Source organism: Streptomyces ferrugineus (assembly GCF_015160855.1).
Classification (GTDB): Bacteria; Actinomycetota; Actinomycetes; order Streptomycetales; family Streptomycetaceae; genus Streptomyces; species Streptomyces ferrugineus.
Window position 1 is genome coordinate 283,731 of the sequence record NZ_CP063373.1, and the last position, 56,618, is coordinate 340,348.

53 protein-coding genes and 1 tRNA gene (2 of these 54 cut by a window edge) are annotated in these 56,618 nt (G+C 70.1%); 22 read left to right on the plus strand and 32 right to left on the minus strand.

The features are described 5' to 3' along the window. Together IM697_RS01295 and IM697_RS01300 are read right to left on the minus strand one after the other, a co-directional pair. On the minus strand, window positions 1–449 hold the 5' portion of the coding sequence (locus IM697_RS01295; RefSeq protein ID WP_194043873.1) for a GNAT family N-acetyltransferase. The gene continues 4 nt to the left of window position 1, outside the view; 449 of the gene's 453 nt are visible here — the first part of the coding sequence; its start codon is at window positions 447–449; the stop codon falls past the left edge of the window. A 9-nt stretch (window positions 450–458) separates the two neighbouring features. Next, window positions 459–917 (minus strand): MarR family winged helix-turn-helix transcriptional regulator, encoded by a 459-nt coding sequence (locus IM697_RS01300; protein WP_194043875.1) that lies wholly within the window; start codon window positions 915–917, stop codon window positions 459–461. Window positions 918–1,058: 141 nt separating this feature from the next. Between IM697_RS01300 and IM697_RS01305 the strand changes: the two genes are divergently transcribed. Together IM697_RS01305 and IM697_RS01310 are read left to right on the plus strand one after the other, a co-directional pair. After that, window positions 1,059–2,270, plus strand: coding sequence for an MFS transporter (locus IM697_RS01305; RefSeq protein WP_194043877.1), 1,212 nt, complete (start codon window positions 1,059–1,061; stop codon window positions 2,268–2,270). Between the two features lie 109 nt (window positions 2,271–2,379). Then, a complete protein-coding gene (locus tag IM697_RS01310; protein WP_194043879.1) occupies window positions 2,380–2,802 on the plus strand; it encodes a GlcG/HbpS family heme-binding protein in 423 nt (140 codons plus the stop codon). An 85-nt stretch (window positions 2,803–2,887) separates the two neighbouring features. Here IM697_RS01310 and IM697_RS01315 read toward each other — a convergent pair whose 3' ends face one another. Then, window positions 2,888–3,751 carry a GNAT family N-acetyltransferase gene (locus IM697_RS01315; protein ID WP_194043880.1) on the minus strand — a complete coding sequence of 288 codons (864 nt, stop codon included), beginning with the start codon at window positions 3,749–3,751 and terminating at the stop codon, window positions 2,888–2,890. Between the two features lie 218 nt (window positions 3,752–3,969). On the opposite strand from IM697_RS01315, the gene IM697_RS01320 reads away from it, so the two are divergent. After that, the gene (locus IM697_RS01320) at window positions 3,970–4,602 is read left to right on the plus strand and encodes an HAD family hydrolase (protein WP_194043881.1); all 633 of its coding nucleotides are present in this window, start codon (window positions 3,970–3,972) and stop codon (window positions 4,600–4,602) included. A 416-nt stretch (window positions 4,603–5,018) separates the two neighbouring features. After that, entirely contained in the window at window positions 5,019–6,695 is a 1,677-nt protein-coding gene (locus tag IM697_RS01325; protein WP_194043882.1) for a globin domain-containing protein, read from the plus strand. Between the two features lie 9 nt (window positions 6,696–6,704). Here the strand turns inward: IM697_RS01325 and IM697_RS01330 are convergent, their stop codons facing one another. From IM697_RS01330 to IM697_RS01350, 5 genes are all read right to left on the minus strand, one after another. Continuing rightward, window positions 6,705–7,187, minus strand: coding sequence for an NUDIX domain-containing protein (locus IM697_RS01330; protein WP_194043883.1), 483 nt, complete (start codon window positions 7,185–7,187; stop codon window positions 6,705–6,707). A 133-nt stretch (window positions 7,188–7,320) separates the two neighbouring features. After that, entirely contained in the window at window positions 7,321–8,226 is a 906-nt protein-coding gene (locus IM697_RS01335) for a LysR family transcriptional regulator (RefSeq protein ID WP_194043884.1), read from the minus strand. 232 nt (window positions 8,227–8,458) lie between these two features. Next, window positions 8,459–9,607: a cystathionine gamma-lyase gene (locus tag IM697_RS01340; RefSeq protein ID WP_194043885.1), complete on the minus strand. Its 1,149-nt coding sequence runs from the start codon at window positions 9,605–9,607 to the stop codon at window positions 8,459–8,461. Further along, complete coding sequence (locus tag IM697_RS01345) at window positions 9,604–10,095, minus strand: low molecular weight protein-tyrosine-phosphatase (RefSeq protein ID WP_194043887.1); 492 nt, start codon at window positions 10,093–10,095, stop codon at window positions 9,604–9,606. The genes IM697_RS01340 and IM697_RS01345 overlap by 4 nt, the downstream gene beginning before the upstream one ends. Before the next feature lie 7 nt (window positions 10,096–10,102). Beyond that, window positions 10,103–10,480 carry a phage holin family protein gene (locus IM697_RS01350; RefSeq protein WP_194043889.1) on the minus strand — a complete coding sequence of 126 codons (378 nt, stop codon included), beginning with the start codon at window positions 10,478–10,480 and terminating at the stop codon, window positions 10,103–10,105. Window positions 10,481–10,540: 60 nt separating this feature from the next. Here IM697_RS01350 and IM697_RS01355 point away from each other — a divergent pair, with 60 nt between their 5' ends. The 4 genes from IM697_RS01355 (at window position 10,541) to IM697_RS01370 (ending at window position 12,823) form a co-directional block, all read left to right on the plus strand. Next, window positions 10,541–10,858, plus strand: a complete 318-nt coding sequence (locus IM697_RS01355; RefSeq protein ID WP_194043891.1) for a cupin domain-containing protein — start codon at window positions 10,541–10,543, stop codon at window positions 10,856–10,858. A 161-nt stretch (window positions 10,859–11,019) separates the two neighbouring features. Further along, complete coding sequence (locus IM697_RS01360; protein ID WP_079661208.1) at window positions 11,020–11,232, plus strand: DUF5326 family protein; 213 nt, start codon at window positions 11,020–11,022, stop codon at window positions 11,230–11,232. Between the two features lie 342 nt (window positions 11,233–11,574). Next, a complete protein-coding gene (locus IM697_RS01365) occupies window positions 11,575–12,288 on the plus strand; it encodes an IclR family transcriptional regulator (protein ID WP_194049538.1) in 714 nt (237 codons plus the stop codon). A gap of 97 nt (window positions 12,289–12,385) precedes the next feature. Further along, window positions 12,386–12,823 (plus strand): SsgA family sporulation/cell division regulator, encoded by a 438-nt coding sequence (locus tag IM697_RS01370; protein ID WP_062707976.1) that lies wholly within the window; start codon window positions 12,386–12,388, stop codon window positions 12,821–12,823. 276 nt (window positions 12,824–13,099) lie between these two features. On the opposite strand, the gene IM697_RS01375 is transcribed toward IM697_RS01370, so the two are convergent. Beyond that, the gene (locus tag IM697_RS01375; protein WP_194043893.1) at window positions 13,100–14,632 is read right to left on the minus strand and encodes a YibE/F family protein; all 1,533 of its coding nucleotides are present in this window, start codon (window positions 14,630–14,632) and stop codon (window positions 13,100–13,102) included. Between the two features lie 547 nt (window positions 14,633–15,179). Between IM697_RS01375 and thiC the strand changes: the two genes are divergently transcribed. Further along, window positions 15,180–16,982, plus strand: a complete 1,803-nt coding sequence (gene thiC / locus IM697_RS01380; RefSeq protein WP_228044456.1) for a phosphomethylpyrimidine synthase ThiC — start codon at window positions 15,180–15,182, stop codon at window positions 16,980–16,982. 146 nt (window positions 16,983–17,128) lie between these two features. Here the strand turns inward: thiC and IM697_RS01385 are convergent, their stop codons facing one another. The 3 genes from IM697_RS01385 to IM697_RS01395 form a co-directional block, all read right to left on the minus strand. Next, complete coding sequence (locus IM697_RS01385; RefSeq protein WP_194043895.1) at window positions 17,129–17,998, minus strand: hypothetical protein; 870 nt, start codon at window positions 17,996–17,998, stop codon at window positions 17,129–17,131. Between the two features lie 193 nt (window positions 17,999–18,191). After that, a complete protein-coding gene (locus IM697_RS01390; RefSeq protein ID WP_194043897.1) occupies window positions 18,192–19,268 on the minus strand; it encodes a metallophosphoesterase in 1,077 nt (358 codons plus the stop codon). A 242-nt stretch (window positions 19,269–19,510) separates the two neighbouring features. After that, complete coding sequence (locus tag IM697_RS01395) at window positions 19,511–20,623, minus strand: LacI family DNA-binding transcriptional regulator (protein WP_194043899.1); 1,113 nt, start codon at window positions 20,621–20,623, stop codon at window positions 19,511–19,513. Between the two features lie 452 nt (window positions 20,624–21,075). Here IM697_RS01395 and hisC point away from each other — a divergent pair, with 452 nt between their 5' ends. Further along, a complete protein-coding gene (gene hisC / locus IM697_RS01400) occupies window positions 21,076–22,155 on the plus strand; it encodes a histidinol-phosphate transaminase (protein ID WP_194043901.1) in 1,080 nt (359 codons plus the stop codon). Window positions 22,156–22,201: 46 nt separating this feature from the next. Here the strand turns inward: hisC and IM697_RS01405 are convergent, their stop codons facing one another. Next, window positions 22,202–22,576: a cyclophilin-like fold protein gene (locus IM697_RS01405; protein ID WP_194043903.1), complete on the minus strand. Its 375-nt coding sequence runs from the start codon at window positions 22,574–22,576 to the stop codon at window positions 22,202–22,204. 250 nt (window positions 22,577–22,826) lie between these two features. Here IM697_RS01405 and IM697_RS01410 point away from each other — a divergent pair, with 250 nt between their 5' ends. The 4 genes from IM697_RS01410 to IM697_RS01425 all read left to right on the plus strand — a co-directional run bounded on the left by IM697_RS01410 (window position 22,827) and on the right by IM697_RS01425 (window position 30,148). After that, window positions 22,827–24,335 (plus strand): cytochrome ubiquinol oxidase subunit I, encoded by a 1,509-nt coding sequence (locus IM697_RS01410; protein WP_194043905.1) that lies wholly within the window; start codon window positions 22,827–22,829, stop codon window positions 24,333–24,335. Between the two features lie 20 nt (window positions 24,336–24,355). Continuing rightward, complete coding sequence (gene cydB / locus IM697_RS01415; RefSeq protein WP_194043907.1) at window positions 24,356–25,375, plus strand: cytochrome d ubiquinol oxidase subunit II; 1,020 nt, start codon at window positions 24,356–24,358, stop codon at window positions 25,373–25,375. Between the two features lie 72 nt (window positions 25,376–25,447). Continuing rightward, window positions 25,448–28,939 (plus strand): thiol reductant ABC exporter subunit CydD, encoded by a 3,492-nt coding sequence (cydD, locus tag IM697_RS01420; RefSeq protein WP_194043917.1) that lies wholly within the window; start codon window positions 25,448–25,450, stop codon window positions 28,937–28,939. Window positions 28,940–29,083: 144 nt separating this feature from the next. Further along, complete coding sequence (locus IM697_RS01425) at window positions 29,084–30,148, plus strand: M23 family metallopeptidase (protein ID WP_194043920.1); 1,065 nt, start codon at window positions 29,084–29,086, stop codon at window positions 30,146–30,148. Between the two features lie 15 nt (window positions 30,149–30,163). Here the strand turns inward: IM697_RS01425 and IM697_RS01430 are convergent, their stop codons facing one another. From IM697_RS01430 to IM697_RS01460, 7 genes are all read right to left on the minus strand, one after another. After that, complete coding sequence (locus IM697_RS01430; RefSeq protein WP_194043922.1) at window positions 30,164–31,051, minus strand: Cof-type HAD-IIB family hydrolase; 888 nt, start codon at window positions 31,049–31,051, stop codon at window positions 30,164–30,166. Window positions 31,052–31,179: 128 nt separating this feature from the next. Next, on the minus strand, window positions 31,180–32,082 hold the full coding sequence (locus IM697_RS01435) for an LLM class flavin-dependent oxidoreductase (protein WP_194043924.1): 903 nt from the start codon (window positions 32,080–32,082) through the stop codon (window positions 31,180–31,182). A 41-nt stretch (window positions 32,083–32,123) separates the two neighbouring features. Then, window positions 32,124–32,570: a hypothetical protein gene (locus IM697_RS01440; protein ID WP_228044457.1), complete on the minus strand. Its 447-nt coding sequence runs from the start codon at window positions 32,568–32,570 to the stop codon at window positions 32,124–32,126. A 115-nt stretch (window positions 32,571–32,685) separates the two neighbouring features. After that, window positions 32,686–33,234: an RNA 2'-phosphotransferase gene (locus IM697_RS01445; protein ID WP_194043928.1), complete on the minus strand. Its 549-nt coding sequence runs from the start codon at window positions 33,232–33,234 to the stop codon at window positions 32,686–32,688. 121 nt (window positions 33,235–33,355) lie between these two features. Next, window positions 33,356–34,309: a MerR family transcriptional regulator gene (locus IM697_RS01450; protein ID WP_194043930.1), complete on the minus strand. Its 954-nt coding sequence runs from the start codon at window positions 34,307–34,309 to the stop codon at window positions 33,356–33,358. Window positions 34,310–34,367: 58 nt separating this feature from the next. Then, window positions 34,368–36,125 (minus strand): SDR family oxidoreductase, encoded by a 1,758-nt coding sequence (locus tag IM697_RS01455; RefSeq protein WP_194043932.1) that lies wholly within the window; start codon window positions 36,123–36,125, stop codon window positions 34,368–34,370. Between the two features lie 2 nt (window positions 36,126–36,127). Next, on the minus strand, window positions 36,128–36,970 hold the full coding sequence (locus tag IM697_RS01460) for a M24 family metallopeptidase (protein WP_194043934.1): 843 nt from the start codon (window positions 36,968–36,970) through the stop codon (window positions 36,128–36,130). Between the two features lie 223 nt (window positions 36,971–37,193). Here IM697_RS01460 and IM697_RS01465 point away from each other — a divergent pair, with 223 nt between their 5' ends. The 6 genes from IM697_RS01465 (at window position 37,194) to IM697_RS01490 (ending at window position 41,460) form a co-directional block, all read left to right on the plus strand. Beyond that, the gene (locus IM697_RS01465; protein WP_194049540.1) at window positions 37,194–38,183 is read left to right on the plus strand and encodes an ABC transporter ATP-binding protein; all 990 of its coding nucleotides are present in this window, start codon (window positions 37,194–37,196) and stop codon (window positions 38,181–38,183) included. Further along, window positions 38,173–39,090: an ABC transporter permease subunit gene (locus IM697_RS01470; protein ID WP_194043935.1), complete on the plus strand. Its 918-nt coding sequence runs from the start codon at window positions 38,173–38,175 to the stop codon at window positions 39,088–39,090. Before IM697_RS01465 ends, IM697_RS01470 begins: the two co-directional genes overlap by 11 nt. After that, on the plus strand, window positions 39,087–39,998 hold the full coding sequence (locus IM697_RS01475) for an ABC transporter ATP-binding protein (protein WP_194043937.1): 912 nt from the start codon (window positions 39,087–39,089) through the stop codon (window positions 39,996–39,998). The genes IM697_RS01470 and IM697_RS01475 overlap by 4 nt, the downstream gene beginning before the upstream one ends. Window positions 39,999–40,008: 10 nt before the next feature. Next, the gene (locus IM697_RS01480) at window positions 40,009–40,728 is read left to right on the plus strand and encodes an ABC transporter permease subunit (protein WP_194043939.1); all 720 of its coding nucleotides are present in this window, start codon (window positions 40,009–40,011) and stop codon (window positions 40,726–40,728) included. Window positions 40,729–40,878: 150 nt separating this feature from the next. Further along, window positions 40,879–41,082, plus strand: a complete 204-nt coding sequence (locus tag IM697_RS01485) for an SGM_3592 family protein (RefSeq protein ID WP_190071078.1) — start codon at window positions 40,879–40,881, stop codon at window positions 41,080–41,082. Window positions 41,083–41,358: 276 nt separating this feature from the next. Further along, window positions 41,359–41,460: transfer RNA gene (locus IM697_RS01490), tRNA-OTHER, on the plus strand. A 208-nt stretch (window positions 41,461–41,668) separates the two neighbouring features. Here the strand turns inward: IM697_RS01490 and IM697_RS01495 are convergent. From IM697_RS01495 to IM697_RS01535, 9 genes are all read right to left on the minus strand, one after another. Then, window positions 41,669–42,487, minus strand: a complete 819-nt coding sequence (locus IM697_RS01495) for an HAD family hydrolase (RefSeq protein WP_194043941.1) — start codon at window positions 42,485–42,487, stop codon at window positions 41,669–41,671. Then, window positions 42,484–43,761, minus strand: coding sequence for a serine--tRNA ligase (gene serS, locus IM697_RS01500; RefSeq protein WP_194043943.1), 1,278 nt, complete (start codon window positions 43,759–43,761; stop codon window positions 42,484–42,486). Before serS ends, IM697_RS01495 begins: the two co-directional genes overlap by 4 nt. A 532-nt stretch (window positions 43,762–44,293) precedes the next feature. Beyond that, window positions 44,294–45,220, minus strand: coding sequence for a prephenate dehydratase (pheA, locus tag IM697_RS01505; protein WP_194043944.1), 927 nt, complete (start codon window positions 45,218–45,220; stop codon window positions 44,294–44,296). A gap of 117 nt (window positions 45,221–45,337) precedes the next feature. Then, on the minus strand, window positions 45,338–46,681 hold the full coding sequence (gene efeB, locus IM697_RS01510; protein ID WP_194043946.1) for an iron uptake transporter deferrochelatase/peroxidase subunit: 1,344 nt from the start codon (window positions 46,679–46,681) through the stop codon (window positions 45,338–45,340). Between the two features lie 7 nt (window positions 46,682–46,688). Continuing rightward, window positions 46,689–48,671: a copper resistance CopC/CopD family protein gene (locus tag IM697_RS01515; protein WP_194043948.1), complete on the minus strand. Its 1,983-nt coding sequence runs from the start codon at window positions 48,669–48,671 to the stop codon at window positions 46,689–46,691. 13 nt (window positions 48,672–48,684) lie between these two features. Beyond that, window positions 48,685–49,131, minus strand: a complete 447-nt coding sequence (locus IM697_RS01520; protein WP_194043951.1) for a copper chaperone PCu(A)C — start codon at window positions 49,129–49,131, stop codon at window positions 48,685–48,687. Beyond that, the gene (locus tag IM697_RS01525; protein WP_194043953.1) at window positions 49,128–49,781 is read right to left on the minus strand and encodes an SCO family protein; all 654 of its coding nucleotides are present in this window, start codon (window positions 49,779–49,781) and stop codon (window positions 49,128–49,130) included. Before IM697_RS01525 ends, IM697_RS01520 begins: the two co-directional genes overlap by 4 nt. 96 nt (window positions 49,782–49,877) lie before the next feature. Then, window positions 49,878–50,615, minus strand: coding sequence for a YcnI family copper-binding membrane protein (locus tag IM697_RS01530; protein ID WP_194043955.1), 738 nt, complete (start codon window positions 50,613–50,615; stop codon window positions 49,878–49,880). 185 nt (window positions 50,616–50,800) lie between these two features. After that, complete coding sequence (locus IM697_RS01535) at window positions 50,801–51,670, minus strand: hypothetical protein (RefSeq protein WP_194043957.1); 870 nt, start codon at window positions 51,668–51,670, stop codon at window positions 50,801–50,803. Between the two features lie 223 nt (window positions 51,671–51,893). Between IM697_RS01535 and IM697_RS01540 the strand changes: the two genes are divergently transcribed. Then, entirely contained in the window at window positions 51,894–52,343 is a 450-nt protein-coding gene (locus IM697_RS01540; protein ID WP_194043959.1) for an ATP-binding protein, read from the plus strand. Window positions 52,344–52,396: 53 nt separating this feature from the next. Here the strand turns inward: IM697_RS01540 and IM697_RS01545 are convergent, their stop codons facing one another. Beyond that, window positions 52,397–53,494, minus strand: a complete 1,098-nt coding sequence (locus tag IM697_RS01545; protein ID WP_194043961.1) for a serine hydrolase domain-containing protein — start codon at window positions 53,492–53,494, stop codon at window positions 52,397–52,399. Window positions 53,495–53,705: 211 nt separating this feature from the next. Between IM697_RS01545 and IM697_RS01550 the strand changes: the two genes are divergently transcribed. Next, window positions 53,706–54,566 (plus strand): triphosphoribosyl-dephospho-CoA synthase, encoded by an 861-nt coding sequence (locus IM697_RS01550; protein WP_194043963.1) that lies wholly within the window; start codon window positions 53,706–53,708, stop codon window positions 54,564–54,566. Here IM697_RS01550 and IM697_RS01555 read toward each other — a convergent pair. After that, window positions 54,541–55,782, minus strand: coding sequence for an MFS transporter (locus IM697_RS01555; protein ID WP_194043965.1), 1,242 nt, complete (start codon window positions 55,780–55,782; stop codon window positions 54,541–54,543). The two genes, IM697_RS01550 and IM697_RS01555, sit on opposite strands and share 26 nt — an antisense overlap. Window positions 55,783–55,884: 102 nt before the next feature. Beyond that, on the minus strand, window positions 55,885–56,618 hold the 3' portion of the coding sequence (pdxR, locus tag IM697_RS01560) for a MocR-like pyridoxine biosynthesis transcription factor PdxR (RefSeq protein ID WP_194043967.1). Its footprint extends 613 nt past the window's final position; only the last 734 of its 1,347 coding nucleotides appear in the window; its start codon lies off the right edge, out of view; the stop codon is at window positions 55,885–55,887.

Here is a 56,618-nt window from a genome sequence, read left to right on the forward strand (position 1 = left end):
AGCGGGAGCTTGAAGCCCACGTGTGAGGCGGTGAAACCGAGCCGCTCATAGAAGCGGTGGGCGTCCGTACGGCTCTTGTCGGAGGTCAGCTGCACCAACTGGCAGTTCTGCCGCCGGGATTCGTCGATTGCCCACTCGATGAGCTGCGTGCCCAGGCCGCTGCCTCGCTCGTCGGCGTGGATGCGGACGGCTTCGATGATCGACCTGGTGGAGCCACGCCGCGACAGCCCGGGAATGACCGTGAGCTGGAGGGTGCCGACGACGCGGCCCTCGCGGACGGCGACGACCAGGTGCTGGTTCGGATCGCTGCTGAGCCGCTCGAGCGCGGACAGGTAGGGGGTCAGGTCATCGGGTGACTCACGCTGGGCGCCCAGTGGGTCGTCCGCGAGCATGCCGACGATCGCGGGTATGTCGTCGGCGACAGCGGGCCGTATCTCAAGATCTCCCATGTCTGCACCCTATGTGGGCACGCGAAGTGTTTCGACGGCGTGGACCAGTGGGGCCAGTTCGGGGTTTTTCGCGGCTTCGTCGAGGGCTTCGCGCAGTGCGGACTCGTTGGTGGGGCGGGCCTGTTCCAGGAGTTTGAGGCCGGTTTCGGTGACGTCGGTGTAGATGCCGCGGCGGTCGGTGGGGCAGAGGTAGCGGGAGAGCAGGCCGCGGTCCTCGAGTCGGGTGACGAGGCGGGTGGTGGCGCTCTGGCTGAGGACGACGGCGTCGGCGACCTGTTTCATCTGGAGGTGGCCGCCTTCGCCGTTGTGCTGGCGGCTGAGGACGTCGAGCAGGGAGTACTCGCGCACGCTCAGGTCGTGCCGGGACTGCAGGGCGCGCTCGATGTGCGTCTCGATCCTGCCGTGCAGCAGGGAGAGGGCGCACCAGCCCTGGGCGAGGGCGGTCAGCGCGGGGTCCGTGGCGGTCATGGCGATTCCTCCATCCCGGAGCGGCTTCAAGTCAAGGTAGGACAGGGCCGCAATAGTCCGCGCTTGCAATTATTCCGCGTGTGCAAGTATTGTCTTCGAGCGTAAAGCGCTCCTGCAATCTTCGGAAGGTGCTACTTCTCCATGCCTCTCGCGCTTCTGGCCCTCGCGATCGGGGCCTTCGGAATCGGAACGACCGAGTTCGTGATCATGGGCTTGCTGCCCGAGGTCGCGGGTGACTTCGGGGTCTCCATCCCCACCGCCGGCTTCCTGGTGACCGGCTACGCGCTCGGTGTGGTCCTCGGCGCTCCGCTGATGACCGTGCTCGGCACCAAGGTCTCCCGCAAGCGGATGCTGATGCTGCTGATGGGGCTCTTCATCGCCGGCAACCTGCTGTCCGCCGTCGCTCCCGCCTTCTCCGTCATGCTGATCGGCCGCGTGGTCGCCTCGCTCGCCCACGGAGCCTTCTTCGGCATCGGCTCAGTCGTCGCGGCCGACCTGGTCGCCCCGGACAAGAAGGCCGGAGCCATCGCGATGATGTTCACCGGCCTGACCGTCGCCAACGTCGTCGGCGTCCCGCTGGGCACGTTCGTCGGGCAGTCCGCCGGCTGGCGGGTCACCTTCGGCATCGTCGCCGCTCTCGGCGTCGTCGGCCTGGTCGGCATCGCCAAGCTGGTCCCCGATACGCCCAAGCCGCAGGGCGTACGGCTGCGCCATGAGCTGGCCGCCTTCAAGAACGCCCAAGTCCTGCTGGCGATGGCGATGACGGTCCTCGGCTTCGGCGGTGTCTTCGCGGCCATCACCTACATCGCGCCGATGATGACCCATGTCGGCGGCTTCGCGGACGGCTCCGTCACCTGGCTGCTGGTCCTCTTCGGGCTCGGCATGGTCGGCGGCAACCTGATCGGTGGCAAGTACGCCGACCGCGCGCTGATGCCCATGCTCTACGTCTCCCTGGGCGCCCTCGCCGTGGTGCTGGCGCTCTTCACGCTCACCGCGCAGAACAAGATCCTCGCGGCCGTCACCATCACGCTGATCGGCGCCCTGGGCTTCGCCACCGTCCCGCCGCTGCAGAAGCGCGTCCTGGACCAGGCGCACGGAGCTCCGACGCTGGCATCGGCCGTGAACATCGGCGCCTTCAACCTCGGCAACGCGCTCTCCGCCTGGCTCGGCGGCCTCGTCATCGCGGCCGGCTTCGGCTACACGTCCCCCAACTGGGTCGGCGCCGCCCTCGCCGCGGCCGCGCTGCTGCTCGCGTTCCTCTCGGCCGCGCTGGAGCGCCGTGAGGGAGCCGTCTCCAGCGCCGTCGTCAACGGCACCGTGCCCGCCGAGCAGCGAGCCGCCGTCCACCACTGAGCCGGTTCCTGTGCGGGGTCAGGGCCACCCCCGCACATCCGGCCCCGTGACCGTCCACGTCGGCACCACACCGTTCCACCTCAGCACGAAACCGCAAGGAGATCCCCCCATGAGCACCGCCACCGCAGTCGCGCCCCTGACCACCGAGAACGCCGACCTTCTTGTCGCCGCCGCACACCGGGCCGCCGAGGGGGCCGGGGGGACCGTCAGCGTCACGGTCCTGGATGTCGGAGGCCATCTGCTCGCCTTCCGGCGGGACGACCGAGCCGTGCTGATCTCCGGGGAGACCAGCACTCGCAAGGCCTACACGGCACTCCAGCTCGACGCCCCGACCGCCGATCTCGTCGAGGCCGTACAGCCCGGCGGGCTCTTCCACACCCTGCCCACGGCGCTCGACCGACCGCTGCTGTTCATCGCGGGCGGTGTGCCGATCCACAGGGACGGCCGGTTGATCGGAGCGATCGGTGTCGGCGGCGGCGCGCCGGAGCAGGACCACCGGTTTGCGATGACCGCCATCGAGGCGCTCGCCTGACCGCACCTTGCGATCGATGAGGAAACGCCGGTCCCCCATGGGACCGGCGTTTCTCTGCGCTGCTCCGGTCTGCGGTCGAGCCGCCTCAGCCCGCCGCCACTGTCAGCGGAGCGAAACGCCGGGTCCAGTCGCCCGGCAGCTCCGAGATGCCGTACGTCATGACCGAGTTGAAGGCGACGGAAGCCAGACCGTGCTCCTTCGCCCACGCCAGCAGCTCCTCGTGGCGTACGTCGATGTCGGTGCGCAGTGGGCGGTCGGTGTGGGCGGCGAGAGAGGTGATGAGCGCCTTCGCGGTCTCGGTGTCGCGGGCGATCAGAGGGCCCACGACCTGCGTGTCCATGTTGGGCCAGGCACCCGCGTATCCGATGATCCGCCCGTTCTCCTCGGCGACGCGCAGCTGGTCGGCGAAGGCGGGCAGCCTCGTGATGATGTGCGTGCGATCGGTGCCGAACACCTCCTCGTCGAGCCGCACGATGGCGCCGAGATCCTCAGCGGTGACCGCACGCGTGGCGATCGTGGGCGTCGAGGGGCCTGTGAAGTGTCCGCGCAGCATCTCCGCCCGACCGGTGACCTTGAAGCCGAGTTCTTCGTAGAGCGGCTGTCCGTACGGCGTCGCGTGCAGCGTCAGCGACGTTGTGCCCATCACGTCGACGACGTGACGCATCAGCCGGCGTCCGATGCCCTGGCGGGCATGGCGCTCGGCGACCAGGACCATGCCGATGGCTCCCAGATCGGGCCGCTCCTGCGGTCCGTACTCCGTGACGACGCAGGCGCTGACGAGTCCGCCGGCGGGGTCATCGATGCCGTAGCCCTTCCCGGCTGTGAGGAGGAACCCCCACTTGTGTTCCTCACGGGGCCAACCCCGGTCCTCGGACAAGTCGGCGCAGGCGGTGAGGTCGCGAGGCGTCAGGCGGCGGATGGGCAGAGCGGCGAGGGAAGGAGTCGGCACGCAGGTCAGGCTGTCTGACGACTGCCCTGGTCGTCCACCTGTTTCCAGGGAGACGTACGAGCTTTTGGCCATGTCATGGTCGACCGCACAGCGCGCCGACAGACGCTGGGTGTTTCACGTGAAACGTGGGCGAACGACGAGCGACGAGCGACGAGCGGCGATCCCGTCGGATCGCCGCCCGAAGGATCGAGGGGCACACGCCATTAGCCTCATCTCCCATGGCGAGACTTCACCTTTTCGATCTGGACGGCACTCTCCTGCATGGAACATCCGCGCCCGTGGAGATCTCACGACAGCTCGGGCTGGAGGAAGAGACCGTCACGCTCGACCGGGAGATCTCGGCAGGGCTGATCGGTCCCCCGGAGTACGCGCAGCGGGTGCACGCGCTCTGGGCAGATCTCACCGAGGCCCATGTGGTGGCCGCCTTCGAGGGTGCTCCTTGGCTGGCCCGGATCCGTGAGGTCTGGACGGAGATCAGGGGACAGGGCGACTACTGCGCCGTCGTCTCGCTCTCGCCCTCCTTCTTCGTGGAGCGGCTGACCGGCTGGGGCGCGCACGCGGCGTACGGCTCCCGCTTCCCGGCCGTGCCGTTCACAGAGCCCGTCGACCCGGCCGGAGTTCTCAGCGCCGAGGCAAAGGTTCACATCGCCGATCTGCTCTGTGCGGAGTTCGGGGTGACGCGGGACGAATGCGTTGCCTATGGCGACTCGCTGTCGGACAAGGCGCTGTTCGGAGTCGTCCCGGTATCCGTCGCGGTCAACGCGGACCGGCATCTGGCCGGACTCGCGACGCACTCCTACATGGGGATAGATCTGTGGGAAGCCTATGAACTGGTGCGCAGCGGCCGGTAATCGAAGGAATTGGCTGTTCGCCCCCTCTCCTGTTTCGTGACGAAGGAAGGCGGGACTTGTGATCGGGGCAACGGCCGGTAGGGTCGACTCCGGTTCGTGTCCGAGCTGTGATGCAGGCTCCGGCGCAGGACCGAGCACAAGGCAAAGCAGCCTAATGGGACGGAGAGATCGAAGACCCGCATTCTCGGTTATGGAGCCCGGGCGCCGGCGTGCGATGGGACGCTGCGGTGAGAGCACTGCGGCCAATGTCACACTCTCGCCTTACTTGTCCGTACCGGGTGTGAATGTGGGTTGAATGTGGCCGTATTGGATCGCGGCAGCGAACGGGGATTGCAAGCCGTCACGGGGGAAAGCAGGCACCTTCCGACCGAGGAAGTGCGCAGACCGACCGAAAGATGTTCGAGGCGAGGCACACCATGGACGCTCCGACCACCACGTCGGCCGACAACGGCACTTCCGGCGGCGGGGGCGGCTGGTTCACGCCGCGCAAGCAGCCGGCGACGACTCCGGGCAGCGAACCGGAGACGGCCGAGGGCCAGCGCCTGGCCGCGCTGCGTCCGGTGGGCAGAACAGCGACGGCCGGCGGCGACGGGGCAGCCTCGTCGGCCCCGGACGATGCCCCCGGAGCCGACGACGCTCATCGCGTGAGCGACGGAGCGACGACCCCGCAACGAGGGGCACCGGCCGCGATATCGACCCCCGAACCGCCCCCGTCGGGTCACATACCGCCCACGCCCTCGACGCCCGCATCCGCCCCCGCCCCTACGCCGGGGCAAGTGCCGCACACTCCCGCCCCCGCCCCGATGCCGGTCCTGGCGCCGCAGACTGCCACCGCCGCGGCTCCTGGCCAAGCACCGCAGGCCGCCGCCACCTTGGCCCCTGGCCAGGCGCCTCAGGCCGCACCCGCGCCGCCGAGCTCCCTCGCACAGCCCGCCCCGCACCCGCACGTCCCCACCCAGCGCCCCGCCCCGGCCCAGCCCGCCTCGCCGGACGCCATCCTGATCCGCCGGACGATGGCGGAGGTAGCCCCCGTGGCCGACAAGGTCACGTCGTACTTCTACGCCCTGCTTTTCGTGCGCCACCCCGACCTGCGCTCCCTGTTCCCGGCCGCGATGGACACCCAGCGCGACCGACTGCTCAAGGCCCTGCTCACCGCCGCCGAGCACATCGACAACACGCCGGTTCTCGTCGACTATCTGCAGAACCTCGGCCGCGGACACCGCAAGTACGGCACCCGGCCCGAGCACTACCCGGCCGTCGGCGAGTGCCTCATCGGCGCACTCAGCAAGTACGCCGTCGGCGTCTGGAACGGCGAGATGGAGGCTGCCTGGGTCCGTGCCTACACGACGATCTCGCAGGTCATGATCGACGCGGCGGCGGCAGACGAACTGCGCGCCCCCGCCTGGTGGTACGCGGAGGTCGTGGCGCACGACCTCCGAACGTCGGACGTCGCCGTCATCACCGTCCGCCCCGACCAGCCCTACCCCTTCCTCGCCGGGCAGTACACGAGCCTGGAGACGCCCTGGTGGCCCAGGATCTGGCGGCACTATTCCTTTGCCTCCGCGCCCCGCTCCGACGGCCTGCTGACGTTCCATGTGAAGGCCGTCCCCGCGGGCTGGGTCTCCAACGCGCTGGTGCACCGTGCCCGGCCGGGCGACATCATCCGGCTCGGCCCGCCGGCCGGCTCGATGACCGTGGACCACACCACGGACAGCGGTCTGCTCTGCCTGGGCGGAGGCACCGGCATAGCGCCCATCAAGGCACTGGTCGAGGACGTCGCCGAGCACGGCGAGCGGCGGCCGGTCGAGGTCTTCTACGGCGCCCGCACCGACCAGGACCTGTACGACCTCGACACGATGCTGCGGCTCAAGCAGTCCCACCCGTGGCTGGAGATCCGTCCGGTCGTGGACCGGCACGGCCTGCTCCAGCTTCCCGAAGCCATACGGCAGTACGGGCCCTGGACCGAGTACGACGCCTATGTCTCCGGCCCGCCCGGCATGATCCGCAGCGGTGTCGACGTACTGAGAGACATCGGCATCCCGTCCGAGCGGATACGGCATGACTCGGTGGAGGAGCTCGTCGCCGCGAACTGACCCGTGTGGTCAGCCCAGGTCGGGGGCGTGCATGGCGCGGACGCCCTCGATGTTTCCGTCGAGGTAGTGCCGCAGCGACAGAGGCACGAGATGGACGGAGGCGATCCCGACCCGGGTGAACGGCACCCGCACGATCTCGTACTCGCCGATGGGCTCGTCCACCTCGGGCCCGTGCCGCAAGGACGTGTCTATGGACCCCAGTCGGCAGACGAAGAAGTGCTGCACCTTCACACCGGTCGCTCCGCCGTCCTCGCCGATGTGCTCGACGGTGTCAACGAAACAGGGCACCACATCGGTGATCTTGGCGCCGAGCTCTTCATAGACCTCGCGGTGCAGGGCGTCGACGACGGTCGAGTCCGTCGGCTCGACCCCGCCACCGGGCGTGAGCCAGTAGGGATCCATGCCGGGCTTGGTGCGCTTGATCAGGATCAGGTCGTCGCCATCCAGCAGAACGGCGCGGGCGGTGCGCTTGACCACGGGTCGGACGGTCATGGGAGAAATGTGGCCCGGCTGGTTCCACGTGAAACATCGCGAAACGTCACCGACCGAGCTCATGGCGTGACGGTCTCGAAAGCCCTGCTCAGGCCCGCTGGAACCCCTGCCCCCGACCCCGCGAAGCCACTGCTCACGCCCAGTCCGAAGCCGCTCGCAGCAGCCACTCATGGGCCCGCGCGATATGAGGCATCGCCAGCGTGCCCGTGCGGACCACTAGGAAGTACGTCCGCAGCGGCGGCACCGGCGGATCGTGCAGGGCGACGACCTCGCCGCGCTCCAGCGTGTCCGCGCACAGATAGCGGGGCAGTACCGCCAGCCCCGCCCCCGCGACCGCACAGGCGAGGACCGCGCGCAGATCGGGGACGATCACGGTGCCGGGGGCGGCTGGACGGGAGTCGTAGACCGAGGCCCAGTAGCGGGAGACGAACGGGAGGGACTCGTGTACCTCCACCACCGGGACGTCCTCCAGCGCATGCGCTCCCTTGTGGCGCAGTTGGCCCGCACCGATCCGGTCGACCCAGCGAGGGGAGGCGACAAGGACGTGCTCCTCGTCGCAGAGCGCAGTCGCCGTGAGCAGAGCGCCGCGCGGACGGGCCGTACTGATGGCCAGATCGTGATGCCCGGCGGCCAGCCCCTCCAGGGTCTCCTCGGCGTTGCCGAAGGATGCGCGCAGGGCGAAGCCCTGGCCGTCCTCGCCGGTCAGTTCGGTGAGCGCGGGCAGCGCCCGCTCGGCGGTGAACTCAGGAGGGCCGGCGAGGTGCAGAGATCGTAAGGAGGACTCGTCGTCGAGTCCCGTCTCGGTGATCTCCACCAGGGCGTCGAGATGCGGCGCGGCCTTGTGGGCGAGTTCATCGCCGATGGTCGTGGGCGTCACTCCCCGGGCCTGCCGTAGGAACAGGGGCCGGCCCAACTGTCGCTCCAGGGTGCGGATCTGTGAGGTCACGGCCGGTTGCGACAGTCCGAGCAGCGCGGCGGCGCGGGTGAAGGATCCGGCCCGGTGCACGGTCACAAAGGTGCGCAACAAGGCCAGATCCATGCCTTTACCCTCCCTGTCCCCGCCCTTCTCCCCACCCCCAGGGCAGGGCCCAACTATAAATAAGTCGATAGGTCGCTGTCGCTACTGTGATTGGACACTGACAGAGAGTCAACTAGCCTTGTTCGCGCGGTTCTTCGCGCGCAGAACCGAGGGCGGTCCGAGCCACGAGGGGGGAGGCTCGGACCGCCCGTTCCACGTTTCGGGACACCGACCGAAGCGGGGGAAGCCCCGCTCACTCGGCCGATTCGTCCAGTGCGCGCAGCACGTCCGCCACCAGATCCTCGGGATCCTCGGCGCCGACCGACATGCGGATGAAGCCTTCCGGTACGGCGTCGCCGCCCCAGCGTCCGCGTCGTTCGGCCGTGGACCGGACGCCGCCGAAGCTGGTCGCGTCGTCGACGAGCCGCAGGGCGTCCAGGAACCGTTCGGCACGCGCGCGCGTGGGCAGCGTGAAGGACACCACGCACCCGTGGTGCCGCATCTGCTGCGAGGCGATCTTGTACGAGGGGTCGCCCGGGAGTCCCGGATAGCGCACCCCGAGCTCCTCGGGCCAGTGCCGCAGGGCCTCGGCGACCGCGAGGGCGTTGGCGTTCTGCCGCTCCACGCGCAGGTGGAGCGTGGCGATGGAACGGTGCGCGAGCCAAGCCTCCATGGGGCCCGGAATCGCCCCGGCGATCTTGCGCCAGCGTCGTACGGCGGCCATGGCCTCCGCGTCGCGGCCGGTGACGTATCCCAGCAGTACGTCGCCGTGTCCCGTGAGCTGCTTGGTGCCGCTGGCCACCGAGAAGTCGGCGCCGAGCTCCAGCGGCCGCTGCCCGAGCGGCGTGGCGAGCGTGTTGTCGACGGCGACGAGGGCGCCCCGTGTGTGTGCCGCCGCGACGAGCCGTCGGATGTCGCACACGTCGAGGCCGGGGTTGGATGGCGTTTCGATCCACAGCAGCCGCGCGCCGTCCAGGACGCCGAGCTGGGCGTCCCCGCCGGTCGGTGCCGTGCGCACCTCGATGCCGTACGCCTCCAGCTGCTCGCGCACCAAGGACAGCGCCTGGTAGCCGTCGCTGGGCAGGACGACCGCGTCCCCGGCGCGCAGCCGGGAGAAGAGCACCGAGGAGATGGCGGCCATGCCCGAGGCGAAGACCAGCGTCTCGACGCCGTCCTCCCCCGGCGCCTCCAACTCGCCGATGGCCCGCTCCAGACGGCTCCAGGTCGGGTTCTCGTCACGGCCGTAGGTGTACGGCCCCGTGGGCTCGCCCGGCAGGTGGTAGTGGGCGGCGAACACCGGGCCCGGCAGGGTCGGCTCGTACTTGACCGGCTCGGGCAGGCCGGCCCGCACCGCGCGCGTGCCGTCGCCGGGGGGCCGCCCCTCAGGGCCCGGGTCGCTCATGCCGCCTGCCCCTCCACCTGTTCACGGACCGCCGCGAGCAGCCCCGTGCTCGCCGCCTCCACCATCTCCAGGCACTCCTCGAAGCCGTCCCGGCCGCCGTAGTACGGGTCCGGCACATCGAGGTCGTCGCCGGCCGCGGGGTCGAAGGAGCGCAGCAGCCGCACCTTCGCCGCGTCCTCCGGTGAGGCAGCGAGGCGGCGAAGGGCCTTGAGATGGCCGGAGTCGAGGGCGACGACGAGGTCGACGCGGGCGAACCAGGACGGCTGGAACTGCCGGGCCCTGTGGCCGCTGCCGTAGCCGTGCTCCTCGAGGACGGAGACGGTGCGCGGGTCGGCCGGGTCGCCCTCGTGCCAGCCGCCGGTGCCGGCGCTGTCCACCTCGACCAGGCCGTCGAGCCCGGCCTCCTCGATGCGGGCGCGGAAGACGGACTCGGCCATCGGCGAGCGGCAGATGTTGCCGGTGCAGACGAAGCAGACGCGGTAGGTCATCGGATGCTCAGTCCCCGTCGGGCAGGAGGACGTGCAGGGCCCAGGAGACGATCGAGATGATCAGGCCGCCGAGCACCGCCGTCCAGAAGCCCTCGACATGGAAGCTCAGGTCGAACTTGTCGGCGAGCCACGAGGTCAGCAGCAGCATCAGCGCGTTGACGATCAGTGTGAACAAGCCGAGCGTCAGGATGAGCAGCGGGAGGCTCAGGAGCTTCACTATCGGCTTGACCACGAAGTTCACCAGGCCGAAGATCAGCGCGACGAGGATCAGGGTGCCGACCTTCTTGCCCGTGCTGTCACCGGTCAGGGTGATCTTGTCGAGCAGCCAGACGGCGACCGCCAGGGCGCCCGCGTTGGCGATCGTCTTGACTACGAAATTCTTCATGTGTCTGATCGTGGCAGACGAGCTCGGCCATGAGCACTGGGATGAAGGCGGACAACAGCGATGAAGGCATTCCGGCTGGACGAACTGGAGGCGGAGCGCGCCGCCAATGAGGGCGCCTACCTGCAGTTTCTGCGGGAGCAGAACATGTCGGTCGGCCTGTACGCGCTCAATGCCGGCGAGCACGATCCACAGAAGCCGCACAACCAGGACGAGGTCTACTTCGTTGTGAGCGGCCGCGCCCAGATCACCGTGGGCATGGAGACCACGCAGGTGGCGCGCGGCAGCGTGGTGTACGTACCGGCCGGCGTCGCCCACAAGTTCCACCACATCAGCGAGGACCTGCGGGTGCTCGTGGTGTTCTCTCCACCCGAGAGCTGACCTTCGGCCTCGGGGTTCCCTAGGGGATCGATCAGGGGAGGACAAGGGCTGCGAGGCCCCCGCGGAGGCACCTGCCGGTTCTAGCATCGAGTGCAGGGAATCAGCAGATTCGCGGAATCAGGACCCGGCACAGGACGGGCGGAGAGGTAAGGACGAGGGCGATGCGTGAGATCTTCGCAGGATTGCCGTGGTGGGTGAAGTGGGTCGCGGTGCCGGTCATCGCCCTGGTCGTGTTCGGCGGGCTGATAGCCAGCGTCGTCGGTTTCGTGATCGGACTGCTCTTCAAGCTCCTGGTCTTCGTGGCGCTGGTCGGTGGACTGATCTACGTCGTACGGAAGTTCATGTCGAGCTCTTCGTCCCGCAGCGACTGGTGAGGGCCGTGGGGACCGGTGGGCGGTAACAGGAATCACCGGTTCCCTCGGGCGAGGGAAGTTTCCCGGACAGGGCGTCTGCGGGCGGTGGCGGACCAATAGAGTCCGGAAATCGACGCGGGGAAGACCCCGCGAGCGGCGTACACCCCCACCCGTGTTCCCCAACACGGGCTGCCCCCCTCGCTTCGGGAGTGACCCTTGGCCACGGTAGACACCGCACCCTCAGAACCCCACTCGCCCCCCGGACGGCCCTGTTCCTCCGTGCCCCAGGTGCCGCGGCAGGCCTCCCGGGAACCCTCCGAACAGTCGAACTCCGCGACGCTCATCGGATCCGTCCAGCGCGCCATGCGCCTGCTGGAATGCGTCGCCGGGCACACATACGGCGCCCCGGCCAAGCAACTGGCCCGCGAGACGGGCCTGGCGCTGCCCACGGCCTACCACCTCCTGCGCACGCTGGTGCACGAGGGCTATCTGCGCCGCGACAAGGGCCTGTTCTTCCTCGGCGAGGCAGCCATGCTGCTGAGCAGCAGCGGAGCCGAGCAGAAACGTCGCAGCACCGTCGCCGACGCGCTCGCCCAGTGCCGTGACGCCATCGGGGTCCCCGTCTACTACGCCCAGTACCGCGACGGCGAGATCGAGGTCATGTGCGTCTCCGACACCCCCGGCAATCCGGCGGTCGAGGAATGGGCCGACTTCCGCGAGACCGGCCACGCGCACGCCATCGGGCAGTGTCTGCTGTCCCAGCTCGACGAGGACGCCCGGCGCGATCATCTCGAGCGCCATCCCGTGCAGTCCATCACCCCGTACACGGTCCGCGACAGCCGCACGCTGCTCCGACGTCTCGAACAGATGCGCAGGATGGAGCCGGTGACCGAGCGTCAGGAGTACGCGCTGGGCACGGTGTGCGCGGCGATTCCCATCACGGTGGGTACCACGGCCGCGACGATGGCCATTTCCCTACCCGTCGAACAGGCCGACCGGCTGCTGCCGGCGGCCCGGCAGCTGCAGGACGAGGTCGGGCGGCTCCTGGGGTCACTGGCGATCTCTATCAGCATCTGAAAACTCACTCCTTGTGATCTCTCGTGTACGTTCAGCAAGATTTCATCAGGCTCGGGTTCCGGTCCCGGCCAGTCGAAGGCAAACGACGGGGTAGGCGATGCGCGAGTCCGTACAGGCAGAGGTCATGATGAGCTTTCTCGTGTCCGAGGAGCTCTCCTTCCGCATCCCGGTGGAGTTGCGTTACGAGACCTGTGATCCCTATGCGGTACGGCTGACCTTCCACCTGCCCGGCGATGCTCCGGTGACCTGGGCCTTCGGCCGGGAGCTGCTGGTCGACGGGGTGGGCAGACCGTGCGGGGAGGGTGATGTACGGGTCTCGCCGGCCGGTTCCGAGACGCTGGGCGATGTGTTGATCCGGCTTCAGGTCGGTGCCGACCAGGCGCTGTTCCGCTCCTCTGTGGCGCCGCTGGTGGCCTTCCTGGACCGCACCGACAAGCTGGTGCCGCTCGGGCAGGAGGGAGCGCTCGCCGACTTCGACGCCCACCTCGACGAGGCCCTGGACCGCATCCTGGCGGAGGAGCAGAGCGCCGGCTGAAGCGTTACTCCGGTGAGAGCAGGGTGGCGTAACGCTTCAGCGGCGCACAAGGGGCGTGTGGGAGCGCTTCCTTTGCGCCGGGTGTGATGCGCGCTCCGCCGGATGGGCGAAGTCGGCCGGACCGGATCGGCGCCCTTCGGCGCCTTTGGCAGCCGGCGTCGCCACCGTCCGCCCTCGCGTCGGCATTGCTTTGGCCGCTGCCACCGCTTCTCCTGTCGACTCCACTGTCGACTTCGCTGTCGACTTCGCGTCACGGTTTCCGGTGGCGCCCCCGCGTCACCGCTTCCGCCGTCGCCCTCGCCCGCCGCGTGCCGCCGGGCCCGGCTGGGCGCCCGCCGTACCCGGCTGGGCACCGACCGGCACCGCGCCCTTCTCCGGCCGGTCGGCCGAGACCACCAGAGCCGCGAGGGCCGTGGTGACCGGCACCGACGCGACCAGGCCGATAGAGCCCACCAGAGTGCGCACGATCTCCTCCGCGACCAACTCGCTGTTCGCGACCGTGCCGACGCTGCTCTGCGCGATCGAGAAGAGCAGCAGCAGCGGCAGCGCGGCACCGGCGTAGGCGAGGACGAGCGTGTTGACGACGGACGCGATGTGGTCGCGGCCGATGCGGATGCCTGCCCGGTACAGCCCGCGCCAGCCCATCGTCGGATTGGCCTCGTGCAGCTCCCAGACCGCGGACGTCTGGGTGACCGTCACATCGTCGAGGACACCCAGTGAGCCGATGATGATGCCGGCGAGCAGCAGACCGCTCATGTCGATCGACGGATACAGCCCGTGGATGAGGCCGGTGTTGTCGTCGGTGTTGCCGGTGAGCGCGGCCCAGTCGATGAACACCGAGCCGAGGATGCCGATCAGCAGCAGCGAGATCAGCGTGCCGAGTACCGCGACCGATGTCCGGGCGGAGAGACCGTGGCACAGATAGAGGGCCATCAGCATGATGGCGCTGGACCCCACCACCGCCACGACCAGCGGGTTCGAGCCCTGCAGAATCGCGGGCAGGATGAAGAAGTTGAGCACCAGGAAGCTGATGGCCAGCGAGATCAGCGCCATCACACCCCGCAGCCGCCCGACGACCACGACGGCGAGTGCGAAGATGCCGGCGAGCACCGACAACGGGACACGCCGGTTCACGTCGGTGACCGAGTACTGCAGGTCCTTGGGCGCGGAGGGCTCGTAGGCGACCACGACCTCCTGGCCCTCGTGCAGCTGCCGTGACTGGTCGGGCTGCACGATCTCCGTGAACGTACGGCCCTTGTCCTTGCCGGTGTCGACGCGGATCGTCGCCTTCTTGCAGGTGCCGTTCTCCTGCTGCACCGCGGAGGACCCCTCGGCGGTGGAGGTGTCCCCGGTCGGCGGCACTCCCGAGGCGTTGACGTCCTTGCAGCTCAGCTCGACCACCTTGGTGACCGTGGCCTGCTGTGTCTGCCGGTCGAAGCCGACCCCGGTGCGCTCGTGCGGCGGGGCGCCGCCCGGCCACAGCACCGCGAGCCCCACCACCACCGCCGCGGCGAACGGGATCAGGACCGCCGCGATGACCTTGCGCAGATGCTGGGAGACGGGGGCCGCCGGACCGTGGGCGTGGCTGTGCGAGTGCCCGTGCCCAGGCCCCTCACCGTCACCACCGCCCCGCCACCCGCCGGATCCGGGGCCGTGACCATGACCACCGCCGGAGTCGGGACCGGGCCCATCGCCCTGGCCGGCCCCCTGGCCCGATGCGCCGCCCGACTCGGCACCGCGACCGTGCGGACCAGCCGGGCCGGGTCCGTGCTCGTGCCCGCCGCCGACGCCGCTCGCGCGCTCCTGCATGCCGCCGGGCCTGGGGCCGGGTTCATGCCAGTCGCCGGCCCCGCCCCGGGGCTGAGGCATCCCGCCGGTTCCGGTGTCGTGCTCGCCCCAGCCGCCGGTTCCCGCCGTGAGATCGTCGTGGCCGCCCGTGGAACCACGGCCGTATCCACCGTCGTATCTGCCTCCGGGAACCCCTGAACCCCGGCCGTCCGCACGGCCGTTGCCACGCGCGGGACCGTTTCCGGGGCCGCTTCCGGAGCCCGAGCCGCGGGGCGGCTCGGGCGGTGGGTACGGAGGTTCATGCGTCGAGGTCACCGACCGATCATCGCAAGAACGACCGGGGCCCTCTGTTCACCGCGCCCGAATTGACGCTAGCGTGGAGCCACCTTTGTACACGCGGGAGCTCGGAGCACCGGGCTGAGAGGGCGCTGACCTCCGTCCCAGCGATGTTTCACATGAAACATCACCCATCTCGAGTGATGTTTCACACGAAACGTCGGCAGACGGATACGGCTGCGTCGACCGCCGAACCTGTTACCGGGTAATGCCGGCGTAGGGAGTAGGTCTTATGACCATCAAGGACGCGCGCACGCCTGCCTCCAACCAGGACGAACAGCCCATTCAGGGCGAACCGTCTCCGGAGGCCGGGAAGTCCATCGGCTGGCACAAGGCATACGTCGAGGGCTCACGCCCCGATCTGCGAGTGCCGGTCCGCCAGGTGCACCTCACCAACGGGCAGTCGGTCACGCTGTACGACACGTCGGGCCCGTACACCGATCCACTCGCCGATACCGACGTCCGCAGGGGGCTGGCTCCGCTGCGGGAGAACTGGATCATCGCCCGCGGCGACACCGAGGAGTACGCGGGCCGTCCCGTCCGACCCGAGGACGACGGCATCAAGCACACCTCGCCGCGTGGCGGCCTGCGCAACCTCGACGCGGTCTTCCCCGGACGGCCGCGCCAGCCGCGCCGGAGCCGGGACGGCGAGGCGGTCACGCAGCTCGCCTACGCGCGCCGGGGCGAGATCACACCCGAGATGGAGTTCGTGGCCATCCGGGAGAACGTTTCTCCCGAAGTGGTCCGCGAGGAGATCGCCGCGGGCCGGGCGGTGCTGCCCGCCAACGTCAACCACCCGGAGATCGAGCCGATGATCATCGGCAAGCGGTTCCTGGTGAAGGTCAACGCCAACATCGGCAACTCCGCGGTCACCTCCTCCATCGAGGAGGAGGTCGAGAAGATGACCTGGGCGACCCGCTGGGGCGCTGACACGGTCATGGACCTGTCGACCGGCCGCAACATCCACACCACCCGTGAATGGGTGCTGCGCAACTCCCCCGTGCCCATCGGCACGGTGCCGCTCTACCAGGCGCTGGAGAAGGTCGACGGCCGCGCCGAGGAGCTGACCTGGGAGATCTACAAGGACACGGTCATCGAGCAGGCCGAGCAGGGCGTGGACTACATGACGGTCCACGCGGGCGTGCGCCTTCCGTACGTACCGCTCACCGCGAACCGCAAGACCGGCATCGTCTCGCGCGGCGGCTCGATCATGGCGGCGTGGTGCCTGGCGCACCACAAGGAGTCGTTCCTCTACGAGAACTTCGAGGAACTCTGCGAAATCCTCGCCGCGTACGACGTCACGTACTCGCTGGGCGACGGCCTGAGGCCCGGCTCGATCGCGGACGCCAACGACGAGGCGCAGTTCGCCGAACTCCGCACACTCGGGGAACTCAACCAGATCGCGAAGCGTTTCAACGTACAGACCATGATCGAGGGCCCGGGACACGTCCCGATGCACAAGATCAAGGAGAACATCGACCTTCAGCAGGAGATCTGCGATGAAGCTCCGTTCTATACGCTCGGCCCGCTGACCACCGACGTCGCACCGGCGTACGACCACATCACCTCCGGCATCGGTGCCGCGATGATCGCCTGGTGGGGCACGGCGATGCTCTGCTACGTCACCCCCAAGGAGCACCTGGGCCTGCCCAACCGAGACGACGTCAAGACCGGCGTCATCACCTACAAGATCGCCGCCCATGCGGCCGATCTGGCCAAGGGGCATCCCGGCGCGCAGGAGTGGGACGACGCACTGTCCGACGCCCGCTTCGAGTTCCGGTGGGAGGACCAGTTCAACCTCGCCCTGGACCCGGACACGGCACGGGAGTTCCACGACGAGACCCTCCCGGCGGAGCCCGCCAAGACGGCCCACTTCTGCTCCATGTGCGGGCCGAAGTTCTGCTCGATGAAGATCTCCCAGGACATTCGCCGTCGGCACGGCGACAGTCAGGCGGAGATCGAGGAGGGCATGGCTCAGAAGTCGAAGGAGTTCGCGGCGGCGGGCAACCGGGTGTACCTGCCGATCGCGGACTGACGTCGACGTCCTGACCCAGGGCGCCATGCCCCGCTGCCGGGCATGCTGTTCGGCTTGCGCCTCCCCGAGGAGATCTCCCCGGGGGCTCCGTCGAGGAGAGGGTCCCCGGTGGGGGCCTTCTCACGGCGGGGGCGCAAGCCGAGGGGCTACTCCGGCTTGTGGTCCGGCCCCCCGAAGTCCGGGCTCGTGTAGTCCGGACTGCTGAAGCTCGGACGCGAGCCGGTGGGGGGTCCGTCGTCCGGGCTGCTGAAGCCCGGGCGGCCGTAGCCGAGGTTCGGCATCCGGCCCGCCGGTGTCGACGGTGGTGTGCGGTGCAGGACCGCCGCCGTGCCGGGTTCGGCGAGTGCCTCCCGTAGGAAGGGCAGGATGCCGCGCTCCAGCAGGGCCTCGCGCCAGGCTTCCCTGGCCCGGGCCACTTCCTCGCTCAGCTCGCCGTACGGCCCGGAGACGAAGGCCGGCCGGTTGCGCAGAGCGGTGAGCAGAAGCCCGACGGCGGCGACCAGGATCGCTGCCGCCGCGATGGCGCCGAACACCCATCCGGTGGTGAGCATCGTCTGGGCGAACGCCGGCTCGGGGTTGAACATCTTCAGGATGTAGCCGACGAGCAGGAAGATCGCCGCGGCGGTGCCGGCGAGGACGGGTGCCAGGACGGCGACCACGGCGACGACACCGGGGCCGGCTGTCTCGGCGACTTCTCCCATGGTGGTGGCGAGCCCCATCGCGCCCGTGCCCGACTCGGTGGAGCCGGAGTCGCGGGTGGACGACGGGGTGGACGGCGCCGGTTGGCGCAGTTCCTCGCGGACCTTCACGTAGTGCTGGTACTCGGTCGCCGCGGCCGCCGTGATGAGTGCGGTGGCGTTCAGCGCCATGGTGCGCAGCTGTTCGGGGTTGAGCCGCTGTCCTACCGCGGCCAGTTCCGGGCGGTGTGGTGCGGAGCGCAGCGCCTCATCGAGGATCCGCTCGTATTCCTGGCGGTCCTCACTGTGCAGGTGCTGCGGAACGCTGTTCATGTGCATCCCCCGATGCTCCGTAGGGCTTGGGGCTCGCATGCCAACGAGCCGTCGGGCAGAAACGGAGGGGAGCCTGCTACGGATAAGGCGATGGTAGAGCGGTGACGGCACACGGTGACAGGGGGTTTGCCAAAATTGGGCCCTGGCCTGCGCCGTCCTCCGTCCCTGCGTGGTGGGGGGACGTCTGCCCGGTGAACGTTCAGATATCCAGGGGAAGTTGCTGGACCAGCAGCTTTCCGGCCATGGTCACGCCGCCGTCCATCGCGATGGCGAGGCCCTCGGCGTAGACGTGCGGTCCCTCGACCACGGGGTCGTTGCCGTCCTCGTCGTCCTCGGAGCCGACCTCGCCCAGCAGATACGGAATGGGGCTGTGGCCGTGAACGATGCGGGTGCCGCCGTACGTATCGAGCAGGGAGCGCACATGGTCCGCGCCGCCCTCGTCGCGGAAGGAGAAACGCTTGGTGAACTTGCGGAACAGGTCCCAGACCTCGTCGGCGTCATTGCGCGTGAGCGTCTCGCGGACGGTGTCGTTGACCGCTTCGATCGAGTCGCCGTAGTCGAGATAGGCGGTGGTGTCCGAGTGCACGAGCAGATGGCCGTCGACCGCTTCCATGGCGTCCAGCCGGGACATCCACTGCAGATGGTGGTCCTGGAGACGGTCCATGTCGGTCTTCTGGCCACCGTTGAGGAGCCAGGCCGCCTGGAAGGTGGCGGTGCCCGCGCCGGAGTTGACGGGGGTGTCGCCGAACCGCTTGGCGCCGATCAGCAGCAGCTCGTGATTGCCCATCAGGGCCTTGCAGTAGCCGCCGGCCGCGGCGGCCTCGGCGGACAGCCGCATCACGAGGTCGATGACGCCGATGCCGTCCGGGCCGCGGTCGGTGAAGTCGCCGAGGAACCACAGCCGGGCGGTGCCCGCGGACCAGTTCCCCGCCGAGTCGATGAGGCCCTTCTCCTGGAGTGCGGCCACCAGCTCGTCGAGATAGCCGTGCACATCACCGACGACGAACAGCGGGCCGGGGCCGGCCGTGGACTGCGGGGTCGGCAGGGCGGCGGGGTCGACGGCCACCTGCACGGTGTCGCCGCGGTTGATCACCGGCAGGTCGCGCTCGGTGGGCGTGTACCCCTCGGGGTAGGTCTCGTCGAGGGACGGGGCGACCTCACCCGGGTGTGTGCTGTGGGCATACGGACCGGCCTCGTGGACGTACGCGGGCACCCGGAAGTCGCGCAACGTCGCCGTGCGCTCCACCTCGGGTCCCTGACCGGCCCCCTGAGTCATCAGACCCCTCCACCATCGCGCCGCATCTGCACCGCATCGGACTGCCTGGTCGCAGCGGCCCGCGGGTGTCGTGGGCCCATCATAGGAATGCCGATCGCGCCATGTGATGACCCAGGGGTGGTGAATCGGAGCAGGACTCCTGTTCACCGCGGCTTTCGCCCCGATTGGGCAGGGCTTCGACCACTCGACGAGCGCGCTCGGCGCGTTCCCCCGACCTGCTCGCGCCGTGCCTCGGCGTGCTCCTACCGGTCCTCGGGGGACCGGGGCGGGCTGACCGTGGTACGCGGCGGACGTCGCTGGGACGAGGTACGCACGATCAGTTCGGTCGGTATCACCTGCTCGACCGTCTGCTCCGACTCCAGCCCCTCGATGGCGTCGATGAGGAGCTGGACCACCGCTGTGCCGATGCGGCGTGGCTTCAGGGAGAGCGTGGTGATGGGCGGCTCGGTGTTGGCGTACACCGTCGACTCGCTGCAGCACACCAGAAGCAGGTCGTCCGGTACGCGCAGACCGTAGCGGCGGGCGGCGGCGAGCAGGTCGGTGCCGTTCGGGTCGAACAGCCCGTAGACCGCGTCGGGCCGGTCGGGGCGGGCGAGCAGCCGGTCGGCGGCGACGGCGCCCGCGCACGGGTCGTGCGCCGGGTAGGCCTCGTACACCGGGTCCTGGCCGACGCGCTCGCACCAGCGCAGGTACGCGGTGGTCGACAGATGGGTGTACGTGTCCGTCGTGGTGCCCGTGAGCAGGCCGATCCGGCGGGCGCCCGCGTCGGCGAGGTGGTCGAGGATGCCGAGTACGGCGGCCTCGTGGTCGTTGTCGACCCAGGCGGTGACCGGGAGCGAGCCGGCGGGGCGGCCGTCGGAGACGACCGGGAGGCCCTGTCTGACCAGTTCGCTGACGACCGGGTCCTGGTCGGACGGGTCGATGACGACGGTGCCGTCGAGGGCGACGTTGGACCAGACGTCGTGGCGCGAGGTCGCGGGGAGGATCACGAGGGCGTAGCCGCGGGCGAGCGCGGCCGAGGTGGCGGCGCGGGCCATCTCGGCGAAGTACGCGAACTCGGTGAAGGTGAAAGGTTCATCCCCATAGGTCGTCACGGTCAGGCCGATGAGTCCCGACTTGCCGGTACGGAGTGTTCTGGCGGCGGCCGACGGCCGGTAGCCCAGCCGGTCGGCGACCTCGCGGACATGGCGTCGGGTGGCGTCGGGGAGCCGGCCCTTGCCGTTGAGGGCGTCGGAGACGGTCGTGATGGAGACCCCGGCGGCGGCCGCCACGTCTCTGATGCCCGCCCGACCGGGCCGACTTCCTCGACGTGAGGTTTCCGCGCGGCTCACCTGGTGCTTCCCTGCTGCTGTCATGGCGAGCCGATAGTAGGGCTCATGCGGTGGGGTAGTGCGGACGCATATGCAATCGTTGACAGGCACGTTTCTGCAAGGTCATCAGCCGTCAAATCCCTTTGAAAACAAGGGAGTTGAACGATCCAAAGGCAAGACGTGACTTGTCGGCGCGCATGGGCCTGCCAAGTGTCCGATGTTTCGAAGAGGTCTCAACTCACCTTCACGGGGGATGCGCGCTACGGCGTGAGCCACCGGCGCGTAGATATATGTATGGCGCGCCCCCCGATTCGTACGCCTTCGTACGACGATGCCCGTGATGCAGGTGTGACAGGTGAGGTCGGCAGGGCGGTCCGTCGTGGCTGTGTGCATCGGCCCTTCCTCACCTGTACGCATCGGCGCGGAATCCTCATAAGGTGAGAAGTATTGGAGCCGGCGGCGGTGATGGGCCGCCGGTGGTCGTGAGGAGGACTGCGGTGAGCGAGACGAGCCCCAAGCTGCGCGCCGAGCTGGAGGGTATCCCCACCTACAAGCCGGGCAAGCCTGCCGCGGCCGGTGGTCCGGTGGCCTACAAGCTGTCCTCCAACGAGAACCCCTATCCGCCGCTCCCTGGCGTGATGGAGACGGTGACGGCCGCCGCCTCGTCCTTCAACCGCTATCCGGACATGATGTGCACGGCGCTGATGAACGAGCTCTCCGACCGTTTCGGCGTCCCGCTGTCCCATCTGGCCACCGGCACCGGTTCGGTCGGAGTCGCCCAGCAACTGCTGCAGTCCACCGCCGGACCCGGCGACGAGGTCATCTACGCGTGGCGGTCCTTCGAGGCGTACCCGATCATCACGCAGATCAGCGGTGCCACGTCCGTCAAGGTGCCGCTGACTGCGGGCGAGGTGCACGACCTGGACGCGATGGCCGGCGCCATCACTGACCGCACCAGGCTGATTTTCGTCTGCAATCCCAACAACCCGACGGGCACGGTTGTGAAGCGGGCCGAGCTGGAGCGGTTCCTCGACCGGGTGCCCGGCGATGTCCTGGTGGTGCTGGACGAGGCGTACCGAGAGTTCATCCGTGATCCCGAGGTGCCGGACGGGGTGGAGATCTACCGCGAGCGGCCGAACGTCTGTGTTCTGCGGACGTTCTCCAAGGCCTATGGCCTCGCCGGCCTCCGGGTCGGCTTCGCGGTCGCCCAGGAGCCGGTCGCGGCAGCCCTGCGCAAGACGGCTGTGCCGTTCGGGGTGAGCCAGCTCGCGCAGGACGCGGCCATCGCCTCGCTGCGTGCCGAGGACGAACTGCTCGGCCGGGTCGGGTCATTGGTGTGCGAGCGCAACCGCGTGGTCGATGGGCTGCGCGCTCAGGGCTGGACGGTGCCCGAGACCCAGGCCAACTTCGTGTGGCTGCGGCTGGGGGAGCGCACGGTCGCCTTCGCTCAGGCCTGTGAGCAGGCGGGCGTGGTGATCCGGCCGTTCCCGGGCGAGGGTGTGCGGGTGACGGTCGGGGAGGCTGAGGCGAACGACATCTTCCTGAAGGTGGCGGAAGGGTTCCGCAAGGAGCTTTAGGGCCGCGCGGCAGCCGAACTCAAACGCCTGAGTGCCTGAGTGTGGCTCAGGCGTCCATGAGTTCCACGCGCACGGGGTCGCCGTCGCGCACCGTCGCCAGCAGGCGGGGGTCGTCGTCGAGGCGGCCCAGGATGTTGCACGGGCTCGCGAGGCGGCACTCGTCGCCTCGCGAGATCGGCGTGGGGCCGTAAGGGAGGGCGAGCGCGTCGCCGTCGGTCCAGAAGGCGACCGTGCCGGGCTCGACGACCTGCTGTGCGTCCGTTTCACGTGAAACGGACACTCCTGTGTCGAAGTACACCTCCTCGCCCCAGGTGCGGGCGGTGGAGGCCAGTGGCAGGGCTTTGGCGAGAGACTGTGCGGTCGGGGTGTCGTCCAGGCGTGCGGTGAGGTGCCCCGCAGGCCATGAGATCCGTATCTGCATGCCGTGAATTCAACAAGATGTTGAAGTTCTTGGGAAGCCTTCCGGCGCCATGGGTCGGGCGGCCCCTCCCTGCTGGGTCGGCCGGCCGGCGTTAGGGACCCCCCGCCTATCGAGCCTCGAACGGCCATGCGTCATAATTGCTTGTGAATGTGAACGCGTTCACAAGCGTGTCCCGGTTGCTCCCGTGCTGTACGTGACATAAGGGGCAAACTGCCGCTGTCCCCACGGCGACGTAAGGAGATGTTGCGACGTGGACCTGGCTTTGGCGCCGGAGACCCTGGCGCGATGGCAGTTCGGTATCACCACCGTCTACCACTTCCTGTTCGTTCCCCTGACGATCTCACTGGCCGCCCTCACGGCCGGGCTGCAGACCGCCTGGGTGCGCACAGAAAAGGAGAAGTACCTCAGGGCGACGAAGTTCTGGGGCAAGCTCTTCCTGATCAACATCGCGATGGGTGTCGTCACCGGCATCGTGCAGGAGTTCCAGTTCGGCATGAACTGGTCCGACTACTCCCGCTTCGTCGGTGACATCTTCGGTGCTCCACTCGCCTTCGAGGCGCTGATCGCCTTCTTCTTCGAGTCCACCTTCATCGGGCTGTGGATCTTCGGCTGGGACAAGCTGCCGAAGAAGATCCACCTGGCCTGTATGTGGATGGTCTCCATCGGCACGATCCTGTCGGCGTACTTCATCCTCGCGGCCAACTCGTGGATGCAGCACCCTGTCGGTTACAAGATCAACGAAGCCAAGGGACGCGCCGAGCTCACCGACTTCTGGCTCGTACTGACCCAGAACACCGCCCTCGCCCAGGCCTTCCACACCCTCTCCGCGGCCTTCCTCACCGGCGGCGCGTTCATGGTCGGCATCTCCGCCTTCCATCTGCTGCGCAAGAAGCACATCCGTGAGATGAAGACCTCGCTCAGGCTCGGCCTGGTCACCGTCGTCATCGGCGGCATGCTCACCGCGATCAGCGGCGACGTCCTCGGCAAGATCATGTACGAGCAGCAGCCGATGAAGATGGCCGCGGCCGAAGCGCTGTGGGACGGCGAGGAGCCGGCACCCTTCTCGATCTTCGCCGTCGGCGATGTCGACGAGGGCCACAACGAGGTCGCGATAGAGATCCCGGGCCTGCTGTCCTTCCTGGCCAAGGACGACTTCAGCTCGTACGTCCCCGGTATCAACGACGTCAACAAGGCCGAGCAGGAGAAGTACGGTCCCGGTGACTACCGGCCCAACATCCCCGTCGCCTACTGGGGCTTCCGCTGGATGATCGGCTTCGGCATGGCGTCGCTCGCCATCGGCCTGGCCGGACTCTGGCTGACCCGCAAGAAGTTCATGCTGCCGCAGCACCTGAGGGTCGGTGACGACGAGGTGCCGCATCTGGTGCTGCTCCCGAAGAAGGCGCTCGGCCCGAAGCTGACCCAGTGGTACTGGCGCATCGCGATCTGGACCCTGGCCTTCCCGCTGATCGCCAACTCCTGGGGCTGGATCTTCACCGAGATGGGCCGTCAGCCCTGGGTGGTCTACGGCGTCCTGCGGACCCGTGACGCGGTCTCCCCCGGCGTCTCCCAGGGCGAGGTCCTCACCTCGATGATCGTCTTCACCGCGCTGTACGCCATCCTCGCCGTCGTCGAGGTCAAGCTCCTCGCGAAGTACGTCAAGGCCGGCCCGCCCGAACTGACGGAGGCCGACCTGAATCCGCCCACGAAGATCGGCGGCGACTCCCGTGACGCCGACAAGCCGATGGCCTTCTCGTACTAGGCCGAGGGAGCTGCACAGTCATGGAACTTCACGACGTCTGGTTCGTCCTGATCGCCGTCCTGTGGATCGGCTACTTCTTCCTGGAGGGCTTCGACTTCGGGGTCGGTGTCCTCACCAAGTTGCTCGCCCGCGACCGGCCCGAGCGGCGGGTGCTGATCAACACGATCGGCCCCGTCTGGGACGGCAACGAGGTCTGGCTGCTCACGGCGGGCGGCGCCACTTTCGCCGCCTTCCCCGAGTGGTACGCGACGCTCTTCTCCGGCTTCTATCTGCCGCTGTTGGTCATCCTGGTCTGCCTGATCGTCCGGGGCGTCGCCTTCGAGTACCGGGCGAAGCGGCCCGAGGAGAACTGGCAGCGCAACTGGGAGCACGCGATCTTCTGGTGCTCGCTGATCCCGGCGTTCCTGTGGGGTGTGGCCTTCGGCAACATCGTGCGGGGGGTGAAGCTCGACCAGAGCCATGAGTACGTGGGCGGCGTCCTGGACCTGCTCAACCCGTATGCGCTGCTCGGCGGTCTGGTGACGCTGACGCTGTTCACCTTCCACGGTGCGGTGTTCACCGCGCTGAAGACCGTCGGAGAGATTCGGGAGCGGGCGCGGACGCTGGCGCTGTGGGTCGGCCTCACGACGGCCGCGCTGGCGCTGATCTTCCTGCTCTGGACGCAGGTCGAGAACGGTGACGGACAGAGCCTGGTCGCCCTGGTAGTGGCTGTCGTGGCGCTGGTCGCGGCGCTTGCGGCGAACCAGGCAGGGCGCGAGGGATGGTCGTTCGCCCTGTCCGGTGTCACTATCGTGGCCGCCGTGGCGATGCTCTTCCTGACGCTCTTCCCGAACGTCATGCCGTCCTCGCTCAATGACGAGTGGAGCCTCACGGTCACCAACGCCTCATCGAGCCCCTACACCCTGAAGATCATGACCTGGTGTGCGGTCATCGCCACACCGATCGTCATGCTCTACCAGGGCTGGACCTACTGGGTCTTCCGTAAGCGGATCGGCACGCAGCACATCGCCGCGGAAGCCGCCGCGGGATCCGCGCACTGAGTCCGCCGTGGCGGGGTGTTTCACGATGTTTCACGTGAAACACCCCGCACTGGACCGAAGGGCTTGTTTCACGTGAAACCGATCGATCCGCGTCTCCTCCAGTACGCCCGCGCCACCCGCCTCTTCCTGATCGCGGTCGTCGGCCTGGGCGCCGTCGGCGCGCTCCTGGTCATCGCCCAGGCGATGCTCATCGCCGAGGCAGTGGTGGGTGCGTTCGAGCACGGCATGTCCGCCGCCGAACTGCGCACTCCCCTGCTGCTGTTGGTGGCTGTCGCCATCGGCCGTGCGGTGGTCGCCTGGCTGACCGAACTCGCCGCGCACCGTGCCAGTGCGGCGGTGAAGTCGGAGCTGCGGGGGCGCCTGCTGGAGCGGGCGGCCGAGCTGGGGCCCGGATGGCTGAGCGGACAGCGGACCGGATCGCTGGTCGCCCTCGCCACGCGCGGGGTCGATGCCCTCGACGACTACTTCTCGCGCTATCTGCCGCAGTTGGGGCTTGCGGTGGTCGTACCGGTGGCGGTGCTGGCGCGGATCGTGACCGAGGACTGGGTGTCGGCGGCCATCATCGTCGGCACCCTGCCGCTCATTCCGATCTTCATGATGCTGATCGGCTGGGCCACGCAGTCCCGGATGGACCGTCAGTGGCGACTGCTGTCCCGGCTGTCCGGGCACTTCCTGGATGTCGTGGCCGGGCTGCCGACCCTGAAGGTGTTCGGCCGGGCCAAGGCACAGGCCGAGTCGATCCGGCGTATCACCGGCGAGTACCGCCGGGCCACGATGCGGACCCTGCGGATCGCCTTCATCTCCTCCTTCGCCCTGGAACTGCTCTCGACGCTCTCGGTGGCCCTGGTCGCCGTGACGATCGGCATGCGCCTCGTCCACGGCGAGATGCATCTGTACGACGGCCTCGTCGTCCTGGTGCTGGCGCCCGAGGCCTATCTGCCACTGCGTCAGGTGGGCGCGCAGTATCACGCGGCGGCCGAGGGGCTGTCCGCGGCCGAGGAGATCTTCGAGGTGCTGGAGACGCCGACGCCGACGTCGGGCACGGCAGCCGTGCCGGCGGGAGCGGTGACGTTCGAGGGCGTCTCGGTCCGCTACCCCACCCGCTCCGCCGACGCTGTGTCGGGTGCGTCCTTCACCATCGAGCCCGGGGAGACGGTCGCGCTCGTCGGGCCGAGCGGTGCGGGCAAGTCGACGTTGCTGAACGTGCTGTTGGGCTTTGTGCGGCCCACGGACGGGCGGGTGCTGGTCGGGGGAGTCGATCTCACCGAGCTCGACCTGGAGGAATGGCGCTCGCGGATCGCCTGGGTGCCGCAGCGGCCCCACCTGTACGCCGGGACGATCGCCGAGAACGTACGGCTGGCATGCCCCGACGCGGACGATGAGGCCGTACGGCGGGCGCTGGCGGACGCCGGGGCGCTGGAGTTCGTGGACGCGCTGCCCGAGGGCGTCGACACCGTGCTGGGTGAGGAAGGGGTCGGGCTGTCGGCGGGGCAGCGGCAGCGGCTCGCGCTGGCCCGGGCGTTCCTCGCGGACCGGCCGGTGCTGCTGCTCGACGAGCCGACGGCCGCGCTCGACGGGGCCACCGAGGCCGAGGTCGTCGACGCCGTGCGCAGACTCGCCGTGGGGCGGACGGTGCTGCTGGTGGTGCATCGGCCGGCGTTGCTGGGCGTGGCGGACCGGGTGGTGCGGCTTGCCGAGGCCGAGACGCCCGAGGCCCTGCCCAAGACGGCCGTCGACCGTTCCACCAAGAGGGAAGGGCACGGGCGTGCCGCTTCTGAGGACGCCGAGGCCGCACCTGTCGCGGCTGCGGACGGGCGTGGTGTCCTCTCCCGCGTCCGCGCCATGTCCGGTCCCCGGCGTGGCCGTCTCGCCCTCGCCCTGCTGCTGGGGAGCCTCGCGCTCGGCAGTGCCGTCGGGCTCATGGCCACCTCCGGGTGGCTCATCTCACGGGCCTCGCAGCAGCCGCCCGTGCTCTATCTGATGGTGGCCGTGACGGCGACGCGGGCCTTCGGCATCGGGCGGGCCGTGTTCCGGTACGCCGAGCGGCTGGTGTCGCACGACGCGGTGCTGAGGATGCTGGCCGATACCCGGGTCGCCGTCTACCGGCGGCTGGAGCGGCTGGCACCCGCCGGGCTGCGCCGTACGCGCCGGGGCGACCTGCTGTCGAGGCTCGTCGCCGATGTGGACGCGCTGCAGGACTACTGGCTGCGCTGGCTGCTGCCCACGGCCGCCGCGGCCGTCGTGTCCGCGGGCGCCGTCGGCTTCACCGCCTGGCTGCTGCCCGAGGCCAGTGCCGTGCTCGCGGTCGGCCTGCTGGCGGCCGGGGCCGGAGTCCCGCTCATCACGGCCGCCGTCGCCCGCCGCGCCGAACACCGGCTGGCCCCTGCCCGAGGCGCCCTCGCGACCCGTGTGACGGATCTGCTCACCGGCACCGCGGAGCTGACCGTCGCCGGCGCGCTGCCCGGCCGTGCGGCCCAGGCGCGGCGGGCCGACGGGGCGCTCACCAGGATCGCCTCACGGGCCGCCGCCGCGACGGCGCTCGGCGATGGGCTCACCGCGCTGATCTCCGGGCTCACCGTCGCCGCCACCGCCCTCGTGGGCGCCCAGGCGGTCTCCGACGGGCGGCTGAGCGGCGTGACCATGGCCGTCGTCGTCCTCACCCCGCTGGCCGCCTTCGAGGCCGTCCTGGGGCTGCCGCTCGCCGTGCAGTACCGGCAGCGGGTCGGCAGGAGCGCCGAGCGCGTGTACGAGGTGCTGGACGCGCCCGAGCCCGTACGGGAGCCGGAGCGCCCCCGGCAGGCGCCCGCGTCGCCCTTCCCGGTCGCCGTGCGGGGCCTGACCGCCCGTCACGCGGGCCAGGACCGGGACGCGCTCGCCGGTCTCGACCTGACCCTGGAGGAGGGCCGCCGGATCGCCGTCGTCGGTCCGTCCGGGTCCGGCAAGACGACGCTGGCGCAGGTGATGCTGCGCTTCCTGGACACGGACGCGGGCTCGTACACGCTGGGCGGCGTCGACGCGTACGCGCTGGACGGCGACGACGTGCGGCGGCTCGTCGGGCTGTGCGCGCAGGACGCGCACCTCTTCGACAGCTCCGTGCGCGAGAACCTGCTCCTCGCCAAGAAGGACGCCACCGAGGCGGAACTGCGCGACGCCCTCAAGCGCGCCAGGCTGCTGGACTGGGCCGACGGCCTGCCCGACGGGCTGGACACACTGGTGGGCGAGCACGGGGCGCGGCTGTCGGGCGGGCAGCGGCAGCGGCTGGCGCTCGCACGTGCGTTGCTGGCCGACTTTCCCGTCCTGGTCCTCGACGAGCCCGCCGAGCATCTCGACCTGCCCACCGCCGACGCCCTCACCGCCGACCTGCTGGCCGCCACGGAGGGCCGTACGACACTGCTCATCACCCACCGTCTGGCCGGGCTGGAGGCGGTGGACGAGGTGGTCGTCCTGGCGGAGGGGCGTGTGGTGCAGCGGGGGCCGTTCGCGGAGCTGGCCACCGTGGACGGGCCGTTGCGGGGGATGGTGGAGCGTGAGGAGGCGGCGGATCTGCTCGTGGGGGCGCCGTAGCTCCCGCGTCCCGCATGGATCGGCCCCGCGGCGTCCTCGCCGCTGCTCGCGTCAACAGCGGTACTGACCCGTCCGCAGCAACACGTCCCCCAGGCGTACGCCCTGAACGGGCTCCCGGCCCCACCGCACGCCAGGATCGCTGGCATGCGTTCACATTGCCGTCGGTTCCTGGTCGTTCCGGCACTGCTGTGTGCGCTCACCCTGCTCATGGCCCGGCCCGCCGGCGCCGTCGGTGACGGAGAGGACATAGGGGTCGGGGACGACCTGGGGCTGAGCGGGCAGGTCGTGCGGCTCTACGCGGACGCGGCGCGGGCGACGGAGCGGTATGAGACGGGGCGGCAGGAGGCCGAGGGGCAGCGCGCGGAGGCGCAGCGGATCGAGGCGCTGCTCGACCGTGAGCGGCGGGAGATCGGCGTGCTGCGTGAGGACCTGGGCCGGATCGCCCGGGCCCAGTACCGCACCAGCGGCGGGATGCCGCTGACCGCGCAGCTCATCCTCGCGTCGAGCCCGGAGCAGCTGATGCGCGGTCAGCAGGTGTTCTCGCAGACGAACATGGCGGTCAACAACGCCATCGAGAAGAGCCGTCGTGCTGAGGCCCAGCTCGTCAAGGACGAGGCCAAGGCCGCGGCGGCGTGGCGGAGGCTGGAGAAGCGCAACGCCGAGCTCGCCGAGCTGAAGAGGGACATCGAGGAGAAGCTCGAAGCGGCGCGGTGGCAGTTGCAGGGGCAGGCCGACGCCTCAGTGGCCGCCGGCTCCTGCCCCGGTGCAGTCCGGATCGACCGGAAGCAGAAGAAGTTCACCAGCGCTTGGGTCGCGCCGCTGAAGTCCTACGAGCTGTCCGCCGCGTTCGGCAGCGGCGGACAGCGCTGGGCGAACCGGCACACCGGGCAGGACTTCGCGGTGCCGATCGGCACGCCGGTGCGGGCGGTCGGCGACGGACGCGTGGTCAAGGTGTCGTGCGGAGGCGCCTTCGGCATGGAGGTCGTCGTCGGGCACACGGACGGCTACTACACGCAGTACGCCCACCTAGCCTCCGTAGCCGTCGACCAGGGCGAGCGGGTCGACGCCGGGCAGTGGATCGGCCAGTCCGGCACGACCGGCAACTCCACCGGCCCGCATCTGCACTTCGAGGCCCGGATCACCCCGGAGATGGGATCGGCGGTGGACCCGGTGCCGTGGCTGACGGAGCGGGGGGTGCAACTCGGGTAGGCCCGGGCGGAGGCCCTAGCGTCGTTCCGCCACGATCTGCTCGATCACGACCGCGACCCCGTCGTCGTTGTTGGCGACCGTGCGGCCCGACGCGGCGGCGATCACATCCGGGTGTGCGTTGCCCATCGCGTAGGACTGACCCGCCCACGTCAGCATCTCGACGTCGTTGGGCATGTCCCCGAAGGCCACGACCTCCTCGTGCGAGATACCGCGCTCGGCGCAGCACAGGGCCAGCGTGCTGGCCTTGGAGACGCCGGGGCCGCTGATCTCCAGCAGGGCGCTGGGGCTGGAGCGGGTGACGTTGGCGCGGTCGCCGATGGCGAGGCGGGCGAGGTTGAGGAAGGCGTCGGGGTCGAGCGTGGGGTGGTAGCTGAGGATCTTGAGCACCGGCTCGTCGGCGCCGGGCGCGTCCGGCGCCAGGAGGTCCTCGGCCGGCGCGAGCTCGTCCGGTATCTCCATGTGCAGCTTGGGATAGTCCGGCTCCTGGTAGAAGCCGTACGTCTGCTCCACCGCGTACACCGTGCCCGGCGCCGCCTCACGCAGCAGCCCCACCGCCTCCAGCGCGTTCTCCCGCGCCAGCTCCCGCACCTTCACGAACCGGTGGGCGCCGGGGCCACCGTGCAGGTCGACCACCGCTGCGCCGTTGCCGCAGATCGCGAGGCCGTGACCGTGGACGTGGTCACTGACGACATCCATCCAGCGCGCCGGGCGGCCGGTGACGAAGAACACCTCGATGCCCGCCTCCTCGGCGGCGGCCAGCGCGGCGACCGTGCGCGGGGAGACGGACTTGTCGTCCCGCAGCAGGGTGCCGTCCAGGTCAGTGGCGATGAGCCGGGGGCGCACTGCGGCGGCCGGGTTCCGGGGCTGTCGAATCGCTGAGGTCACCGGGTCATTCTCCCGCATATGCCCGCACGACCGTGCGGCAGTCCGCACATCTGAGGCGGCACCTGAGGAGAAACCGCCCCTGAGATCACCGCCGACAGCCCTTTCACCAGTGCTGTCGACCTCCCCGACGCACTCTGCCGCCCCCCTCAGCCCAGCTGTGCCACCGCGTCCATGGCGATCTGCTCGAAGACCTTCTCGTCGGCCGCGAAGTCCGAGTCGGGAATCGGCCAGTGGACCACGATCTCGGTGAATCCGAGCTCCTGATAGCGCCCCGCGAAGTCCACGAACGCATCGAGGGACTCCAGCGGACGGCCGCGGTCCGGAGTGAATCCGGTGAGCAGAACCTTGTCGAGCCCGGCCATGTCCCGGCCGAGCGCCGCGCAGGCGTCGGCCAGCTTCTCGGCCTGTCCTTGAATGGCTTGAAGCGCCTGCTCAGGGGTGCCGCTGTCGTTCACCTTCTTGTCCCCCGTGGTCACCCAGGCCTGCCCGTACTGCGCCGCCAGCCGCAGCCCGCGCGGCCCGGTCGCGGCCACCGCGAAGGGCAGCCGGGGACGCTGCACACAGCCCGGGATGTTGCGCGCCTCGTGCGCCGAGTAGAAGTCGCCCTCGTACGACACCGAGTCCTCGGTCAGCAGCCGGTCCAGCAGCGTGACGAACTCGCCGAACCGGTCGGCACGCTCGCGCGGGGTCCACGGCTCATGGCCGAGCGCGGTGGCGTCGAAGCCGGTGCCGCCGGCGCCGATACCGAGCGTGACCCGCCCGTCCGAGATGTCGTCGAGGGAGACCAGCTCCTTGGCGAGGGTCACCGGATGCCGGAAGTTCGGCGAGGTCACCAGCGTGCCCAGCCGCAGCTGATCGGTGACGGCCGCCGCGGCGGTCAGCGTCGGCACGGCACCGAACCAGGGGTCGTCCCGGAAGCTGCGCCAGGACAGGTGGTCGTAGGTGTACGCGGTGTGGAAGCCGAGCTGCTCCGCGTGCTGCCATGCCTTGCGACCTCCCTCGGACCAGCGGCGGTACGGAAGGATCACGGTGCTCAGGCGCAAACTCATGCGTCGAGCCTATGCGGCCGAATGGGTTTCACGTGAAACAGTCACCGCACGCGGCTGCTCAGCCACGGGCTGAGGCTGAGCATCGGCATGAACTCCCGGTGGGTACGGTCGCCGGGCAGCGGCACGATCAGGAAGTAGCCCGGCGGGAAGCGGCGCGCCTTGACATGGGCGAGGCCGTCGAAGAGGGAGCGCAGGAAGGCGGGTACGTCGTCGCGCCGGACATCGGGGCATTCGACGCCCTCGACAGTGATCAGCGCGTCGTCCTCCGGGAAGATCCGCACGCTCACCCGGGGCGAACCGCCCAGCTCGACGTATGCCTCATGGGGCAGCGAGCCGTCCGGGTCCGTGGTGACGCCGACGCCCGCGGCGCTGCGGCGGGAGGTCTGGTCGGCGCCGATGTCGTGGCTCACCTCGATCTCACGGCCGTATTCGGCGGCGAGAGCGCGGAGTGCGGTGACGGCGGCTTCGGTGGTGGGGAATTGGTCCATACCACCGATCATGCCGGAAGCGGCCCGGTTCGACACGGAGAAGGCGCGACTCCCGGACGGGCGATCAGTGCGAGTGGGGAATCAGCGCGAGTCGGGAATCAGCGCGAGTCGGGAATCAATCTGAACCGGGAAAGCGCAGGTACTCCGGCGGTACCGCCTTCGTCAGCCACACCCCGTTCGCGCTGACGTGGAAGACGTGGCCGTCCCGGTGCATGGCTCCGGTGTCCACGGAGAGCACCACCGGGCGGCCGCGCCGGGCGCCGACCCGGGTCGCGGTCTCGCGGTCGGCCGAGAGGTGCACGTCGTGCCTGTTCATGGCCCGGAGGCCGGCGCTGCGGATCGCGTCCAGATTGCGGGCCACGGTGCCGTGGTAGAGGTACGGCGGCGGCGTCGCCGGGGGCAGTCCGAGGTCGACATCGATGCTGTGCCCCTGGCTGGCGCGGATCCGCGTGCCCTCGATCGCGAAGCGCTTCTTGTCGTTGGCGGCGACCACATGGTCCAGCTCGTCCCGGGTGAACCTGAATCCATGCGCGGCCGCGGCGGCGATGAGCGTGTCGATCTCGATCCAGCCGCCCTCGTCGAGCGTCAGCCCGATGCGCTCGGGTCGGTGACGCAGGTGCTTCGAGAGATACTTCGACACCTTCACGGTGCGTCTTTCGTCCATGCCACCAGACTGCGGGAGCGACACGAATCACGCGAACGATTTCGCTTCCGATGTTTGATCCACAACCAAGTGCGGTTATCCACAGGGGAATTGGCGATTCTGTGGACAACGAGCCGCCGCCTCAAGGGGTTTCGTCAAGATCAGCTGATGAGCTGTGATTTGCGGCGAGCCGGTCCAAGGACCGGGCCCGCAGCTCCCGTTCAGCCGCCAGCGCGATGAACGCCGCAGCCTGCTCCCGACCAACCAGGGCCTCGACAGCCCGCATTGTCTCCGCGGGGATCGGTACATTTCGAGAACTTTTACGGGGATCCGGCTCCTCGGCCGCGCCCAGGTGCCGGCGCAGGTGTCGCACCGCCAACCGGCGCATCGCACGGGCGAGTTCCGCGTCCATCGTGTGCTGGGCGAGCGGGCGCAGCCGTCGTACGAGAGAGGCCGCTTCGGCCGCCTCCGCCTCCGTCGGGCGATGCGGTCCGTCGAGGTAGCGGGCGAACACGTGCTCGGTGGTGAACTCCAGGAAGCGCGCGGCGATGTGCTCGACCTGTCCCCTCAACTCCCTTAGGTGACCTGAGATCGCGGACAGCGGCACCCCGGCCGCGTGCAACTCGACCGCCACGGCCAGCTCTTGAGGGCTCGGCACCACGAAGACGTCCGCGTCGTCGGGGACCGGCTCCAGTACGCCGAGCTCCACCGCCTCCGCCACGGCCGCGTCGTCCGGGGGGCCTCCGAAGCGCTCGTTCAGCTCGGCGCGTGAGATCCGCACCGCCTCCTCGTCGGTCCACGGCCCGTCCACCTCGGCAGCCAGGCCGAGCACCCCGCCCAGACCGCGGCCGGCGTCCCAGGCCTCCAGGAGCTCCTTGATGGAGGCCAGGGTGTAGCCGCGGTCGAGGAGATCGGCGATCTGGCGCAGGCGGACGAGATGGGTGTCCGAGTAGACGTTGGCGCGGCCACGGCGTTCGGGGCGGGGGAGCAGGCCCCGGTCCTGGTAGGCGCGGATGGTGCGGACGGTGGCACCGCTGCGGTGAGCGAGGTCCTCGATCCGGTACGCGGACGGGGCCGGCCCGTCGGCCGAACTCAAAGCCGTCGCTCCGTACCCACAGCGGTGGCTCCACCCGCACCCGTGCCTCCCGCCGCACTCACAGCGGTGGCTCCAACCGCGCGATCCTGCGCAGCGCCCTCGGCGTGAACCGCGACATCAGATACGCCCCGTGCGCCTCCGGCGTCACCGGCACCACGGCCTCACCGCGCACCACCGCCCGCAGGATCGCGTCGGCGACCTTCTCCGGCGGATAGTTGCGCAGCCCGTACAGCCGCGCGGACTTCTTCTGGCGCCGCTTCTCCTCCTCGGCGTCGACACCGGCGAAGTGCGCGGTCGAGGTGATGTTGGTGTTGACGAGGCCCGGGCAGATCGCGGTCACGCCGATGCCCTGCCCGGCCAGCTCCGCGCGCAGGCACTCGCTCAGCATCAGTACGGCCGCCTTGGAGGTGCTGTAGGCGGGCAGCGCCTTGGAGGGCTGGTACGCCGCCGCCGACGCGGTGTTGACGATGTGGCCGCCCTGCCCGCGCTCGGCCATCTGCTTGCCGAAGAGCCGGCAGCCGTGGATCACGCCCCAGAGATTGACGTCGAGGACCTTCTTCCAGTCCTCCGGTGTGGTGTCGAAGAAGGAGCCCGACAGACCGATCCCGGCGTTGTTCACCAGGACGTCCACCACGCCGTACTCTTCGGCGACCTTCACGGCGAGCTTCTCCATGGCCTGCTCGTCGGAGACGTCGACCGTCTCGGCCCAGGCCTCGGGGGCGCCGATCAGCCGGGACATCTCGGCGGTGCGGGCCGCGGCCTCGGCGTCCCGGTCGACGGCCACCACGCGCGCGCCGGCCTCGGCGAACGCGTACGCCGTCGCCCGTCCGATGCCGCTGCCCGCGCCGGTGACCAGGACGAGCTGCCCGCCGAAGCGATCGGCGTACTTCCCGGTCGCCGTCACCCCTTCCGGCCGCCCGCCCTCCACGGACGTCACGAACTCCGTGATCCACCCCACCAGTTGGTCGGGGCGCGAACGCGGTATCCAGTGCTTCGCCGGCAGCGTGCGCCGGGTCAACTGCGGAACCCACAGCTCCAGTTCGTCGTAGAGCCGTTCCGACAGGAACGCGTCACCCAGGGGCGTGATGAGCTGCACGGGCGCGTGTGCGTAGGCGTCCGCGCGCGGACGGCGCAGCCGGGCCCGTACGTTGTCCCGGTACAGCCACGCCCCGTGCGCCGCGTCCGTCGGCAGGGACGACGTCGGGTAGCCGCCGCCGGGGACCCTCTCCACGCGCTCCAGGATGCGCGGCCAGTGTTTGCCCAGAGGGCCGCGCCAGGCCAGTTCGGGCAGTACGGGCGTGTGCAGCGCGTAGACGTACCAGGACTTGGCGCCCTGGCCGAGGAGTTGGCCTACCCGGCGCGGAGTGGGGCGCTTCAGGCGGCGGCTGATCCAGTGGCCGAAGTGGTCCAGGGACGGTCCGGACATCGATGTGAAGGACGCGATCCGGCCCTCGGTGCGCTTGACCGTGGTGAACTCCCAGGCCTGCACCGAGCCCCAGTCGTGCCCCACCAGATGCACGGGCCGGTCCGGGCTGACCGCGTCCGCGACGGCCAGGAAGTCGTCCGTCAGCTTCTCCAGCGTGAACCCGCCCCGCAGCGGCTTCGGTGCCGTCGACCGGCCATGGCCCCGGACGTCGTACAGCACGACATGGAAGCGGTCGGCCAGCCGCGGCGCGACCTCGGACCACACCTCCTTGCTGTCCGGATAGCCGTGCACCAGGATCACCGTCGGCTGCCCGACCTCGCCCAGCTCGGCGACGCACAGCTCGATCCCGCCGGTCCGCACCCTGCGCTCACGCGCGCCCTGAAGAGCCACCGTCACCTCTCCTCCGCCCAGCGCCGCACATGCGGCAGATCGTCGTCCAGCCAGAAGGCGCTCTGTTCGGGATCCGCGGAGTCGGTGACGACCAGGATCTCCTCGAACTTCGCGCCCGTACCCCGGAAGCCGAGGTGGGGTTCGACCGCCCACAGGCCCGGCTGCGGCGGATGGTCGGAGAAGCGGTACGGCGACCACAGCGGGGACCAGCCCTCGCGATGGCCGTGCAGCGCGTCGCTCGCCAGGCCCTTCAGGGACTGGGTGCCGAACCCGAAGAGATGCGCCGACCAGCGGCGCTGCCGCACCCGGTCGACCTTGTGCGCGATCACGCCGAAGGGATAGGCGCGGTGCCGGTTGGCGTAGCCCTGGCGGACCATGAGCCGGTCCACGTCCTCGTAGATCTCCCGCAGCGGCCGCCGCTCGCGCACCTCGCGCAGGATCAGCTCCCGGTGTACCTCCAGATCGGCCATCAGCTTGTCCTGCACCGGGTTGATGCCGAGCGAGCCCGAGTAGCCGATGTCGGCCGTGTAGCCGTCGTACACCGGGGCCATGTCCAGGATGAACGGCATCCCGGGCGCCAGGCGGCGGTTGGTGGGGAAGAACTGCAGCGGTATGCGGAAGTTCACGAACGCCGTGCGGTCCCCGAACCAGGCGAAGGGCAGATGGAACCAGTCCCGCACCCCGCGCTCACGCAGCCACTCGCGCTGCATGCGCGCCGCCTCACGCTCGGTGATCCCCGGCTCCAGCCGCGCCGCGACCGCCTCCGCGCACTCGTACGCCAGCCGCTGGACCTGCCTGAACCCACGCAGCTCCGGGGAGAGTCCGCGTGTCACCGCCGTAGTCATGCCACCGCCCCACTTCGTCCACGCCGACTGCGCTACGTGCCCGTAACTTGACACTGGCGAATGTGACAGTTGTTAGAGGCTGCGTCAATAGGGCTGCCGTGGGCTGTGGAAAACTCGACTTCAGGGTGACCCCTAGGGTCCCGTAGTCCTGGAGTCTGACCCCAAGACAGCTCTGCGGGGTGACGACCGGCGTGGTCCGCGTCACTACCTTCGAAGCGTGACTGTGATCGCGACCGAAAGCCTGAGCAAGCGGTTCCCGAGGGTGACCGCGCTTGACCGGCTCTCCGTGGACGTCGGGCCCGGTGTGACCGGACTCGTCGGAGCCAATGGAGCCGGCAAGTCCACACTGATCAAGATCCTGCTGGGTCTGTCCCCCGCCACCGAGGGCCGCGCCGAAGTGCTCGGACTCGACGTCGCCACCAAGGGCGGCGCCATCCGTGAGCGCGTCGGGTATATGCCGGAGCACGACTGTCTGCCGCCCGACGTCTCGGCCACCGAGTTCGTCGTGCACATGGCCCGCATGTCCGGCCTCCCGCCCACCGCCGCGCGTGAGCGCACCGCGGACACGCTGCGCCACGTCGGTCTGTACGAGGAGCGCTACCGCCCCATCGGCGGCTACTCGACCGGCATGAAGCAGCGCGTGAAGCTGGCGCAGGCCCTGGTGCACGACCCGGAGCTGGTCTTCCTGGACGAGCCGACCAACGGCCTCGACCCGGTCGGCCGCGACGAGATGCTCGGCCTGATCCGCCGTATCCACACGGACTTCGGCATCTCGGTCCTGGTCACCTCCCATCTGCTGGGCGAGCTGGAGCGCACCTGCGACCACGTCGTCATCATCGACGGCGGCAAGCTCCTGCGCTCCAGCTCCACCACCGACTTCACCCAGACCACCACGACCCTCGCCATCGAGGTCACCGACACCGACGACCACCCGGACGGCACCCGCGCGGTGCGCGACGCGCTCCACGCGCGCGGGGTGGAAGTCCTGGACGGCAGCGGTGGCCTCCCCGGCGCCGGCCACATCCTGCTGCTCACCGCGCAGGGCGACGAGACCTACGACCTGGTGCGCGACGTGGTCGCCGACCTCGGCCTCGGCCTGGTGCGCATGGAGCAGCGCCGGCACCACATCTCGGAGGTCTTCACGGACAGCGATCAGGGCAGCGAGCAGAGCACCGAAGCACAGCGGAAGGAGGCGGTCGGTCATGGCAGTTGAGCAGCCCACGCGGACACCAGTCGCACAGTCGGGCGACCAGACCCGCATCCACAACATCGGCTACCGCACCTACGACGGCCCCCGCCTCGGCCGCTCCTACGCCACCCGGTCCCTGTACTCGCAGTCCCTGCGCGGCGCCTACGGCCTCGGCCGCTCGGTGAAGTCCAAGGTGCTGCCGATGCTGCTGTTCGTGGTGATGTGCGTGCCCGCGGCCATCATGGTCGCCGTCGCGGTCGCCACCAAGGCCAACGACCTGCCCGTCGACTACACGCGCTACGCGATCATCATGCAGGCCGTGATCAGCCTGTACGTCGCCTCGCAGGCACCCCAGTCCGTCTCCCGAGACCTGCGTTTCAAGACCGTGCCGCTGTACTTCTCGCGGCCCATCGAGACCGCCGACTACGTCCGGGCGAAGTTCGCGGCGCTGGCCTCCGCGCTGTTCATCCTCACCGCGGCCCCGCTGCTGGTGCTCTATGTGGGCGCGCTGCTGGCCAAGCTCGACTTCGCCGACCAGACCAAGGGGTTCGCACAGGGACTCGTCTCCGTGGCACTGCTCTCGCTGCTGTTCGCCGGCATCGGCCTCGTCATCGCCTCGGTCACCCCGCGCCGCGGCTTCGGCATCGCCGCCGTGATCGCCGTGATGACCATCTCCTACGGAGCGGTGTCCACCCTCCAGGCCATCGCCGAGGTGCAGAACAGCTCGAGCGCCATCCCCTGGATCGGCCTGTTCTCGCCGGTCACGCTCATCGACGGTGTGCAGTCCGCCTTCCTGGGCGCCTCGTCCGCCTTCCCCGGTGGAGTCGGGCCGAACAACGGGGAAGGCGCGGTCTACGTCCTCGTCGCCCTCGGCCTCATCGCCGCGTCCTACGGCCTGCTGATGCGCCGCTACCGAAAGGTCGGACTGTGACCACGCTCTCGATCGACCACGTCTCCCGCTGGTTCGGCAACGTGGTCGCCGTCAACGACATCACCATGACGATCGGCCCCGGTGTCACCGGCCTGCTCGGCCCCAACGGCGCCGGGAAGTCCACCCTGATCAACATGATGGGCGGCTTCCTGGCCCCCTCCACCGGCACGGTCACCCTCGACGGCCAGCCGGTCTGGCGCAACGAGGCGATCTACCGGCACATCGGCATCGTCCCCGAGCGCGAGGCGATGTACGACTTCCTCACCGGCCGCGAATTCGTCGTCGCCAACGCCGAGTTGCACGGACTGGGCGCCAAGGCCGCCCAGAAGGCCCTGGCCACGGTCGAGATGGAGTACGCCCAGGACCGCAAGATCCAGACGTACTCCAAGGGCATGCGCCAGCGTGTGAAGATGGCGAGCGCCCTCGTCCACGACCCCTCGCTGCTCCTGCTCGACGAGCCCTTCAACGGCATGGACCCGCGCCAGCGCATGCAGCTGATGGACCTGCTGCGGCGGATGGGCGACGAGGGGCGCACGGTGCTGTTCTCCTCCCACATCCTCGAAGAGGTCGAGCAACTCGCCTGGCACATCGAGGTGGTGGTCGCGGGACGGCACGCGGCCAGCGGTGACTTCCGCAAGATCCGCCGACTGATGACCGACCGGCCGCACCGCTACCTGGTGCGCTCCAGCGACGACCGCGCCCTCGCGGCCGCGCTGATCGCCGACCCGTCGACGTCCGGCATCGAGGTCGATCTGACCGAGGGCGCGCTGCACATCCAGGCCGTCGACTTCGGCCGCTTCACCGCCCTGCTGCCGAAGGTGGCGCGTGACCAGGGCATCCGTCTGCTCACGGTCTCGCCGTCCGACGAGTCCCTCGAGTCCGTCTTCTCGTATCTGGTCGCGGCGTAGGAGGCCGAAGATGTACGACCCCACAGTCGCCCGGCTCACTTATCGAGCCCTGCTCGGCCGCCGCCGGGCCCTCATCCTGAGCGCGCTTCCGCTGCTGCTCATCGCGATCTCCGTGGTGGTGCGCGCGCTCGCCGGAGCCGACGACCAGACCGCCTCGGATCTGCTCGGCGGGCTGGCGCTGGCCACCATGGTGCCGATCATCGGCGTCATCGCCGGCACCGGCGCGATCGGGCCGGAGATCGACGACGGCTCGGTGGTGTATCTGCTGTCCAAGCCGGTGAAACGGCCGACGATCATCTTCACCAAGCTGATCGTGGCGATCGCCGTGACCATGGTGTTCTCGGCGCTGCCCACCTTCATCGCGGGCTACATCCTGAATGGCAACGGCCAGCAGATCGCCGTCGCCTACACGGTGGCCGCGCTGGTCGCCTCCATCGCCTACGCCGCGATCTTCCTGCTGCTGGGCACGGTGTCCCGGCACGCGGTGGTCTTCGGGCTGGTCTACGCGCTCGTCTGGGAGGCCCTGTTCGGCTCCCTGGTGTCCGGTGCGCGCACGCTGAGCGTTCAGCAGTGGGCGCTGGCGGTGGCGCAGAAGGTCGCCGGCGGGGACATGGTGACGTCGGACGTGGCACTGCCCACGGCGACGGTGTTGCTGGCGGTGGTCACCGTCCTCGCGACCTGGTACGCGGGACAGAAGCTGCGGTCGCTGACGCTGGCCGGTGAGGAGTAAGGGCGCCGGTGAGATGTAAGGGAGCGGGCCCTTCACCGGGCCCGCTCTTGACGGCGGCTTCACCACTGTCCAGGCACACTGGGCAAAAGGGGAAGTCCGACTGAGAAGGACGTTCGGCTGAAGGACGCTGAGAGACGGAGAGGAACGGGGATGGCAGACGATTGGGACGACGACCTCGTCCTGGACGAGGACTTCATACGGTCCGCCGAGACGTCGGAGCCGTCCGCCCGGGCCCGGATGCTGGCCGCGCGCTGGCGCCGTGAGGAGCCCGAGCCGCAGCCGTGGCGCTCGGACGAGCCGCCGGCGGGGTGGTTCTTCAGCAAGGGGCGCCGGCGCAAGTGGCGGCGCCGGTAAGGGGCTTGTGACGTCTTTCCGGGTGTTTTAATCAGTGGCGCCCAACTCGCCGTACATGCACCATGGTTGTGTCGAAGACGCCGGTTGAGGCCGGCGCCGCGTTCTGGGAGAGGAGCAGGACGATGTCCATGCACGGCAGTACGTCCAGCTCCCATCAGGGCAGCCCGCGGCAGGCTCCGGTGTAGTTACCCCACCGTCGAGCCCGCTCCGCACACGGAGCTGCCCGGGGCGGCCGCTTCGAGCACGCGATGTCGCTCTCGCGTGGGTCGCCCACCCGGAGGATTGGCCGAGTGGCAAGGCACCGGTCTGCGCTGTGTTTGATCAGGAGCAGCCGTGGTCGGGGGCGACCCCGCGCACGTTCGATCCGTGCATCCTCCGCGAGACGTCGCCTCTGTGGCTGGGCCGAGTTGCAGGGCTTGGGGCGCGTTGAGAAGAGCCCGGCGCTGTGGCTGAGAGGTCGGGTGCGCAGCCCGGCGCCGGTGGGGTGCCGCCCGCGCCCACCCTCGGCTTCGCTCGAGCGGGGGACCTCCATCGCCCCAGCGGCACGACTGCCCGCGGCAATGGCTGCACCGGCCGTCGGCCGACGTCAGCCCAGCAACCGCTCCAGCACCACCGCGATCCCGTCCTCCTCATGGGAGGCCGTCACCTCGTCCGCCACCGCCTTGAGCTCCTCGTGGGCGTTGGCCATGGCCACGCCCCTCGCCGCCCAGGCGAACATCGGGATGTCGTTGGGCATGTCGCCGAAGGCGATGGTGTCCGCCGCCTTCACACCCAGTCGGCGGGCCGCAAGCGAGAGTCCGGTCGCCTTGGACAGGCCCAGGGGGAGCAGTTCCACGATGCCCTCGCCCGCCATGGCCACCGTGACGAAGCCGCCTGCGGCGCGGCGGGCGGCTTCCGTCAGCTCGTCGTCCGTCAGGTCCGGATGCTGTATGTAGATCTTGTTCAGCGGGGCGGTCCACAGATCCGACGCGTCCGTGAACGGGGTGGCCGGGAGCGTGCCCGTGACCGCGTAGCCGGGGCCCACCATGACCTCGCCGTCCAGCCCGTCGCGGCTAGCCGCGAGGAACAGCGGCCCGACCTCCGCCTCGATCTTGGCCAGTGCCACGCCCGCCAGTTGCCGGTCCAGGGTCACCGAGGTCAGCAGCCGGTGCTCGCCGGCGTCGTACACCTGCGCGCCCTGGCCGCAGACGGCGAGGCCCCGGTAGCCGAGGTCGTCGAGGATGTGCCGGGTCCAGGGGACCGCGCGGCCCGTGACGACGATGTGCGCGGCACCGGCCTCGGTGGCCGCGGTGAGGGCGTCACGGGTGCGCTGCGAGACCGACTCGTCGGAGCGCAGGAGCGTTCCGTCGAGGTCGGTCGCGATCAGCCTGTAGGGGAACCCCCCGGAGGGAGACGCGGCACTCACTTCGCGACCGGCTCCAGGACCTCCCGGCCGCCCAGGTACGGGCGCAGCACCTCGGGAACCCGGACGGAGCCGTCGGCCTGCTGGTGGTTCTCCAGGATCGCCACGATGGTGCGGGGCACGGCGCACAGCGTGCCGTTGAGGGTCGCCAGCGGGCGCACCTTCTTGTCCTCACGCACGCGGATCGACAGCCGCCGGGACTGGAACTCGGTGCAGTCCGAGGTCGAGGTCAGCTCGCGGTACTTGCCCTGCGTCGGGATCCACGCCTCGCAGTCGAACTTGCGGGAGGCCGAGGAGCCGAGGTCGGCGGAGGCGACGTCGATGACCCGGAACGGCAGCTCCAGCGACGTCAGCCACTGCTTCTCCCACTCCAGCAGGCGCTGGTGCTCGGCCTGCGAGTCCTCGGGAGCGACATAGGAGAACATCTCGACCTTGTCGAACTGGTGCACCCGGAAGATGCCCCGGGTGTCCTTGCCGTGCGAGCCGGCCTCGCGGCGGAAGCAGGGCGAGAAGCCCGCGTAGCGCAGCGGGAGCTTGTCGGCGTCGAGGATCTCGTCCATGTGGTACGCGGCGAGCGGGACCTCGGAAGTGCCGACCAGGTAGAGGTCGTCGTTGTCGAGGTGGTAGACGTCCTGCGCGGCCTGGCCGAGGAAGCCGGTGCCGGCCATCGACTGGGGGCGGACCAGCGCCGGGGTCAGCATCGGTGTGAAGCCGGCCGCCGTGGCCTGGGCCATCGCCGCGTTGACCAGGGCCAGCTCCAGCAGGGCGCCGACGCCGGTGAGGAAGTAGAAGCGCGAGCCGGACACCTTCGCGCCGCGCTCGACGTCGATCGCGCCGAGGAGGGTGCCGAGCTCCAGGTGGTCCTTCGGCTCGAAGCCCTCGGCCGAGAAGTCGCGGATCTCGCCGTGCGTCTCCAGCGTGACGAAGTCCTCCTCGCCGCCGACCGGGACGTCGGGGTGGACGAGGTTGCCGAGCCGCAGAAGCAGCTCCTGGGTCTCGGCGTCGGCCGCGTCGCGCTCGGCGTCGGCCGTCTTGACGTCGGCGGCCAGCTGGCTCGCCTTCTTCAGCAGCTCGGCCTTCTCGTCCCCCGCGGCCTTGGGGATCAGCTTGCCGAGCTGCTTCTGCTCGGCACGGAGCTCGTCGAAGCGGACGCCGGACGACCTGCGCCGCTCGTCGGCAGACAGGAGGGCGTCGACGAGCGCGACGTCCTCTCCACGGGCGCGCTGCGAGGCGCGCACTCGGTCGGGGTCCTCACGGAGCAGGCGAAGGTCAATCACGCGCTCAAGGCTACCGGGGTGGGGTGACAGCCCACGACTCACTATTCCGAACTGCGGCTTACGTTCCGTTATGAGGCAATTGCTGGATGTGTCAACAAAAGATGTCCCACTCCCTGGAACGGCTAAGGCGCGAGGCGGCCGGTTGACTCGAATCCCTTGTGGAGAACGGGACTTGGGCCTTGGTTGTCCACAGGAATCCCCAGCCTCCGAAGAGTTATCCACAGGGTGTGTGGATGGACTGTGGACGTCGGAATTGATCACTCCGTAACGCGTCGATCAAGTCGAGGATTCCCAGGACAAACCCGTTCCATCCGCACTTTTGAGTGGAAACCGGTCGCCCCAAAGGATTGCCCAAAGGAAAAGAGTGGACGAAGGGTGACTTGCGGGCCGGTGGACGGCGAAGCATCCCGGAGGACGATTTGTCGACAGGGTCGCACCTGCTTGTCGACTTGTCCCCAGGTCGAGAAGAGGACCTGTGGATAACTCCTGTGGATAACAACAATCGGCTGATAGGGATGGCCGGCCCCGGCCCTCAGAACCGCCCGTCCTGGCAGCGCGCCACCCAGTCCGCCGCCGAGACGAACTCCTCGTCCGACGTCCCCGGCAGCCGCACATCCGCCGCCTTCATGTCCGCGCGCGGATACGAGCCCAGGAAGCGCACCTCCAGGCAGATCCGCTTGAGCCCCATCAGCGCCTCGGCCACCCGGCGGTCGGAGATATGGCCCTCGGCGTCGATGCAGAAGCAGTAGTTGCCGATGCCCGCGCCGGTCGGCCGGGACTGGAGCAGCATCAGGTTGATGCCGCGGGTGGCGAACTCGCCCAGAAGGTCGCGCAGGCCGCCGGGATGGTCGTCACGCTGCCACAGCACGACGGACGTCTTGTCCGCGCCGGACGGTGCCGCGGGCCGGGCCGGCCGGCCCACCAGTACGAAGCGGGTCTGGGCGTTCTCCGCGTCGTGGATGCCGGTCTCCAGCGCCTCCAGGCCGTACATCGCGGCGGCGAACTCGCCCGCGAAGGCCGCGTCGTACTGGCCCTCCTGGACCAGTCGGGCGGCGTCCGCGTTCGAGGCGGCCGACTCCCACTGGGCGTCGGGGAGGTTGTTCCTGAGCCAGTTGCGCACCTGGGGCTGGGCGGCCGGATGCGCCGAGACGGTCTTGATGTCCGACAGCTTCGTGCCCGGCCTGACCAGCAGCGCGAAGGTGATCGACAGCAGCACCTCGCGGTAGATCATCAGCGGCGCGCCCGCGACCAGCTCGTCGAGCGTGGTCGTGATGCCGCCCTCGACGGAGTTCTCGATCGGCACGAACGCGCCCTCGGCCTCGCCGGCGCGCACCGCGTCCAGCGCGGACTGCACGGACACGTAGGGGATCAGCTCCCGGGTCGCGGCCTCGGGAAGGGTGCGCAGGGCGGCCTCGGTGAAGGTGCCTTCGGGGCCGAGATAGGCGTAGCTCGCTGGCATGACCTCACCCTAATGGGCCTTGCGAAGGGCGGCGCACGCCTCTTGACCGCGCGCCGCCCCCGAGACGCCCTCACCGTCGTACACGAGTGCACAACCCGTACGACCCTCTCGTCACCCTCACCCCTCCAGCAACCGCTGCCCCACGTACTCCCCCTTGGCCGCCCCGCCCGGCACCGCGAACAGTCCGCTCGCCTCGTGCCGGATGTACTTCGACAGCGCGTCGCCCCGGTCGAGCTTGCGCTGGACGGTGACGAAGCCGCGCAGCGGGTCGGCCTGCCAGCAGATGAAGAGGAGGCCCGCGTCGGGCACGCCGTCCGCGTCGATGCCGTCGTGGAATGAGAAGGGGCGCCGCAGCATCGCCGCGCCGCCGTTCTGGTCGGGCCGGGTGATGCGCGCGTGGGCGTTGATGGGGACGATCAGGTTCCCGGCCTTGTCCGTCTTCTCCAGATCCATCTCGGTCGTCTCGGTGCCCCCCGACAGCGGCGCCCCGTCGGACTTGCGGCGTCCGATGACGTCCTCCTGCTCCTTGACCGAGAGCTGCTCCCAGTCGTCGAGGAGCATGCGGATGCGGCGTACGACGGCGTAGGAGCCGTTCGCCATCCAAGCCGGGTCCTTCGAACCGGACTCGGGCACGAAGATCCGCTGGTCGAAGTCGGCCTCCGATGGCTTCGGATTGCGCGTGCCGTCCATCTGGCCCATCAGGTTGCGGGCCGTCATCGGGTGCGCGGTGGCACCCGGCGAGCGGTTGAAGCCGTTCATCTGCCAGCGCACCTTGGCCGCCTGCCCCGCGTCCTTCTGGATCGCGCGCAGGGCGTGGAAGGCGACCAGGGCGTCATTGGCGCCGATCTGCACCCACAGATCGCCGTTGCTGCGTGCCTTGTCGAGCTGGTCGGAGGAGAAGTCGGGCAGCGGGTCCAGGGAGACGGGGCGCTGCTTCTCCAGGCCGGTGCGCGCGAAGAAGCTGTATCCGAAGCCGAAGGTGATCGTCAGCGAGGACGGCCCGGCGTCGCGGGCGACATCCGTGTCGTCCTCCTTGGCCGCCTCGCCCGCCATCAGCCGCCGTGCTGTCTCCGACCAGCGGCGCAGCAGCGCCGCCGCCTCCTTGCGTCCGGCACCCGCCGCCAGGTCGAAGGCGATGACGTGGCCGCGTGCCTGGAGGCCCTGGAGGATGCCGGGCTGATGTTTCCCGTGAAACATCACCTGATCGGCTCCCAGCGAGGCGAGCGGCGTCGCCTCGGCCGGCCGCGCGGCATATCCCACGGCCCCGCCGGCCGCACCGAGCACCAGCCCGGTGGCACCGGCGGTTCCGAGCAGCCGACGTCGCGACATGCCCTCCTTGCCGCCGGCGCTCTTGGGAAGACCGCCATTAAGTGCGGTCTCGCCCTTGAGCGCCTTCCCGGGAGTCTTGGGGGCGTCGGGGGTCTCGGGGGTACGGGCCTCCGGGATGGACTGGTCAGACATGGTGCGGTCAGCCGATCTGCGCGTTCTTGGAGACGGTGGTCTGGTCGACGTCGGAGGTCCGTACGGTCACGGCGATCTTCCATTCGCCGGCCACGGGGATCTGCACTCCGTTCGCCGACCAGTGTCCGGTGGAGATGTGGTCGGGAACGACGGGCAGCGGCCCGATGTCCTGGGACTCGAGAGTGAAGGCGACCTTCACCTCGGGGATGTCGAAGGCGCGGCCATTGGGGCGCTGCACATAGACGTGCATCTCGTTGCCGCCCACGCGCGCGGGATCGAGATCGACCCGCACGACGCCCTTGCCGTCCTCTCCGCCGGTGTCGAAGGACATGTCCAGGGTCAGCGCCCCGGCGGCCGACGCGTCCGCGGACGAGGCCGCCGTGGCCGCCTTGGCCTGCTCCTCCGTACGCCCCGGTTCGGTCGAGGTCAGCATGGTGGTGACGGCGAGCAGGACCACCGCGACACCCGCCTCGGCCAGCACCGAGCGGCGCAGTCCGAACCGGTTCGGGTCGGCGTCCCGCTGCTGCTTCTGCCGCGCCGTGTCCCTCGCGGCCTGCTGCCGGGCGAGCTGCGCGGCGCGCTCGGAATCGCCGCCCTCCTGGTCGGACGCGGCGGCGCCCTGCTTCCCCGATCCAGAACCGGGACCGGCCCCGGCACCCGCATCAGCCGTCGACTCGGAGGCACCGGCACCGGCCCGCGCCGCGGCATGCTCCTTCTCGCCCTCGCTCGCCCCCTCTTCCTCCCGGGGCTTCACCACGACCGCCTCGGCCAGCCGGGCCGTCCACCGCCGCGAGATCCCCGCGATCCCCACCAGCAGCACCACGAGCCCGATCTTGACCAGCAGCAACTGCCCGTATCGCGTGTCGGTGAACGCCGACCAGGAGCCGAGCTGCCGCCACGACTGGTAGATCCCGGTCGCGACCAGCGCGAGCACACTGCCGAACGCGACGCGCGAGAACCGTCGTACGGCGGGCGCGTCGACCGCGGTGTCCGCGGGCGCCCAGTAGAGGGCGACGAGCAGTGCGGCGAGTCCGCCGAGCCAGCTCGCGACGGCCATCAGGTGGACGACGTCGACGGGCATCGCGATCCCGGTCTGGAGACCGGTCGAGGCGTGCTCGGACATCGCCCAGCTCGCCGCGAGCCCCGCCGCGACCACGGTCCCGCCGATGGCGAGCCCGAAGGTCAGGTCCCGCTTCTCCTCGTCCTCCCGCTTCTCGTACGCCCCGAACAGCACCGCGATGAACAGTGCCGCCGCGGCGAGCAGCAGCAGCCGGGACACCAGCGCCGCGCCCGTCTTGGTCTGCAGCACCTGCCCGAGCAGGTCCAGGTCGAAGATGTCGCCGGCCTTGCCGCTGCCGGTGTACGAGCCGCGCAGGAGCAGCAGGCCGAGCGTGGCGGAGGTCAGGGCCAGCCAGCCGGAGACGGTGAGCCGCTGCAGCACCCGCACACCCGCCCCGCGCTGCCAGCAGGCGAGCACGAAGGCGGCGCCGCCGATCATGACGATGTAGCCGGCGTACGACACGTACCGCCCGAAGCCGTAGAGCGTGCCGACGACCCCGCCACCCGCCGTCTGGTCGGAGACGGAGACGGAGGTCTGGGAGGGGGCGCCGATGGAGAAGGTGTAGGCGCCGGCGACGGGATGGCTGTCCGCGGACACCACCTGGTAGGAGACGGTGTACGTGCCGTCGGGCAGGCCGGGGTCGAGTTTCACGGCGTAGGCCGTGCCGCTGAGGTTGGCCGGGTCGCCCTTGTCGACACGCTCGCCCTTGGGGTCGAGCACCCGCAGGGAGTCGTCGGACACGGCGACCTTCTCGGAGAAGGTCAGCGAGATCTGCGTCGGGGCCTTCTCGACCACCGCCCCCTGCCGGGGGTCGCTGCCGGTCAGCGCAGCATGCGCGGAGACCGGCCCGGCACCGGCGAGGAGCAGGCCGGTGGCGGCCAGGAGCAGCAGCACCAGGGTCCGCACGCGGGGGGCGATGGTCTGGGTCAAGGCGATCTCTCCCTCAGTGCCCGGTCTTCGGGGTGTACGTCGCGGACTTCACCGGCATCGCGACCGTGACCGTGCCGGACTCGGCGAAGTGGAGCCGCACGGTCACCTTCTCGCCCTGCTTCGGCTTTCGCTTCAGGTTCTCGAACATCAGATGGTTGCCGCCGCTCTTGAACACCAGTCGACCGTGCGCGGGGACGGCGAGGTCCGTGGCCTCCCGCATCGACGAACCGACCGTCTCGTGCGCGGTGACCTCGCCGACGTCGCTGGTGACGGAGGTCAACTCGTCCTTCGTACCGCCCTCGTTGGTGACGGTCAGGAAGCCGGCCGCCATGGAGTCGGAGACGGGCTGCGGCATGTAGGCGCCGCTGACGGACACGTCGGCCTTGGAGTCCTCGGAGCCGCAGCCCGCGAGGGCCAGGGCTCCGGTCAGCGCGACGGCCACCGGGGCGAGGCGCCTCACGGCTTCTCCCCCTTGATCAGCTTGGGGAGATCCTTGGTGTAGTCGTCGACGGTGGCGTCCTCGGTGTAGAGGACGTACCCGGCGTCGTTCTTCGGCGAGAACGCGACGACCTGGGTGCCGTGCGTGGAGACCATCTTGCCGTTCTTGTCCTTGTGCGGCGGCTCGATGGAGATACCGAGGGTGCGGGCGCCGGCCTGGATGGTGTCGAAGTCCCCGGTCAGGCCGACGACCTGCGGGTCGATGCCCTTGAGCCACTTGCCGAGCGCGGCGGCGGTGTCGCGCTCGGGGTCGGTGGTGACGAACACGACGCGCAGCTCGTCCTGCTCGGCCTTGGGCAGCTGCTTCTTGGCGACGGCGATGTTGTTCATCGTCAGCGGGCAGACGTCGGGGCAGTTGGTGTAGCCGAAGTAGATCAGCGTCGGCTTGCCCTGGGTCTCCTTGCGGAGGTCGTACTTCTTGCCGCTGGTGTCGGTGAGCACCAGATCCGGCTTCTCGAACGGCTTGTCGAGGACGATGGCGGCCTTGTCCGCATCGGCCTCCTCGGAGACCACGGTCACCGGCGAGGCGCCGTCGTCGCCGTTGCCGCAGGCGGAGAGGGTCAGGGTGGCGGCGGCGAGCAGTGCGGCCGCGGCGAAGGTCTTCTTACGCATGACGAGTCTTCTTACGCATAGAACGATGTCCCAGTTGTGAGTGATCCGGCGCGCACCGGGGACGTGCCCCGGCGCGCGCCGTGAACCGGAGGGCCGTCAGGCCTCGGTGCGCCGACGGCCGGCGAGCACGCCGTACGCCACGCCCAGCGCGCCGACGACGATGCCGACCACGCCCAGGACGCGGGCGGTGGTGTCGCTGCTGTCGGCCGGCTCGGCGGCGTCGGTCTTGGCGGAGGCGGCCTCGGCATCGTCGGAGTCGGAGGCCTTGTCGGAGGAGGACGAGCCGTGGTGGCCGTCCTCGGCGGCGGACAGTGCGAGCACCGGCGCCGGGTTCTCGGGCTCGTCCTGGCCCTCCTGCGGGACCTCGATCCAGCGCACGACCTCCTTGTTGGAGTAGGTCTGGATCGCCTTGAAGACGAGTTCGTCGGTGTTCTCGGGAAGCTGGCCGATGGAGACCGGGAACTTCTCGAAGTAGCCCGGCTCGATGCCCTTGCCGTCGGCGGTCCAGGTGATCTTGGAGACCGCCTCGGAGATCTTCTCGCCGTGCAGCTCGATCGGCTTGTCGAGCTTGGACTTGGTGACCTCGATCTTCCAGCCGGGCATCGGCTCCGGCATGGCGGAGGCCAGCGGGTGGTCGGTCGGGAAGGTGACCTCGAGCTTGGTGGTCGAGGCGTTGTCGCGCTCGTTGGGCACCTTGAAGTCGACGACCGCGTAGCCGCCCTTGGCCGCCGTGCCCTCGGGCTGCACGCCGACGTGGGCGAAGGCGGGGACGGACAGGGCGAGCACGGTCGTGCCGGCGAGGGCGCCCACGGCGGCGATACGAGAGGCCTTCATTTCGGAGCACTCCACTGTGAATGAGATTCGGATTCCGGTGGTGAAGAGGAGTACGTGTGCGCCGGGTTGCCCGGTCAGAGGGAAACGACGGGAAAGAACCGTCCCTCGGTCGGAAACGGGGCACACGCGCGTGCCGCCCGACGGCGGCCCTCAACCCACGTCAGTGGAGCGGCGGTCGCGTCGTGTCAGGCGGCGAGGGCGAGCGCGGTGGCCGGCGGGCCGCGCCTGATCAGCGTGTGCTGGAGGGCGACGGTGCGGGGCGCGGGGGGCACCGGTGTCTCGGTGCGCAGGAAGCGCGGGCCCGCATCGCGAGCGCCCGGCAGCCCGGCACGCAGGGCGCGCACCAGCGCGAGCGCCCCGCGCAGGGAACGTATGAGAGCCCCCTCGGCGACCGAGTGCGCCGACAGCGTGGACATCTCGGCGATCCGCAGCAGGGCCAGGTCCCCGCGGCGCAGCAGCCACCCCGCGACGATCGCCGCGAGGAGGTGGGCGAGCGCCATGGGCAGCGACGGCAGCAGCGAGGCGGCGGAGTCGGTGGTGACCGGCAGGGCGTCCACCGACCGGTGCGAGAGATGCTCCCCCGCCCCCGTGCCTGCCCCTGTGCCTGCCCCCGCCCCCGTGCCCGTGCCGATCCGCGCCTCGGTGAGGATCCGCTGGGCCTGGGCGGGGCTGATGGCCGCCGCGGCGCTGCCGCACACGAGCCGCGCGGCCCGCTCGACGAGCGCGGCGTCGGCCAGGGAAGCGGTGGCCGAGGGCGATCCCCCGGCGATCGTCGTCCCGTGCTGCCCCAGCCCGAACAGCGTGTGCAGGACGGTCTGGCCGACCGCGAGCAGCGCCGCCGTCCCGGGCAGCGAACGTTCGCGTCCGGTGAGCGGCACGGTGACGGCAACGACCCCCAGGAACCCCGCGCCCAGCGTCCACAGCGGGATCCTGGCGCAGGAGCCCAGCACATGGCCCATCCCGGCCAGCACGACGCAGACCGCGGCGAACACCGCGGCCCGCAGTATCCGGAGATCGCTTCCGGAGCGCGCCGTGCGCGGGTGGGGGGCAGTCATGGCGGGCTCATCATCGCACTGGCCTTATGACCGCCATACGGCAGGTCCGCAAGATGACAAACCAACCGGAAGATCACCTTCTGGTGTGGGCCACACCCACATACACCGATTCCTGCGTAGGCGCATCGACCATATGGGCGGCATCACGTCAAGGATGTGCTTACAGCGGGGCACTCGCGGCAATACGTAACGGTATGTCGAGCCGCGGCCAGGAGGCTGGAGCATGAGCATCTGGTGGTCACTCCATCTGCGCCGCGAAGCCGCGAGCGTTCCTCTCGCCCGGCGCCTGCTGCTCGGCACCATGGAGACGGCGGGCGTCGACCCCGACATCTCGTACGACCTCTCCGTCGCCCTGAGCGAGGCCTGCGCCAACGCCGTCGAGCACGGCGGCGCCACCACGCCCGACGGCTCCCCGCAGGCGTACCGCGTCACGGCCTATCTGGACGGCGAGAAGTGCCACATCGAGGTCACCGACTCGGGTCCGGGCTTCACGGCACCGCACCGTGCCCCGCGTCCGGCGCCCTCCGACGCCGAGGACGGCCGGGGCCTGTGCCTCATCAGCGAACTCGCCGACCACGTCCAGATCGGCAACAAGCCGGGGCGGGGCGGGGCGGTGGTGAGCTTCGACAAGATCCTCAAGTGGCGTGAGGGCGCCCCTCTGGTGGCGGTGTAGCGCGCCGCGTCACCGCAGGACCGCGGGGCTGCCCTCCTGCGCCGCGCAGGCGCTCAGGCTTCGACGAGTTCGATGAGTTCGGCCAGCAGGCCGAAGGTCAGCGCGTCCACCGGGCGGGGCGAGTCGTCGGCCTCCTCGCTGAAGGTGTTGACCATCATGACCACCGCCGTCCTGCTCCGCCTTTCGAACGCCGCGCAGGTGCTGAATCCGCCGGTGCCGCCGTTGTGCCAGGTCATGGTCCGGCCACCGGGCAGCGTGCTGATGTGCCAGCCCAGCCCGATCCGCAGGTCCTGGTCCGCGGTGAAGTGAGGGCGCTGGGTCAGCTCGATCGCGTCCCGCAACGGTGAGCGCTCCGGACGCAGTTGCGCGTCGAGGTAGCGGATCATGTCGTCGGCGGTGCTGAACATGGAGGTGCCCGCGCCGCTGAGCACTCGATCGTGCCAGTCGGGAACGGGCTCGCCCTCCAGATGCCCGACGGCCTTGCGGGAGGCCATGTCCGGCCTCAGCGTCGTCGTGGTGTCGGTCAGGCGCAGCGGCACGGCCACCTTTCGCCGCAGCATCGCGTCCACGTCGTCGAAGGCCAGCGCCTGGCCGAGCAGCCCGTATCCGAGGTTCGAGTACTGGTAGGTGCTGCCCGGCTCGGTGCTCAGGGCCGTCTCGGCGAGACCGGCGGCCACGTCGTCCAACCTGTAGTGCGCGTACGGGTCGTAGGGATCCGCGTGCGCCAGGAGGTTCGGAGGCAGCGAGGGCAGACCGGAGGTGTGCGTCGCCAGGTCGGCCAGGGTGATCCGCCGGGGGCCTTTGCGCGGGACGGGGAACGCGGGCGGCAGGACGAGCGGCGAGTCGAGGCGGACCCTGCCCGAGCACACCGCGCGCGCGAGCGCCGTGGCGGTGAGGGTCTTGGTGATCGAGCCGAGCTGGAACACCGTCCTGCCGCCGGGCGCGGGGCCCTTCTTGGACGCGCCCGCCACATGTCGCTGTGTGCCCCGGATGACTCCGCACACCACGCTCGGGCTGCCGGCGGCCAGCGCACGGTCCAGACAACGCCGCACCCGCGCGCCCAGCTCGCCCTCGGCCGCGGTGGCGACCCGCGGCATCAACGACACACCCGCTCCGGCCGCCGCCGCGCCCAGGAACTTCCGTCGGTTCATGTGCTTCCCCCTGCTGTCGTGTTCGGTGCTGACCACTATGGAGAAGTTACGTTATTACGTAATGACGGATCAAGTGGTTTTCGCGGCGAGGCTGCGTTCGGCCACCCCACGCTCTTCGGGCCTCTCGGCACTCACAGCCATCGCACAGCGCTGCCCCAACCCGCTGATGGGTGGCGCCCCTGATTTCCTGCTCATGACAGGGCGTACGACGATGAGCAGTCGCGAGGACGAGACGCTGGCGCGGGCCGCCGTGACCGCGCTGACCGGGCAGCTCGCCCTGGCTCCCAAGCCGGGCCTGCCCGACCCGCGCGACCTCGGCGCCCGCGTCACCCGCCGGGACCACCGCATGCTGCGCTGGTCGGCCAAGGCGCTCGCGCCCGGCCTCGCGGCGATGGCCGCCGCCGCCCGGCGCACCGGCGAGCCGACCCCCGCACTGCGCACCGGCGAGCCGACCCCCGCACTGCGCACCGAACTCGGCGCGATCGGCAGATGCACCGAACACTCGGTGGGCCTCGCGGGCGGCGGCCACCGGGGCGCCCTCTGGGCCCTCGGCCTGCTGGTCGCCGCGGCCGCGCTCGACCCCCGGGCTGACGCGCGTGACATCGCCGCGACCGCCAAGCGCATCGCCGCGCACACCGACAGACGCGCCCCGCGCAGGCCCTCCAGGGGCTCCTCGGTGTCCGCGAAGTACGGCGCGGCCGGGGCGCGGGGCGAGGCGAGGACCGGGTTCCCGCACGTACGGGGGGCGTTGGACGCCCTCACCACGTCCCGTGCGGCCGGCGCCACCGAGGAACAGACCCGTCTGGACGCCCTGCTCACCGTGATCTCCACCCTCCAGGACACCGAACTCCTCTACACCGCGGGCCCGATCGGCCTACGGCACGTCCAGGCGGGCGCCCGCACGGTCCTGGAGGCGGGCGGCACGGCCACCGAGGCGGGCGCCCGGGCCCTGGCCGCCCTCGACGCCGACCTGCACGCGCGCGCGTGGAGCCCGCGGGGGAGTGCGGGCCTGCTCGCGGGGGCGCTGTTCCTGGACGCACTGCCCGTCACGGCACGAGCTCGGGCCGCCTGATCCGGTCCTCCGCCCGGCGACCGGCGGCCAGACGCGCCGCCGGTCCCATCGCGTACGACGCGGCCAGCATGGCCCCGCCCAGCAGCAGCCAGCCCGGCGTCCCCCACTCCACCAGCAGGGTCGTCAGCAGGAGCGGGCCGAGGGTGCGGGCGACGGTGACGCCGGTCCCGAACAGGCCCTGGTACTCGCCCACGCGGCCCTCCGGAGCCAGATCGAACGACAGCTGCCAGGAACCCGCCGACTGGTCCATCTCGGCGACCACTTGAAGCACCGCGCCCACCACCAGGACCCCGACGGCCACCCACAGGGAGGCGCCCGCCGACAGCGCGAACACCACGCACGCGGCCAGCATCACCCACCCCGCGCGCCGCACCGCGCGCGTGGCGGTGGCGAGCCCCGTGACGCCGCGCGCCGCCCTGACCTGGAACAGCATCACCGCACCGGTGTTGAGCACGAAGAGCGCCGAGACCAGCCAGGCCGGTGCCTCGGTCCGGCGGGTGATCCACAGCGGCAGGACGAGGCTGAGCAGCGGCAGCCGGAGCAGCAGCACGGTGTTGAGCAGCGCGACGAGAGCGTACGGCCGGTCGCGCAGGACGCCCAGGCCGCCACGGTTTCGCACCATGGGCGCCGGGAGCCCCGGCCGCACGGACGGCAGCCGCAGCAACAGCCCCGCGCACACCACGAAGCTCACCGCGTCCAGCGCGAACACCCCGAGATACGCCGCCCGCGTCCCGGCGTGCAGCGCCAGCCCGCCCAGCCCCGCGCCCACCGCCAGACCGGCGTTGAGCGTCGACTGCAGATGAGCCAGCAGCCCGGTGCGCTCCCCGGCCGGCACCAGCCCCGCCAGCAGCGCCTGCCGGGCCGCCGCGAGCCCGGACTGCGCGGCGGCGTACGCGCACGCGGCCAGCACGAACGGCCAGAAGCCGCGCACGACCGTGAAGGACGCCACCGCGAGCCCCGTCGCGAGGGCCAGCAGCACCGCCGTACCGCGCGGGCCCCGCCGGTCGGCGAGCCGTCCCAGCGGCACCCCGACCAGCGAGCCCACCGCCCAGCCGACGGTCAGCCCGAGCCCCACGCGCGCGGGGGCGAGACCGACGACCTGGGTGAAGTAGAGGGCCGACGTCGTGTAGTAGGCGCCGTCGCCGACCGAGTTGCTCAACTGGGCGTAGGCCAGGAGGCGCGGTGGACCGGCGGGCGGGACGAGCGTGTTCGTCATGACTACGACACTAGGAACGAGGTGGGTCTCTCGGCAGGACCAATCAACGGCCGTTTCAGTGGCCCAATCCGAAGGTGCCGGGCGCCTGTACGCGCCTGCCTCTCAGCCGTCCTCCAACACCTTCCCCAGCACCTCCAACGCCTCCGGATACACCTGCTCCCGGGGCGTCCCGTATCCCACGACGAGCCCCTGCGGCCGCCCCACGCCGCCACCCGGCCCATGCCAGTGCTCCCCCAGCCGCCCCACCGCGAGCCCTTCCGCCGCCGCCCGCGCCAGCACCCGCGCCTCGTCGTCGACCGCCACCAGCGCGTGCAGCCCGGCCGCGATCCCGCGCACCTGCCGACGCGCCCCCAGCCGGTCCACAAGCCGGTCCCGGCGCCTGCGGTACCGCAGCCGGCAGGCCCGCACATGGCGGTCGTACGCATGGCTGTCGATCAGCTCGGCGAGCGCCAACTGGCCGATGGACTCGGTGTGATGGTCACTGTGCAGCTTGGCATCGGCCACGGCGTCGACGAGCTGCGGCGGCAGCACCATCCACCCGAGCCGCAGCGCGGGCCCCAAGGTCTTCGAGGCCGTCCCCAGATACACCACCCGCCCCGGCGCCATCCCCTGCAACGCGCCCACGGGCTGCCGGTCGTAGCGGAACTCCCCGTCGTAGTCGTCCTCGACGATCAGCCCGCCACGCGCGCGTGCCCAGTCGGTGAGCGCCCGCCGCCGCTCGGGGTGCAGCGTCACACCGGTCGGATACTGGTGCGCCGACGTGACGACCACGGCCGCGCAGTCCCCCAACTCCTGCGCACAGGCCCCCCGTTCGTCCACCCGCACGGGCACGACGA

Excerpts from the sequence above, each read along its gene's own strand:
- IM697_RS01300 (WP_194043875.1), bottom strand. The coding sequence starts at position 917 with ATGACCGCCACGGACCCCGCGCTGACCGCCCTCGCCCAGGGCTGGTGC.
- IM697_RS01305 (WP_194043877.1), top strand. The coding sequence starts at position 1,059 with ATGCCTCTCGCGCTTCTGGCCCTCGCGATCGGGGCCTTCGGAATCGGA.
- IM697_RS01310 (WP_194043879.1), top strand. The coding sequence starts at position 2,380 with ATGAGCACCGCCACCGCAGTCGCGCCCCTGACCACCGAGAACGCCGAC.
- IM697_RS01320 (WP_194043881.1), top strand. The coding sequence starts at position 3,970 with ATGGCGAGACTTCACCTTTTCGATCTGGACGGCACTCTCCTGCATGGA.
- IM697_RS01325 (WP_194043882.1), top strand. The coding sequence starts at position 5,019 with ATGGACGCTCCGACCACCACGTCGGCCGACAACGGCACTTCCGGCGGC.
- IM697_RS01330 (WP_194043883.1), bottom strand. The coding sequence starts at position 7,187 with ATGACCGTCCGACCCGTGGTCAAGCGCACCGCCCGCGCCGTTCTGCTG.
- IM697_RS01335 (WP_194043884.1), bottom strand. The coding sequence starts at position 8,226 with ATGGATCTGGCCTTGTTGCGCACCTTTGTGACCGTGCACCGGGCCGGA.
- IM697_RS01340 (WP_194043885.1), bottom strand. The coding sequence starts at position 9,607 with ATGAGCGACCCGGGCCCTGAGGGGCGGCCCCCCGGCGACGGCACGCGC.
- IM697_RS01345 (WP_194043887.1), bottom strand. The coding sequence starts at position 10,095 with ATGACCTACCGCGTCTGCTTCGTCTGCACCGGCAACATCTGCCGCTCG.
- IM697_RS01350 (WP_194043889.1), bottom strand. The coding sequence starts at position 10,480 with ATGAAGAATTTCGTAGTCAAGACGATCGCCAACGCGGGCGCCCTGGCG.
- IM697_RS01355 (WP_194043891.1), top strand. The coding sequence starts at position 10,541 with ATGAAGGCATTCCGGCTGGACGAACTGGAGGCGGAGCGCGCCGCCAAT.
- IM697_RS01360 (WP_079661208.1), top strand. The coding sequence starts at position 11,020 with ATGCGTGAGATCTTCGCAGGATTGCCGTGGTGGGTGAAGTGGGTCGCG.
- IM697_RS01365 (WP_194049538.1), top strand. The coding sequence starts at position 11,575 with ATGCGCCTGCTGGAATGCGTCGCCGGGCACACATACGGCGCCCCGGCC.
- IM697_RS01370 (WP_062707976.1), top strand. The coding sequence starts at position 12,386 with ATGCGCGAGTCCGTACAGGCAGAGGTCATGATGAGCTTTCTCGTGTCC.
- IM697_RS01375 (WP_194043893.1), bottom strand. The coding sequence starts at position 14,632 with ATGCAGGAGCGCGCGAGCGGCGTCGGCGGCGGGCACGAGCACGGACCC.
- thiC (WP_228044456.1), top strand. The coding sequence starts at position 15,180 with ATGACCATCAAGGACGCGCGCACGCCTGCCTCCAACCAGGACGAACAG.
- IM697_RS01385 (WP_194043895.1), bottom strand. The coding sequence starts at position 17,998 with ATGCACATGAACAGCGTTCCGCAGCACCTGCACAGTGAGGACCGCCAG.
- IM697_RS01390 (WP_194043897.1), bottom strand. The coding sequence starts at position 19,268 with ATGACTCAGGGGGCCGGTCAGGGACCCGAGGTGGAGCGCACGGCGACG.
- IM697_RS01395 (WP_194043899.1), bottom strand. The coding sequence starts at position 20,623 with ATGACAGCAGCAGGGAAGCACCAGGTGAGCCGCGCGGAAACCTCACGT.
- IM697_RS01405 (WP_194043903.1), bottom strand. The coding sequence starts at position 22,576 with ATGCAGATACGGATCTCATGGCCTGCGGGGCACCTCACCGCACGCCTG.
- cydB (WP_194043907.1), top strand. The coding sequence starts at position 24,356 with ATGGAACTTCACGACGTCTGGTTCGTCCTGATCGCCGTCCTGTGGATC.
- IM697_RS01425 (WP_194043920.1), top strand. The coding sequence starts at position 29,084 with ATGCGTTCACATTGCCGTCGGTTCCTGGTCGTTCCGGCACTGCTGTGT.
- IM697_RS01430 (WP_194043922.1), bottom strand. The coding sequence starts at position 31,051 with ATGCGGGAGAATGACCCGGTGACCTCAGCGATTCGACAGCCCCGGAAC.
- IM697_RS01435 (WP_194043924.1), bottom strand. The coding sequence starts at position 32,082 with ATGAGTTTGCGCCTGAGCACCGTGATCCTTCCGTACCGCCGCTGGTCC.
- IM697_RS01440 (WP_228044457.1), bottom strand. The coding sequence starts at position 32,570 with ATGGACCAATTCCCCACCACCGAAGCCGCCGTCACCGCACTCCGCGCT.
- IM697_RS01445 (WP_194043928.1), bottom strand. The coding sequence starts at position 33,234 with ATGGACGAAAGACGCACCGTGAAGGTGTCGAAGTATCTCTCGAAGCAC.
- IM697_RS01460 (WP_194043934.1), bottom strand. The coding sequence starts at position 36,970 with ATGACTACGGCGGTGACACGCGGACTCTCCCCGGAGCTGCGTGGGTTC.
- IM697_RS01470 (WP_194043935.1), top strand. The coding sequence starts at position 38,173 with ATGGCAGTTGAGCAGCCCACGCGGACACCAGTCGCACAGTCGGGCGAC.
- IM697_RS01480 (WP_194043939.1), top strand. The coding sequence starts at position 40,009 with ATGTACGACCCCACAGTCGCCCGGCTCACTTATCGAGCCCTGCTCGGC.
- IM697_RS01485 (WP_190071078.1), top strand. The coding sequence starts at position 40,879 with ATGGCAGACGATTGGGACGACGACCTCGTCCTGGACGAGGACTTCATA.
- pheA (WP_194043944.1), bottom strand. The coding sequence starts at position 45,220 with ATGCCAGCGAGCTACGCCTATCTCGGCCCCGAAGGCACCTTCACCGAG.
- efeB (WP_194043946.1), bottom strand. The coding sequence starts at position 46,681 with ATGTCTGACCAGTCCATCCCGGAGGCCCGTACCCCCGAGACCCCCGAC.
- IM697_RS01525 (WP_194043953.1), bottom strand. The coding sequence starts at position 49,781 with ATGCGTAAGAAGACCTTCGCCGCGGCCGCACTGCTCGCCGCCGCCACC.
- IM697_RS01530 (WP_194043955.1), bottom strand. The coding sequence starts at position 50,615 with ATGAAGGCCTCTCGTATCGCCGCCGTGGGCGCCCTCGCCGGCACGACC.
- IM697_RS01535 (WP_194043957.1), bottom strand. The coding sequence starts at position 51,670 with ATGACTGCCCCCCACCCGCGCACGGCGCGCTCCGGAAGCGATCTCCGG.
- IM697_RS01540 (WP_194043959.1), top strand. The coding sequence starts at position 51,894 with ATGAGCATCTGGTGGTCACTCCATCTGCGCCGCGAAGCCGCGAGCGTT.
- IM697_RS01545 (WP_194043961.1), bottom strand. The coding sequence starts at position 53,494 with ATGAACCGACGGAAGTTCCTGGGCGCGGCGGCGGCCGGAGCGGGTGTG.
- IM697_RS01550 (WP_194043963.1), top strand. The coding sequence starts at position 53,706 with ATGAGCAGTCGCGAGGACGAGACGCTGGCGCGGGCCGCCGTGACCGCG.
- IM697_RS01555 (WP_194043965.1), bottom strand. The coding sequence starts at position 55,782 with ATGACGAACACGCTCGTCCCGCCCGCCGGTCCACCGCGCCTCCTGGCC.